36 protein-coding genes are annotated in these 48,742 nt (G+C 39.1%); 14 read left to right on the top strand and 22 right to left on the bottom strand.

Annotated features, from left to right (window positions below; genetic code table 11):
* The 8 genes from QME58_04690 to QME58_04655 form a co-directional block, all read right to left on the bottom strand.
* The coding region (locus tag QME58_04690) for a hypothetical protein (protein MDI6803129.1) at positions 1–854 on the bottom strand (854 nt) is incomplete at its 3' end.
* 555 nt (positions 855–1,409) lie between these two features.
* Positions 1,410–2,171 carry a DUF4412 domain-containing protein gene (locus QME58_04685; GenBank protein MDI6803128.1) on the bottom strand — a complete coding sequence of 254 codons (762 nt, stop codon included), beginning with the start codon at positions 2,169–2,171 and terminating at the stop codon, positions 1,410–1,412.
* 42 nt (positions 2,172–2,213) lie between these two features.
* On the bottom strand, positions 2,214–3,677 hold the full coding sequence (dnaB, locus tag QME58_04680) for a replicative DNA helicase (protein ID MDI6803127.1): 1,464 nt from the start codon (positions 3,675–3,677) through the stop codon (positions 2,214–2,216).
* Between the two features lies 1 nt (position 3,678).
* Positions 3,679–4,383 (bottom strand): uracil-DNA glycosylase, encoded by a 705-nt coding sequence (locus QME58_04675; protein ID MDI6803126.1) that lies wholly within the window; start codon positions 4,381–4,383, stop codon positions 3,679–3,681.
* A complete protein-coding gene (gene coaBC / locus QME58_04670) occupies positions 4,384–5,607 on the bottom strand; it encodes a bifunctional phosphopantothenoylcysteine decarboxylase/phosphopantothenate--cysteine ligase CoaBC (GenBank protein ID MDI6803125.1) in 1,224 nt (407 codons plus the stop codon).
* 12 nt (positions 5,608–5,619) lie between these two features.
* Positions 5,620–5,940, bottom strand: a complete 321-nt coding sequence (locus QME58_04665) for a DNA-directed RNA polymerase subunit omega (GenBank protein ID MDI6803124.1) — start codon at positions 5,938–5,940, stop codon at positions 5,620–5,622.
* Between the two features lie 21 nt (positions 5,941–5,961).
* A complete protein-coding gene (gmk, locus tag QME58_04660) occupies positions 5,962–6,522 on the bottom strand; it encodes a guanylate kinase (protein ID MDI6803123.1) in 561 nt (186 codons plus the stop codon).
* On the bottom strand, positions 6,523–7,404 hold the full coding sequence (locus tag QME58_04655) for a YicC/YloC family endoribonuclease (protein ID MDI6803122.1): 882 nt from the start codon (positions 7,402–7,404) through the stop codon (positions 6,523–6,525). It lies immediately after the preceding gene.
* Between the two features lie 220 nt (positions 7,405–7,624).
* Between QME58_04655 and QME58_04650 the strand changes: the two genes are divergently transcribed.
* The 14 genes from QME58_04650 to QME58_04585 all read left to right on the top strand — a co-directional run bounded on the left by QME58_04650 (position 7,625) and on the right by QME58_04585 (position 28,061).
* Positions 7,625–9,310, top strand: a complete 1,686-nt coding sequence (locus QME58_04650) for an NFACT RNA binding domain-containing protein (GenBank protein MDI6803121.1) — start codon at positions 7,625–7,627, stop codon at positions 9,308–9,310.
* A gap of 42 nt (positions 9,311–9,352) precedes the next feature.
* Positions 9,353–10,630, top strand: a complete 1,278-nt coding sequence (locus QME58_04645) for a hypothetical protein (protein ID MDI6803120.1) — start codon at positions 9,353–9,355, stop codon at positions 10,628–10,630.
* Between the two features lie 271 nt (positions 10,631–10,901).
* Positions 10,902–13,226 (top strand): T9SS type A sorting domain-containing protein, encoded by a 2,325-nt coding sequence (locus QME58_04640; GenBank protein ID MDI6803119.1) that lies wholly within the window; start codon positions 10,902–10,904, stop codon positions 13,224–13,226.
* 62 nt (positions 13,227–13,288) lie between these two features.
* Positions 13,289–14,674 (top strand): T9SS type A sorting domain-containing protein, encoded by a 1,386-nt coding sequence (locus tag QME58_04635; protein MDI6803118.1) that lies wholly within the window; start codon positions 13,289–13,291, stop codon positions 14,672–14,674.
* A gap of 109 nt (positions 14,675–14,783) precedes the next feature.
* The gene (locus QME58_04630) at positions 14,784–15,812 is read left to right on the top strand and encodes a radical SAM protein (protein ID MDI6803117.1); all 1,029 of its coding nucleotides are present in this window, start codon (positions 14,784–14,786) and stop codon (positions 15,810–15,812) included.
* A 504-nt stretch (positions 15,813–16,316) separates the two neighbouring features.
* Complete coding sequence (gene ruvB / locus QME58_04625; protein ID MDI6803116.1) at positions 16,317–17,360, top strand: Holliday junction branch migration DNA helicase RuvB; 1,044 nt, start codon at positions 16,317–16,319, stop codon at positions 17,358–17,360.
* Positions 17,361–17,466: 106 nt separating this feature from the next.
* Positions 17,467–17,907 carry a DNA-binding protein gene (locus QME58_04620; protein MDI6803115.1) on the top strand — a complete coding sequence of 147 codons (441 nt, stop codon included), beginning with the start codon at positions 17,467–17,469 and terminating at the stop codon, positions 17,905–17,907.
* Positions 17,908–18,032: 125 nt separating this feature from the next.
* The gene (locus QME58_04615) at positions 18,033–18,656 is read left to right on the top strand and encodes a hypothetical protein (protein ID MDI6803114.1); all 624 of its coding nucleotides are present in this window, start codon (positions 18,033–18,035) and stop codon (positions 18,654–18,656) included.
* 9 nt (positions 18,657–18,665) lie between these two features.
* Complete coding sequence (locus QME58_04610) at positions 18,666–20,285, top strand: acetaldehyde dehydrogenase (acetylating) (protein ID MDI6803113.1); 1,620 nt, start codon at positions 18,666–18,668, stop codon at positions 20,283–20,285.
* A 7-nt stretch (positions 20,286–20,292) separates the two neighbouring features.
* Positions 20,293–20,910: a DNA-3-methyladenine glycosylase gene (locus QME58_04605; protein MDI6803112.1), complete on the top strand. Its 618-nt coding sequence runs from the start codon at positions 20,293–20,295 to the stop codon at positions 20,908–20,910.
* 14 nt (positions 20,911–20,924) lie between these two features.
* A complete protein-coding gene (locus QME58_04600) occupies positions 20,925–21,692 on the top strand; it encodes a hypothetical protein (GenBank protein ID MDI6803111.1) in 768 nt (255 codons plus the stop codon).
* A 178-nt stretch (positions 21,693–21,870) separates the two neighbouring features.
* Positions 21,871–22,866, top strand: coding sequence for a hypothetical protein (locus tag QME58_04595; GenBank protein MDI6803110.1), 996 nt, complete (start codon positions 21,871–21,873; stop codon positions 22,864–22,866).
* A gap of 32 nt (positions 22,867–22,898) precedes the next feature.
* Positions 22,899–24,341, top strand: coding sequence for an outer membrane protein transport protein (locus tag QME58_04590; GenBank protein MDI6803109.1), 1,443 nt, complete (start codon positions 22,899–22,901; stop codon positions 24,339–24,341).
* 87 nt (positions 24,342–24,428) lie between these two features.
* A complete protein-coding gene (locus QME58_04585; protein ID MDI6803108.1) occupies positions 24,429–28,061 on the top strand; it encodes a UvrD-helicase domain-containing protein in 3,633 nt (1,210 codons plus the stop codon).
* A 187-nt stretch (positions 28,062–28,248) separates the two neighbouring features.
* Here the strand turns inward: QME58_04585 and QME58_04580 are convergent, their stop codons facing one another.
* The 14 genes from QME58_04580 to QME58_04515 form a co-directional block, all read right to left on the bottom strand.
* On the bottom strand, positions 28,249–30,192 hold the full coding sequence (locus QME58_04580; GenBank protein MDI6803107.1) for a S9 family peptidase: 1,944 nt from the start codon (positions 30,190–30,192) through the stop codon (positions 28,249–28,251).
* 333 nt (positions 30,193–30,525) lie between these two features.
* The gene (locus QME58_04575; protein MDI6803106.1) at positions 30,526–32,346 is read right to left on the bottom strand and encodes an alpha-amylase family glycosyl hydrolase; all 1,821 of its coding nucleotides are present in this window, start codon (positions 32,344–32,346) and stop codon (positions 30,526–30,528) included.
* A gap of 9 nt (positions 32,347–32,355) precedes the next feature.
* Positions 32,356–34,002, bottom strand: coding sequence for an arginine--tRNA ligase (gene argS, locus QME58_04570; GenBank protein ID MDI6803105.1), 1,647 nt, complete (start codon positions 34,000–34,002; stop codon positions 32,356–32,358).
* On the bottom strand, positions 33,980–34,393 hold the full coding sequence (rsfS, locus tag QME58_04565; GenBank protein ID MDI6803104.1) for a ribosome silencing factor: 414 nt from the start codon (positions 34,391–34,393) through the stop codon (positions 33,980–33,982). The genes argS and rsfS overlap by 23 nt, the downstream gene beginning before the upstream one ends.
* 12 nt (positions 34,394–34,405) lie before the next feature.
* Positions 34,406–34,876, bottom strand: coding sequence for a LytR C-terminal domain-containing protein (locus tag QME58_04560; protein MDI6803103.1), 471 nt, complete (start codon positions 34,874–34,876; stop codon positions 34,406–34,408).
* A 13-nt stretch (positions 34,877–34,889) separates the two neighbouring features.
* Positions 34,890–35,381: a hypothetical protein gene (locus QME58_04555; GenBank protein ID MDI6803102.1), complete on the bottom strand. Its 492-nt coding sequence runs from the start codon at positions 35,379–35,381 to the stop codon at positions 34,890–34,892.
* 52 nt (positions 35,382–35,433) lie between these two features.
* Positions 35,434–36,204 carry a sugar phosphate nucleotidyltransferase gene (locus QME58_04550; protein ID MDI6803101.1) on the bottom strand — a complete coding sequence of 257 codons (771 nt, stop codon included), beginning with the start codon at positions 36,202–36,204 and terminating at the stop codon, positions 35,434–35,436.
* Between the two features lie 64 nt (positions 36,205–36,268).
* Positions 36,269–37,177 carry a pantoate--beta-alanine ligase gene (gene panC, locus QME58_04545; GenBank protein MDI6803100.1) on the bottom strand — a complete coding sequence of 303 codons (909 nt, stop codon included), beginning with the start codon at positions 37,175–37,177 and terminating at the stop codon, positions 36,269–36,271.
* Positions 37,177–38,016 carry an acetyl-CoA carboxylase, carboxyltransferase subunit beta gene (gene accD, locus QME58_04540; protein ID MDI6803099.1) on the bottom strand — a complete coding sequence of 280 codons (840 nt, stop codon included), beginning with the start codon at positions 38,014–38,016 and terminating at the stop codon, positions 37,177–37,179. The genes panC and accD overlap by 1 nt, the downstream gene beginning before the upstream one ends.
* Before the next feature lie 11 nt (positions 38,017–38,027).
* Entirely contained in the window at positions 38,028–38,720 is a 693-nt protein-coding gene (gene tsaB, locus QME58_04535; GenBank protein ID MDI6803098.1) for a tRNA (adenosine(37)-N6)-threonylcarbamoyltransferase complex dimerization subunit type 1 TsaB, read from the bottom strand.
* Between the two features lie 6 nt (positions 38,721–38,726).
* Positions 38,727–39,155: a tRNA (adenosine(37)-N6)-threonylcarbamoyltransferase complex ATPase subunit type 1 TsaE gene (tsaE, locus tag QME58_04530; protein ID MDI6803097.1), complete on the bottom strand. Its 429-nt coding sequence runs from the start codon at positions 39,153–39,155 to the stop codon at positions 38,727–38,729.
* 9 nt (positions 39,156–39,164) lie between these two features.
* The gene (locus QME58_04525; GenBank protein ID MDI6803096.1) at positions 39,165–40,727 is read right to left on the bottom strand and encodes a response regulator; all 1,563 of its coding nucleotides are present in this window, start codon (positions 40,725–40,727) and stop codon (positions 39,165–39,167) included.
* Between the two features lie 12 nt (positions 40,728–40,739).
* Positions 40,740–47,705, bottom strand: a complete 6,966-nt coding sequence (sprA, locus tag QME58_04520; GenBank protein ID MDI6803095.1) for a cell surface protein SprA — start codon at positions 47,703–47,705, stop codon at positions 40,740–40,742.
* 151 nt (positions 47,706–47,856) lie between these two features.
* The coding region (locus QME58_04515; GenBank protein MDI6803094.1) for a S46 family peptidase at positions 47,857–48,742 on the bottom strand (886 nt) is incomplete at its 5' end.

The raw sequence follows: 48,742 nt of genomic DNA, 5'->3' as shown, positions 1-48,742 counted from the left end.
CGCATGGATGAATGCCCGAATGGTGCACTCATCGCATTTAGAACAGAAAACGAGTCTACTACCTTCCATAAAGGACTTGCCCAGCGTAATAAGTAATGAACCGTAGGAATGCCCGATACGGTAATAGGTGTGTATGCCAGAGCGTATGTGTTATTATCACCTTCAGCAAAATAATTAAACCAAAGGGTTGTGTCAGTATTTAGTTTTGTCCACGTATTGTGTTCATTTTTGTAAAGCGTGCCAATCATACCTCCCGCCCAGACCGAGCCTAGTACTCCAGGCCGTACTGTTTGCAAATTTCTTCCACGTTCAACTAGTATCTCCCTCCACAGATTTCCATCAAAATGTATTATCAAGCTCGAGTCTAAAAAATTCGGCGGCGGTGCGGGATTTTCATAAATACTCTCACCAACTGCATATATATCATTCGGCCCAATACCATGAATCGCAGAAAGACTTACAGCACCGCTAACATTTCCACCATCTGCAACATGAAATCTAGTTGTCTTCCAACTTGTGCCATCATACCTAAACATTGTTCCGGGTCCCGGTTGATCATTATGTCCCACCACATAAACATTTGTCGGTGAGCTTGCCCAAATATCTCGCATCAAGGTTTGGAAACTTCCCGGATATGCAAGTGTGTCTATAGTCCATTTGTAATCGCGTTTGCCTGGTTTTGGCGTGTCATCAATATCCGGAGGGGTTGGCTTTTTGCAATGAAAATTGAAGAATGCAAAATGAAGAATGAAAAATAAAATTATTAATTTGGAGGAATGGAGAAATGCCTGCCCGCCTACGTCGTTGGGGCGGGGAGTAGTGGAGTAATGGATAATTGGATTTATTGATTTCATTTTTTAACCTCGAAAGATTGATTAGATTTAATCATTGAATCAATGAACAAATGTATTGTAAAACATTGAGAATATAAATCCAAAATCCGGATTTATAATTCCGAAATTTCGGAGGGGCATTTTGGGGCTGCCTGAAATTTTAACGCCGTTTCTTTTTACAAACATAATACACATCACCTTCCTAATAAGTTATTATATGTGTAACTTTTAGAACGTTTTACGTTCTTTATTAGCTTGGAACAATTTAAGCAATCATAATAAATAAGTCAAGTGTTTTTAAAAATTTTAGCAAAAAAATCGATACTTCCACAAAATCAGCTATTACGCCTAATTTTTATTGAAATTTTCACCAATAATCAGTGCAGAATGACGGTTAAAAACAAAAAGGTCGGAACGGGAAAAACTTTTATCCCCAAAGAGAAATTCAATATCGCCAAGGGGAAATCGTCTATACCCAAGAGGAAATGAGACTGTGTCTAAACTCTATCTCAAGAACTATTCCATTCGCACCGCCGCGATAAAGAAAAATCGGGTAGGATGATGGGAGTAATCGGATTAGTTAGATGATTGTCTGCGAGTAACTGTCTGAATGAAATTATAATATTCCGGAACATAAAATAAATTATCAGGTAATAATTTTTTTTCAACTTTAGTTACGAGTAAGTGCGTACCTTTAATTTCAGAGGCAACAATAAAACCTTTTTCGTAAAGCATTTTAAATTTTTCAAAAACAATTAACGACATAGTTTTTTCCATAATTGCCAACCAATCTTTTCCGTACTGATCCATCGAGCCTAAATCATTAGTTACCCAGTATTCGCCTTCCAAGCTGTCGCGGTTTGTTACAATAAATTTTTCGCAATTCAATCCTGAAATATTTTTTTTCTCTCCTGTTTCAATAACAGCATATATTTCCGGCTGCCATTTAACTCCCATGTCCATTTCCATCAATCGCCTTAAATTGGGAGGCAATGTATCCATCTGAGCGCGCATACGGCGGACGTTTTCTTTTCTCAATTCCTGACTTTTTGTAATTTCTTCAAATGTTGTTCTTGAATATGAGCTATCTATCGGGTTACCCCGCAGTGCAATTTGTGAATCGAGTTGTATTATTGTAAAAGAGTCAGCGTAGTCGGTTGAAACTTCAGTCCTTAATCTATTCGGTATCAAAAATAATTTCTGATTGATTTTGCTCGTGTCGCCTTCGGAAGATACTTTGTAGGTTAATTGTTCCCAATATAATCCGGGAACCATTTTGGTTGATTGGCAGCCGGCTAATAAGAATAATAGGAATAAGAATAAGATAAAATTTTTCATAACGGTAATAATTGTTTAATGATGTTAGAGTTTTGTTAACTATTAAAAAGGCAAATCTGATCCGGATGCAGAAGAAACTACTAATTCTTCGAGAGTATCTGATGCCCGGTTTTCGAAACCGGCGTATTCTTTTTGAAATGTTAGTCGTATTATGTCTGTGGGACCGTTCCGTTGTTTACCGATAATAAGTTCGGCGAGTCTTTCGGTTGAAATTTTATTTCCGTGTGCGTCATCGACCTCGTTAATCTTATAAGTTTCGGGACGGTGAACGAATATAACAACGTCGGCATCTTGTTCGATAGCACCCGACTCACGGAGGTCGGCAAGTACAGGACGTTTGTCGCCGCTGCGTGTTTCAAGTCCGCGGTTCAATTGAGATAATGCGATAACAGGAATATTTATTTCTTTTGCTAAAGCTTTCAACGACCGTGAAATCATCGAGATTTCCCGTTCGCGGCTGTCCATACTTTTAGGCGGATGAACGAGTTGTAAATAGTCGATAATAATCATTCCGATATTATGCTCGGCTTTTAAGCGTCGTGCTTTTGCGCGGATTTCTAAAATCGAAAGCGATGGTGAATCGTCTATAAATATTTTCGCTTCTGCGAGGCGTCCAACAACCATTCCTAAACGTTGCCACTTCTCGTCTGGTAATCTGCCCGTACGAAGTGCATGAGCGTTTATCCTTGCTTCCGAAGAAATCAAGCGGGTAACTAATTGCTGCTCAGCCATTTCAATACTAAAAATTACTATCGCTGTAGGTTTCACGGTGTGGAGCGCAGCGTTTCTTGCCAATGAAAGTGCAAAAGCTGTTTTACCCTGACTTGGGCGTCCGGCAATAATTATTAAATCGGAATTTTGAAATCCGCCGGTTGCGTTATCTAAATCTGTAAATCCGGTAGGAACACCGGTGATGCCTCCGTGCTTACCGTGGATTTTTTCTAAAATTTCGAGGGTTTCGTTTAGCGCCCGTTTTATAGGTGTCGCACTTTTCTTCAACCTATATTCAGAAATCTGAAATATTTTTGTTTCAGCAGAATCGAGTAAATCGATAGCATCTTCCGAATCGCTGTAAGCTCTATTGGCTATTTCGGCTGAAGTTGTAATGAGATTGCGCATCAAAGCTTTTTCAAGAATAATGTGGGCATGGAATTCTACATTAGCAGCACTGTTTACTTGCATCGTTAATTCTGTTAAATATATGGAACCGCCGATTTCTTCTAATGTGCCGCGTCGCCTTAATTCTTCACTTAAAGTTACAGCATCAACAGGCTCGTTGCGTTCGAAAAGGGCAATAATACCCTGAAAAATTTTTTGATGCGCAGGTTTGTAAAACATCTCCGGCTGCAAAATCTCAATAATTTTTGGGACAGCTTCTTTTTCAATTAAAGCCGACCCTAAAACCTGAGCCTCGATTTCTACCGCCTGAGGCGGCACGCGTCCTTCATGTTGGTCTCTAATATTTATTGAGTCTGTATATTTTTTACTTCTTTTCTTTTCAGACATATTACATTTGTTCGTTACAAAGTTTTTGGAATAATTGCATATCTTCCCAAGTCGGTCGCTTCCAATTTGGATTACGCAGCAACGCTGCAGGGTGGTACGTTACAATTAATTTAGCCCCCTGGTAATTATAAACTTTTTGCCGCATCGCTGTTAAACTGTCGCTTGTTTGTAGCAACCATTGAGCCGCAATTCGACCCAAGCAAATAATAAATTTCGGTTTTATTAATTCGATTTGTTTAGAAAGATATGGGGTGCAGAGTTCCATTTCTTTTAACATCGGGTCGCGGTTATCGGGTGGGCGACATTTCAGAATGTTGCATATATATACATCTTCACGTTTGAGTTGAACTGCTTCTAAAATTTTATTTAGTAACTGTCCTGCGCGTCCGACGAAAGGTTCACCCTGAGCATCTTCATCAGCGCCCGGAGCTTCTCCTACAAACATTACTTTTGCATTAGGATTGCCAACTCCAAATACAAAATTTTTACGTGAATTGCCTAAAGAACATTTCTTGCAAGAAGATATCTGCGCGTTAAATTCATCTAAACTATTTACGCGTTGATATTCTGCAAAAGGCGCAGAAGTTTTTTCAATTTTTGATGCTGTTGTTTTATAAATAATATCGCCACATAACTGTTCCTGTTGCATTAAGTAGCTTTCTGCACTATTCAGGATATCTTTAAAATCTTTTCGAATATCACTCATTTAACTTCTGATTAATTTAGAAATACGATTAAGTATTTGATTCGCAACATCGTCTTTCTGCATTTTATTAAAGATTTCTTTCGTTCCATTTTTATGGAGGAAAGATACGACGTTTGTGTTGCCGCCGATTTTTGCCCCTTTTTTTAATGGGTTGTTCATTACAATAAAATCGAGATTTTTAAGTTTTAGTTTTTTTACTGCATTTTCAATTTCGTTATCAGTTTCCAATGCAAAACCGACAAGCACTTGATGTTTTATTTTCTTCTTTCCTAACGTTTCTAAAATATCTTTTGTCTTTGTAAGTTTCAGCGTGAGATTATTGCTGACAGTATCTTCTTTTTTAATTTTGCGGTTCGCTGTAATCTCCGGTTTGAAATCGGCAACGGCTGCCGCCATTATTACAACATCGGATTTAGAGGAATGTTTGATACATTGGTTATACATTTCTTCAGCAGTTTCAATCTCAATCTTCTCTACAAAATTAGGTGTTTCCAGATTCGAGGGTCCTGTTATCAGGGTAACTTTGGCACCGCGTTCAGCAGCACATCGGGCAATCGCAAAGCCCATTTTACCGGAGGATCTGTTTCCGATGTATCTAATCGGATCGATTGGTTCATAAGTCGGTCCGGCAGTAACGAGTATTTTTTTACCGGAAAAATCTTGATGTGTCTTGTCAAAAATATTTTGTATAGAAGTTGCTAATTTTTTTATTTCAGGTAAACGACCTTTTCCTGTTAAACCGCTGGCGAGTTCGCCGACTTCAGGATTAATTATCCGATAACCGCGTTGCCGGAGTTTTGATAAATTTTCTTGCGTCGCCGGGTTTTCCCACATATAGGTATCCATTGCAGGGGAAATGGCAACCGGACAGCGAATCGAAAGCGCCATAATAGTAACCGGATTATCAGCAATTCCATAAGCGATTTTTGCTATGGTATTTGCGGTTGCAGGAGCTATCAACAAAATATCAGCCCAAGTTCCGAGGTGTATGTGCCAGGTTTCGGATTTAACAACAGAAAGCGACGAATCAGGAAAAGTATCGGTAACAATTTCATTTTCTGAAAGAGCCGCAAGCGTGTTCGGGTTAATAAATTCGGTAGCGGCCTTTGTCATCACGATTTTTACAGCAGCACCCTGTTTTTTAAATTCGCGGACTAGCAGTGGAATTTTGTAAGCGGCAATTCCGCCTGTAATTCCGATCAATATTTTTTTACCGCGTAACATATTAATTCAAATTTAGCTGTTGCTTTCGCTTTTATATTTGTAGTCCAATTTTGAATCGAGTAATTCTTTGATAGCTACTTGTGTTGGTTTCGGTCGCTTTTCGAATTCGCGTGCTATGACAACCTGTTCCGGATTAGTTACCGTTTCCATAGTTTCAGGTTCATCCGAATCTTCGCTCATTAATTTCGATTGAACAATCTCTAGCCGCTGGTTGAATTCAATCTTTATTTCTTCATTAATCTGCTGAGCGCGTTTCGATAACACCACGATTGCCTCGTAGATGTTATCAACTTTTGATTCCAGAGCTTCAAGACTTATAGATTTTATTGGCATTTGGTTTCCTTTGTGTTTTTATTAAAGTTTATTGCTTATTATTTTTTCAACTTCATCGACAGCTTGTTGGAGCTGGTCGTTTATTACAATATAATCAAACAATGTTTTTTGTTTCATTTCCATTTCGACTCGGTCGATTCGTTTTTTTAGAGTTGCAGGGCTTTCTGTTTTCCTGTTTTTCAGCCTCTCTTTTAAAATATCCATATCCGGGACATCAATAAAAATCAGCATCGAATCTTCAGAATATTTCTTTTTTATAGATAAAGCACCTAATACATCTATATCAAATACAACCGATTTACCGCAGGCAAAAGATTTATCAACTTCGGATACAAGCGTGCCGTAATGATAGTCATAAATTTTTTGCCACTCGATGAGCGTATCATTTTCGATATGCTTTTGAAATTCTTCGTTAGTTATAAAGTAGTAATCTTTGCCGTCTGTTTCATTATTTCGTTTCGCACGGGTGGTTGCCGACACCGAGAAATGAAATTCAGGATGATTTTTCAAAATTTCTTTCACAATTGTTGTTTTGCCGCATCCACTGGGTGCGGAGACGACAATCAGTTTCGGGTTACTCATTTATTCTATATTTTGAATTTGTTCTCTTATTTTTTCGAGCTCTTCTTTTATTTCAATAATGTGCCGCGAGATTATTGCATCGTTTGCTTTGGAACCTATCGTATTTACTTCGCGATGAATTTCCTGCACCAGGAAATTTAATTTTCTTCCTGATGGTTCTTTACCATTCATCGATTCGAGAAAATATTTTTGATGACTTCGGAGTCGCACACACTCTTCTGTTATATCCAATTTTTCAGATAATAATATTATTTCGAGTTCCAAGCGTTTATCATCGATACGGTCTTTTGCTTCAACTAATTTATCAACTCGTTCGCGCAGCCTTGCTCGCTCGAACGGGATGCGTTGTTTCGAGAGCTTCTCAATTATATCTATCTTTTTATCAATCAATTTTATTCGACGGGATAAATCTTTTTGTAATTCGCTGCCTTCATCAATGCGCATCTTCAGAAGATTGCCTAAAGCTTTTCTAACCGCTTTTTCGCACAACACCCATTCAACTTCACCTATGTTTTCTTTATCTTCGGGTCGTATGATTTCGGAAAACTTTAACAGATGATCGATTGTAATGTCTTCTTTAATATTAACCGACTTTTTTAGTTCATTAAGTATTTTATAACTCGTCCGGGCAGCATCTTTATTAATCATCATAGGTGCCTGTTGATCGGCAGGTGTTTCGATATTTACAGACAAATTAATTTTACCGCGGTCAATCTTAGATTGTATTATTTCTTTTAGATCGTTTTCGCGATGCGATAAATTTTTTGGAAGCCGTATAGTTAGTTCTAAGAACCGGTTATTCACGCTGCGAAGTTCTGCCGTTGCAGTAATACCTTTTTGTGCAGCGTCGCCTCTGCCGTAGCCCGTCATGCTCGAAATCATCTATAAATCCTGTTATTTTTTTTGATAGTGCTTCTGAATAAATACAAACTCACATAGGAATTTATAAAATTGGCGTTTATTAATCAGAAATGAGAAAATTTAGAAATTGCCACACCTAAATTACAAAAATTTTAATCATCTTCCAAGCCTTTCGCTCCTGTTTGAGATAATCTTCGGTTTTTGTATATTTGAGCGGTTAAAAAAAGGAAATGCAAAAATTATGTTGAATCATTTTATTACACTTCAAAGTCTTGCGGATGAATTTAATGGGGCACTCAAAAATGCCACAGTTCTTGAATTATTTTCACAACAAAAAAATGAATTACAAATTTCGTTACTTGCAAACACCAATCTTAAAACTTTATCTGTCTCTATTACTCCGCAGATGAATTTTATTTTTATGCGAGAACAAATCGCAAGGGCAAAACGGAATTCAATCTCTTTATTTACTGAATTAAATAACCAAACAATCAATAGTATCACCGGACATCTTTTTGACAGAATAATAAATATTAATTTTTCGAATGAGATGAAAATGCTGTTTCATCTTTTTGGAACAACATCGGCGAACATATTTTTAATCAACGAGAACAAAGAAATAATCAATACCTTTAAACACAGTAAAGATTTTGTTGGAAAATCGTACGAAAATTTGTTGAAATCAAAAGAAGATGACTTTGCCAACTTGATAGCCGATTTTGAAACATTTAAGAATAAAATGCTGGAGGATGGAAACAAGACAACTTTCAGTGCAGTAAAGGGCGCTTATAAGTTTCTTGGTTCAACCCTTACACGTGAAGCTTTGCATCGTGCAAAACTTGAAGAGAAAGTTCATGCTGGTGAATTAACTCACGATGATTTAAAAACCATATACCAACAATTAATTAATTTATTTACAGAAGTAAGTAAGCCTTTCCCGACAATTTATTCCAGCAACAATATTCCACGTGTATTTTCGATGATAAAGTTAGAGCATTTAACCGGCTCGACAGCCGAGAATTATTCAAGTGTAAATGAGGCGGTAAGAGTTTTCATTGCGAAATCGTTTAAGGCGAGTAATATTGATTTTGACAAAAAAGAATTCTTAATAAAAATTAGAAATGAACTTGATAAGTTAGTACGCACAGAAAAAGCAATAAAAAATGAAGTATTGGAGGCAAGTCGTGCTGATGAATATGACCATATCGCAAAAGTCATAATGACAAATTTACAACATCTAACAAAAGGGACTAAGGATATTGATGTGGAGGATGTATTTCACAATGATAAACTAATGCGTATAACCTTGGATCCCAAATTAACTCCGGCAAAAAATGCTGAGCGGTATTTCGATAAATCCAGAAAAGCTCGAATTGCATGCGAGGCGGTAAAAACTCGGCTGGTAGATGTTACAAAAAATATTGCACTCCTCGAGAAACTGCTTTTGCATTTAGATAACTGTCAAACAAAAGAACAGTTTGCTGAATTTAAGGAAGAGTATGATGCCGACTTAAAACGAATGCACTTAATATCTGAAAAAGAAAAGGCGGCACTACCTCCGTTCCGAATTTTTAAAGTGGCAGGCAATTTTGAAGTATTGGTAGGCAAGAGCGCTGCTAATAACGACTTGCTGACAATGAAATATGCCAAACCGAACGACCTTTGGTTCCATGCCCGAGGTGCGGGTGGGTCGCACGTTGTGTTAAAAGTAGGTAACACGAAAATAAAACCGGAGAAAGAAGCAGTAAAACAAGCGGCAAGTATTGCAGCTTATTATAGCAAGATGCGAAATGCCGGCAATGTACCGGTTGCATATTGCGAGCGAAAATATGTTCGCAAACCTAAAAAAAGTAACGAAGGCACTGTAGTACTCGAACGCGAAAAAGTAATTTTTGTTGAACCTGAATTACCTGAAGAAAAAACATAATTTCTATATATAAACATCCATAACTATTGAAAGGAGTTAAAGATGAAACGGTATTTATCCATTGTCCTATTTTTGCTATTATTCACAACCCAATTATTTTCACAGGAACTTGAAGACACTACAAATACTTTGAGGCAGTTTGCACCAAATGTTTTTATTGATTGCTTTTTCTGCGACGAAAATTATATCCGCACTGAAATTACATTTGTAAATTACGTTCGCGATCCAAATCAGGCCGATGTTCATGCCTTGGTTACCACACAACGTACAGGTGGCGGGGGCGAGGAATATACACTAACTTTTATCGGTCAGAACAAGGCGGCTGGTTTGAACGACACTCTCTCGTTTACTACAAAACAATCGGATACTGAAGACCTGAAACGTCAAAAATTAACAAGATTGTTAAAAATTGGATTAACAAGATATGTTGCCCGAACACCCTTAAGTGAGTTCTTAAATATCAATTATAAAGTCCCTACAAAAATTGAAGAAGTTATTGATGAATGGGATTACTGGGTATTTAGTGCGAGGATTAATTCTAATTTAAACGGCGAAAAGGTATCAAGGTCAGTTTACCTATCGGGCGGATTTAGTGCCACGAGAATTACACACGATTGGAAGTTTAATTTTTCGTTAAGTACGAATTACAATGAAAATAAATTCGATTGGGGATATCTGAAAATATTAAGTATATCGCGCGGTTACGATTTTGATGCGATGGCTGTAAAAAGTATTAGTGAGCATTGGTCGATTGGAGGTTTTACAGACGTTTCAACTTCTACGTTCGGCAATACTAAACTAAGAGTTTCAGTTTCACCTGCAGTCGAATACAATATTTTCCCATACAGTGAATCGACTCGCAGACAATTCCGATTGATGTATAAACTAAGTCATGAAAATGTTCGTTATGAGGAAGAGACAATATTCGACAAGACAGCCGAAAAGCTTTTCAAACAATCACTCTCTTTTACTATAGATTTGCGCCAGCCGTGGGGTTCTATTTCAACAACAGTTTCGGGTTCTCAATTCCTACACGATTTTCAGAAACGAAGCTTAAGAATTTATACTAATTTAAAATTACGTTTATTTGAAGGGCTTTCGTTAAACCTTTTTTCAAGCTATTCGAGAATTAGCGACCAATTATCACTTCGAAAAGGGGCAGCCACAACTGAAGAGATACTTCTTCGCCGCACAGAACTTGCAACTAATTACAGGTATAGTGGTTATATTGGTTTAAGTTACACATTCGGTTCAATTTATAATAATATAGTAAATCCTCGCTTCGGTGGTTCGGGTGGTAGTTTTTATTTTTTTAATTAAATATTTAAAAAGTGTTTTTCAAATACTGAATTCGTCAAATCCGCCGATATTAAAATGTTGCTATTGCGTTCGAGTATTTTGGAATAAAACAAAACCGTAATTCATATTGGGGATAGGCTTTAAGCAGAAAATCCCTATAATTCGGCAGATTTTAAAGAATTTCAAAATCCCAAATTTTATTTAACAATTTTTCTTGACAATCATCCGATTAATCACTAATTTTAAATAAATAATTACGGTTTCATATAATTGTATTTAAGGAGTATTTAGTATGAAAATTTTTAAAGCCTCTTTACTTTTCCTCTCTCTTATCTTAACAACATTATTTATTATCCCTTCTCAAGCCCAACCTCTTCGTCAGTGGGTGGCTCATTATAATGGACCAGCAAACTCGACAGATGTTGTTACATCAATCGTAGTTGATGACTCGGGCAGCATTATAATAACCGGATGGAGTAATGGTGTCGGAACTGGAGCTGATATTACAACAATAAAATATAACTCAGATGGTATTACGCAGTGGATACAGCGATACAACGGCTCAGGTGCCGGTGAAGATAAACCTGTAAAAGTTGTTGTTGACAGCGCCGAGAATGTTTATGTATCAGGTTGGAGCGATGGAACTGGTTTGGACATTGTTACTATTAAGTACAATAAAGCGGGGCTACAGCAATGGGCAGTAAAGTATATCGGAAGCGGAGAGGATAAACCAGCTTCAGTTCAGGTGGATGATTCGATGAATGTTTACGTTACCGGTTCTACTGTTGGGTCAGGTACGGGCATCGATATCATTACTTTAAAATATAACAGCGCGGGTAGTTTGGTTTGGTCGAAGACTTATAACGGTCCGGGTAATGGTAACGATTATCCTGTTTATTTAAAATTGGAGGAATACAATTATTGTTATGTCGGTGGTGTCGCCAGAGGTGCCGACAATGACTATTTGGTAATAAAATATAATTCAAGGACAGGCGATACAGTATGGACACGATTGTTTAAGCGAACAGCCGCTGCTGATGATTTTATGCGAGCAATGGTTTGGAGAGATGCTGATGAATTGTATTTAACCGGCACAACTAACGTAGGCACAGGCAACGATATTCTAACAATGAGAGTAAACGGTATTACTGGAGATACGGTTTGGACAAAAGTTTATAACGGAACAGCTTCGGGTGATGATACACCTTTCGGTATTGCTCTGCACAGTAATTCGCGTGTTTACATAACCGGTCGTTCGGTTACTTTCGGTTCTTACTATGATATCATTACTCTTCGATATGACCAGAGCGATGGGGATTTAATTTTTGAATCGCATTTTAATGGTCCTGCAAATGATGAGGATGTCGGTTATTCTATTTTGGGAGGCGGTTCTCCGCACATTGTTGGCTCAAGTTTTGGACTAAATTCAGGAAGAGACATAATATTTCTTGAACTGCAAGCCGATGGCGATATTAACTGGCAATTAAGGTACAACGGCTTGATGAGCAATGATGATGTGGGACTTGTTTTAGCTGAATACAGAGGTGCCTATTATGTTTCGGGTACAACAACAAGTAAAAAAGGACCTCCCGATTTCATAACTATAAAGTATGTAAAAGAAGATTCGATGAAATATCGGACAATTACACAAAACGATCTTTTATTAAAAGGAGTAAGTTTAAAACCTTACAACTCAACGGGCAACTTTGGTAACCTACGCGACTCGGCATTTGCGAGAGCATTCCCAAAAATTAAGAAAGGATACGCGGGCGCGCCGGGCGGCTTGGTACTTGGCATAGCTCGACCCGATAGTCCTAATATCTGCGGATGGATGCGTTTTAAAGCCGGGAAGGATTTGATGAAATTCGCGCCTCACATCGATAATCCTCGCGGATTCGATGTTGCGAAGGGCGTACCCTTCTTTAAAGAATTAAAAAGCCCAAAACTAATAGACCACAACAATAAGTTAGCTGGCGAGTTAGCAACACTCAAGGTTAATATCGGAGCGAGTGATGCTGAAATCACTCCTATCGGTTTTGGAGATTTGATATTTAGAAACAACGACACAAGTTATCGTTATAATGGATATACAATCCGACAAATAGCATTAATTGTTGATAACCTTGTATCATATTACAGGAACTACAGCGGCATCGATTGGGCTCGGCTCGATACAATGTTAACAAAGATTAACGGAGCTTTTTCGGGACCTTTTGCTCAAGTAAGTCAATCGCCATTTATGGCTTCGGGTACTGCACTGTTAGATACTATTCCTTTCTTACAAAAAAATCCTTTAGCAATTCAGATGCGCTTAGAGTTTAAACCTGAGATGCTGGAAGAAATGCCTTACAAGTTTGAATTGCATCAAAATTATCCCAACCCATTCAATCCAACGACAAACATTTCCTTCTCGATACCAGAGGCAGGTGTAGTTACGTTGAGAGTGTACGATTTATTAGGACGTGAGGTTGCAGAGCTATTGAACGGTGAAGAATTAGATGAAGGCGAACATACAATCGAGTTCATCGCAAATGGCTTTGCTTCAGGAGTGTATTTCTATCGTCTCGCTGTCGATAATAAATTTCAAGAAATCAAAAAGATGTTGCTGATGAAATAATTTTCAGTCCAAATAGCACACAAATAACAAATAAATTTAAAAAACTCGAAAGGAGTTTTACAATGAAAATATTATTTAATTTAATATTAGGGTTGCTTATAGTTTCGTTTTCTATTTCGCAGCCGAAGTATCGCACATTCAGCCAAAACGATTTGTCATTAAAAAAAGCTAAAGCAGGAAAAGTTGTGAGCAGTAATACAACATTCGTTTTTCACAATGATGAATTGACTCAAGCGGCAAACGGAATACAAATACGGTTTAATTCTTCGATTATTAGTATTCTTGATTCCGGTGGATTTTCATCATTCACTTTTTTAGATAAAAATAAAACAGTAAGGGCAACTGGAAAGACTGTTTCTCTCGGAGATTCTGCAGTTCTTAGTTTTAACGTAGCTAAGAAAGCACAGGGAACTCAAGCAAATTTCTGGTTCTGGTTAGTAGATGGAGTTCAGGCGGGTGTTAAACGAACTGAGTTGGCTGGCAGCTACACCCCAAATTTCATCCAACCAAACGGCGGAAATGTTTTGGAATATATCTATAAAAAAATCATTAATCGACCCGCTGGTTTGGTGATTGGAAAAGTAACTGACACACTTGCCGTTGGATGGATCCGCTATATGAAAGCTGACAGGATGTACTTCCCGCATACAGGAACTGCGGGTGGATTCGATGAAATTGCTACTGGGTCGAGTCAGGTAAAACCATTCATCAGAGAATTGAAAAATCCAAAAGTAAAAAAGCACGATAATCGGCTGCTTGGCGAAGTTCATGCTTTAAAGCTCGCTATCATAGCGAATGATTCCGGGGCAACAGAACCAACTGACACAACTGCCCTCGGTGATTTACTGTACAACGATCTGAGTAATCCAACCGACCCGTGTAACGGTTTAAAAATTCGTGAGATTACTTACTTAGCTGACTCGATACTCACATATTATCACCATTTCTCAGCGTCTCCAGTCATTTACGCTCAACTCGATTCAGCAGTTAGTCGAATTAACCGTGCCTTCGATGGACCATACATTGCCTTGAGTCTGACTCCGTTTTTACTGAAAGGAACGCACTCGGTTGATGAAGTACCTTTTATCCATCCCAACCCTTTAGCTTTTAGTAAGGGAGCGCGTCATTCGCGTTTCTCAATTGAGGATGAAATGCCAGAAAAGATTTCACTCTATCAAAATTATCCTAACCCATTCAATCCATCTACACATATTTCTTTCTCACTTCCAGAAGCAGGTTTAGTTACTCTGAAAGTTTACGATATGTTAGGCCGAGAAGTAGCAACACTTCTCGACCGGGAAAATTTAGACGCTGGAGACCAGTGGGTTGAATTTATTGCTGATAATTTATCTTCAGGAGTGTACTTCTACAAACTCTTCGTGAGCTCTACCGAGCTACTCACAGCTGGAAGCTACACAATCGTTAAAAAGATGCTACTCATACGTTGAGAGTATTTTCTAATAGTAAAAAAAACCGGCTCAGAGCTGACTAATAAGTTTTCTCGAGCCGGCACTTTTTACATCGATTATTGTTGTAAATCATAGGAGGTGTGATAAAATGAACAAACAATCGAGAAGAGAATTTATAAAATCGTGTGCCATTCTTGCAATAACCAATACAGCATATGCTAAACTTGGGATTAACTGCCGCGCTGTGGATGATGTCTATAAGTTTGAACCCGCCTACATAAAATTGCACAAAAGTGGAGAGTTAAAAAAAAGAGGCGAAGAGCTTTGGCTGACGATGAAAAATTGTAAACTTTGTCCGAGGGAATGCGGCGCTAACCGTATAACGGGGGGTGAAGGATTCTGTGGCTCAACTGCAAAATTAGAGATTTCATCATACCATCCACATTTCGGGGAGGAAAAATCGCTCGTTGGCGATGGCGGTTCGGGAACAATTTTTCTTACTAACTGCGGGTTGCGATGTGTGTTCTGCATAAACTGGGAAATCAGTCAGGGCGGAATGGGTTCAGAGAAGACTCTAGAGCAATTTGCTGATATGATGATAGCGCTTCAAAGAAAGGGATGCCATAATATTAATTTTGTAACTCCCACTCATTACTCACCGCATATTCTGCTTGCATTAGATTTAGCTGCTGGCAAGGGTTTGAAACTTCCTGTTATTTATAACACTTGCGGCTGGGAAAAAATAGAGATACTTAAATATTTAGATGGTGTCGTAGATATTTATCTCCCCGACTTTAAATACTCAGACGGAAAGATGGCTGAGAAATATTCTTCGGGCGCTGCAACATATCCTGAACTGACGAAAGAATCGATACTCGAAATGCATCACCAAGTGGGTGTAGCTAAGCCGGCGGAAGATGGTTTAATGTACAGAGGTTTGATGATACGTCATTTAGTGATGCCGAATCGGGTTGGCGGGACGAAAGAGATACTTGTGTGGATTTCGGAAAATTTGCCGAAGGATACGTACATCAACTTGATGTCGCAATACAGACCTATGTATAAGGCATTCGACTATCCTGAAATTGCGCGAAGGTTAGCCCGTGAGGAATATTTAGAAACAGTTCGTTGGGCGAAGGATTTGGGTCTAACTAATCTCGACTTGCAAGGATATTGATGAGAGGTTAATGGTCACTTTTTACCTCCTGTTTTCCGCAATGCATCACCCAAATTATCGAGTTCAGTGGCCTCCTGACTTCGACAGGGGTGTGATAAACGGGCCGAAAAACTTCTAAAACAGTTTATAATACACAATTATTTTTTGAAGTGGTATATTTATACTCGACGTGGAAACTGCCGAGGAGGCGAAACAATTAATCGGCAACGACCCTGCAATAAAAGCCGGTCGATTAAGTTATGAAATTCACCCATGGTACGGAGCGCGCGGCTCCACACTTCCTTAAGCATTTATTTAAATATGATAGCAAGTATTCACAATCAATTTGAGAGTAGATGATATAATAAAACACGATGCGATTGTCAAAGGAATCGAAATCTACGACGAGGGAAAGTTTGCACGGGTGGAAGATTTAGATGGCAACCACATCAAGCTCAGGGAATACACGAATCTTGAGAATTTCTTGAATTTCACACTTATTCTGTTTAAATTGATATCAAATTTATGCGTAAATCCGATATTACATCACCCGAACAATTTGAAGGGGAAATTGAACTTGACCAAACCTTGCGCCCGCTTAAGTTTACCGAGTTTTATGGTCAAGAAAAGATTGTTAGTAACTTGAAAGTTTTCATCGCCGCTGCAAAAAATCGGAACGAAACACTCGACCATGTTTTACTAACAGGTCCGCCCGGACTTGGGAAAACCACGCTCGCATACATCATCGCCGCTGAGATGGGGAGCAACATAAAAATTACATCAGGACCTGCGATAGATAAACCGTATAACCTGGCGGGAATTCTAACAAGTCTTAATCAGGGTGATGTGTTGTTCATCGATGAAATCCACCGGCTCAATCCTGTTGTTGAAGAATACCTCTACCCCGCGATGGAAGATTTTGTTATAGACATTGTTCTCGACTCGGGACCGAATGCGCGTAATGTTCAGCTGAAGCTGCCAAAATTTACACTCGTCGGCGCTACAACCCGTTCAGGATTACTTACTGCTCCGCTGCGTTCACGCTTTGGTGTAACGAATCGGTTGGATTACTACGACTCGAACATACTTGTAAAAATTATTAAGCGCTCATCAGACATTTTAAACGTCGAAATAACCGATGACGGATTGCAAACAATTTCTACCCGTTCACGCGGCACACCCCGAATTTCAAACCGGCTTTTGAAACGTTGCAGAGATTTTGCACAGGCAGATAAGAATCTAAAATCCCACAAAGGAATTATTAATAAAGAAGTCGCAGAATATTCATTACAAGCGCTCGAGGTTGACAGCCGCGGTCTGGATGAGATGGACAAGCGAATAATTACTACGATAATTGAAAAGTTTGCTGGCGGTCCCGTGGGACTCGCAACGCTTGCATCAGCCGTGAGCGAGGACCCTGGGACGATTGAAGAAGTGTATGAGCCGTATTTATTGCAAGAAGGATTTATACAAAGAACACCGCGCGGCAGAGAAGCAACTAAGTTGGCGTATGAACATTTCGGGTTGAAACAAAAGCATACTTCACAGTTTGGGTTAGGACTTAAATAGTGTCATGCTAAGGCACTTAATGGTAAGATATTATCCTCGATGATTTTCATGTTTATGAGATTCAAAAAGTCTTGTTAAAATCCTCTTAATTCTATATATTTGGGCTGTGTTTAGACTACAATACAAATACAAACGCTCATTTATCGGTGCAATTCCGTCAGGTTCAGATTTATATGATGCACTCACAAAAATTGTAACCGAAGAAGATATTCGCATCGGAAAAGTTACAGCTATCGGTGCGGTTACAAATGCTATCATCGGATATTTTGACCAGATTAAAAAAGAGTACAATACAATTGAGTTGAACGGTGGCTATGAAATTTTAAACTGCACCGGTAATGTGAGTATCCGAGAAGGAAAACCTTTCGTCCATACACATATTACACTCAGCGATAAAGAAGGAAAAGTTTTTGGCGGACATCTGATGCCTGGCACAAAAGTATTTGCCTGCGAAGTTTTCATCGATGAATATACAGGCGAAGATTTAGTACGCGAAAAAGAAGAGACAACTAATTTGTTCTTGTGGAAAAATAAAAATCTCATTTAATGAAATTATTATCGATATTAATATTATCTTTTCCCCTGATACCTATATCCGCATCCGTTTGCCAAGAAAGTAATATTGAAAATGTGGTAACCGTATCTGACCCAGTTCAGAATCGGCTTTTCTGGATGTCGACAGGTAACACCGTCCCAAAGGGAAAATTTTGGGGAAGTATGTACACCTTTTATCTGATTCAAGGCGGTTATGCAATCACAGATTATTTTCATTTAAACCTCACAACCAACTTACCGATATGGGGTTCCTCGTTTTTAGGAACCGGTGCAAAATTCCAAATTTACCAAAGCGACGATTTGGTTAGGGGCGTTGCAATCGGTGCCGATTGGTTTATCGCAAATAAATTATTTTCATCAGATACGAATCCGGGTGAAAATTTTTATGGAAATCTTTCATTTAGTTTAGGCACTTATTATACAAAACTTCACTTTAACATTACACAATTTTTTCAGAAAGAAACTGAATACAGCAACTCACACAGTTGGGCACAGGTTGGATTTGAAACAATTATTTCGAGCAAAGAAAAAGGGGGCGTTAAATTCATAGCTGAAGGAATGATACCACAAACTTATGATGACAGATTCGAGTTATCATTATTCTTAATTGGTGTAAGAGCTTATAGAAGTAATTTTGTTTCAGAATTAGCATTTGTTTTCACACGATTTAGTTTTTTTAGAGATAGAGACAAGTTCGAGATTATTAAATTTCCATACATAGGATTAACATATTCATTATAAAGGAATTATATGTCATCATACAAAGATTTAGCATCAATACAGGAAGTGCGCGATTTATTAGAACAAGCGAATGAAGCTGTTCAGGAATTCCGCGCCTTCAATCAGGAACGTGTCGATAAGATTGTGAAAGCAATGGCAGATGCAGGTTACGAAGCGGCAGAACTCTTGGGTAAAATGGCTTACGAGGAGACCGGTTTCGGAAAACCTGAAGACAAAAAGAAGAAAAATGAATTCGCTACAAGGCGAGTTTGGGAATCAATCAAAGATTTGAAAACAGCAGGTGTGATTCGCGAAGACCGCGAGAAGAAGATTATCGAAATCGGCGAACCGATGGGAGTAGTTGCCGCTTTAATTCCATCTACGAATCCAACATCAACGATGATGTTCAAAGCGATCATTTCCTTAAAAGGAAGAAACGCAATAGTTGCAAGCCCACACCCGAAAGCAATTTACTCAACGTTGGAAGCAGCCAAGCTAATACGTGAAGCTGCTGAATCTGTCGGTGCACCCAAAGGAGTAATACACTGTATGACACAGCCGACACTCGAAGGTACAAATGAATTGATGCGAAATAAATTAACCGGTGTAATTCTCGCAACCGGCAGCGGAGCAATGGTAAAAGCAGCTTACAGTTCAGGCAAACCTGCTTATGGAGTTGGACCCGGAAACGTGCCAGCTTTCATCGAGAGAACTGCAAACATACAAAAAGCTGTTGCCGATGTTTTATCGGGAAAACAATTTGATAATGGTGTGCTATGCTCGACTGAATCTTCGCTCATTTGCGATTCACCCATAAAAGATAAGGTCGTTGCAGAGTGCAAACGGCTTGGTGGTTACTTTGTGGAAGGAGAAGCTAAAGAAAAACTTTCGCGCCTGATGTTTGATAACGAAGGACACTTGAACGCAGCTATGGTGGGCAGATCGGCTCTGTTTATTGCTGAAAAAGCAGGTATCCAAGTTCCATCCGACACAAAAGTTTTAATTGCCGAATTAAACGCAGTCGGAAAGAACATTCCACTCTCTCGCGAGAAACTATCGCCTGTTCTTTCGTTCTACACAGAACTTAATTGGCGTGACGCTTGCCATCGCTGCATCGAACTTCTTGAATTTGGCGGGTTAGGACATACTCTGGTTATTCACTCGTCCGATGAAGATATTATAATGAAATTTGCACTCGAGAAACCAGCTTCAAGAATTTTGGTAAATACGCAGGCGGCATTTGGCGCAGTTGGCGGGACAAACGAGCTTCTGCCATCCCTCACACTCGGTCCCGGAACAATCGGAGGCTCGATTATTTCTGAAAATGTTTCCGCTAAACATCTGATTAACATAAAGCGACTCGTGTTTGAAACAAGACCTGTAAATCCTTCACAAGCGGGCGAGCCGATATTTGTTAAACCGCAAGCTGCCAAGACAACTGCAGAAATTAAGACGGCGGAATCCTGGATAGAAAAAATCGAGCAGCATTTACGTGAAGGAGCGGGGAATATTCCAGTTTGGAAAAAAGGTTCAGCCCAGCCGGTAAAAGAAACAGAAAAAATTACTTCACCAAAAAGCGGGAATGTTTTAGGAAGTGGAATATCGGAAGACGAGGTTGACAAAATAATCCGTGAGTTTCAGAGGAGATAGAACACGGATGACACGGATAGGCCTGGTTAACACTGACTATAAAAAGTTAGACCGTGAATTCTATCTACGAGACACAATAAAAATTGCAAAAGATTTACTCGGTGAATACTTAATCCGAAAATACATGGGGAAGTTACTTGTCGGTAAAATTGTTGAGACAGAAGCTTATTTGCATAATGATATTGCAAGTCATTCATTTCGTGGAAAAACCAAACGTAACGAAGTAATGTTCTGGCAAGGTGGGCATTTATATGTTTACTTCACTTACGGTATGCACTACTGCTGCAATGTTGTAACAGAGGAAGAAGACCAAGGATGCGCTGTACTGATACGCGCTGTAGAACCGGTCGAGAATATCGAATTTATGAAAACCCACAGAAAAATTGGCACCTCAAAAAATATTCACAATCTCACGAACGGTCCTGCAAAAGTTTGCCAAGCATTTGCACTCGGAAGAAATGAAAACGGAACTGACCTGTGCGGAGATGAGATATGGATTGGAAAATCCGAAATCCGAAATCCGAAATCCGAAATCATTTCATCTTCCAGAGTTGGCATCACCAACGGTTCAGAACATATGTGGAGGTTTTACATCAAAGACAACAAATGGGTTTCAAGAAAATAATTTATAGGTTAGTTATGAAAAAAATCATATTAATTTCTTTTTTCTTTCTCATCTCTTTTCATAATTTGTATGCACAAGGATCAGCCGGTTCGAGCGGCGATTTTGAACCTCGCTTTGTTGTAGATATGCCAACGGCTGGAATAATTGGCCATCTGCAATATGCAGCAGATGTAGATTTTTATCAAAATGGGGGTGCATTATTTGGAGTCTCGTTCGGTTTACTAAATACTTTCAACGTCGGATTGTCATACGGTGGAACTCATCTCATCGGTTCTTCGAAACCAGAGTGGAATAAATTTCCAGGCATGAGCATCAAAGCTCGTCCCTTCGATGAATCTCAGATTCTTCCGGCAATAGCGTTAGGGTTCGATTCTCAGGGGAAAGAAATTTACATCGACTCATTGGATCGTTACGCTATAAAATCACCCGGCATTTTTTTGGTCATCAGTAAAAATTTTTCGGTAGCCGGATTTTTGAGTGTTCATAGCGGTATTAATTATTCACTCGAACGTGCCGACAGCGATAAAGATTTGAATTTATTTTTCGGAGCCGAAAAAACTTTAGGAAATTTTCTATCCATCATCGCCGAATATAATCTGGCGATAAACGACAGCGACCCAAAAGCGTTAGGTGAAGGATATGGATACCTGAATTTAGCTGTCAGGATATCGATTGGCAGCGGTTTCACCTTAGGAGTTAATTTAAAAGATATCTTCAAAAATCAACATAATATTAGCATTGCTAATCGAACCATTTCAGTTGAATACATCGGTCGCCTATAATGTATTCAATTAAACACAAAATTAGTCCAATTGTATAAAAATCGAAACATTTCTATAACATCGGTTGACAATCTACTCTTTTTTAATTAGATTAATGATAGATTTAATTGGTTTTGACGAATTTTTGTGGCATTTGTGTTGTGTAATTGAATAATGAAAATAATCAATGGAGTTTATTATGAAGATAAAATTTTTAATTGCGGCTTTTAGTATCATCGTTTCGCTTTCCGGTTGCTATACACGATTTGATACTGTGAAGCAAGAACGAAACGTAGTAAATGAAAATTACTCTTACGCTGAGAACGAAAGATACGATTCTGAATATTACAGCGATACTATGTATACTCAAGCGGGCGGCCAGATAATCAATAACTATTATTTTGACGGCGGAAATTGGTATCCTCGACATCGCTGGTCATATTCCTACTACTACCCGTCATATTATTGGCCCTCGGTATCATTTGGTTACGTATATAACGATCCATGGTTCTACGATAGATATTGGCATTATGACCCGTGGAGTTCATGGTGCTGGACTCCTTATGTATATTATCCACATCCTTATTATTTCCCGTCATATTACTATCCCTCGTATTATTATGGGGGAACACCTTGGTATTATGTGAGTGATAAGGGAGACGTGGTGAGAACTAAAAGAGATTTTGGTGGAAATCGAGGTAGCATTGATAGAGGATCACAAACTTTAGAAAATCGCCCGGATAGATTTGACGGCGGTAGAAGTGGTTATGATTTACCAACAGGTGTTGGAGTTACAGGTACCGGTGGTCGCTCACAAACAGGAAGTAATGAACAGGTTCGCGGAAAATCGAGAAGTGGAGAAGATACAAGATCGGTGAGTCCACGTTCGCCGGATAGGTCCGGAACCGGACGAGGTGAAAGCAGTGGAAGTCGTCCCGATTCGCGGCGTGAGCGTTATGACCAACCGGGTAGAGATCGACAGAACACACCACCATCACGTGATGAAGGTAAAGGAAATGACCGCGGCAGCAGTCGTGAGGAAACACGTACATATACTCCACCACCGCCACCTCCGTCAACTCCACCATCATCGCCGCCACCATCGTCGCCTCCGCCCAGAGGAAACGATTCCCGTGGTGGAAGTAACGACAGTAACCAAGGTTCACGCGGCGGCAATACACGAGGCGGTCGATAATTTGTTCTCACAAAATTTTTAAGGAAATAATAATGAAGAAAAATATATTTTCAACTGTAATCATTGTCCTCTTAACTTTTTCGGTATCAAGTTTCGCACAGTTTCCTGAAGATGCGTTGCGATATTCAACTTTAGGAACCGGTGTTGGTGCCAGGTCGCTCGGTTTGGGTATGGCTTACACCGGCATATCAAACGATTACACAGCTTTGTTCTGGAATCCTGCAGGATTAGGTCAATTAGATATGTCCGAATTTTCTTTCGGCTTATCTCACCTTTCATCTAAAGATAATAGCAGTTTGTATGGAAACGAAAAATCTTTTTCTACGAGCAGCACGAAGCTGAATAATTTCGGCGTAGCATATCCTTTCCCTACAACTCGCGGAAGTATGGTATTCGCTGCGGGTTATCATCGTATAAATGATTTTGCCGGAGCTCTTTCATTCAGCGGTTTTAATCCTGTAAGTTCAATTATCCAAAATTACGCCCGTCACGGTATTTCTACAACAAAAAGTCCAAAAGGTAATTTAGCTTGGGAATTGTATTTAGCAAATATAGATTCTTTGAGTCCTAATTCTTTTGTTTTTGATAGCCGCATTCAGGACAGCGTTACACAAAGCGGTAAAATTTTAGAAAGCGGTGGGATGAACAATTGGAGTGTAGGCGGTGCGATGGAAGCTGCAAAAAATTTATATGTAGGTATGAGTTTAAATATTAATACCGGCTCATATTCCTGGCAACGAAGTTACTCCGAACAAGATTTGGATAATATTTATAGAACACTTCCTTTCGATTTTAGGTCTTTATTTATCGACCAAACAATAAGTGCAACTGTTAATGGCTTCTCAGCCAAATTCGGTATGTTGTATCGTATGTCGGATGTGGTAAGAATAGGATTGAGTTTTAAAACCCCTTCGTGGCTGACAATTGAAGAAACATTTACCTCGCAAGGCGAAAGTTTTTTTGATAATGGAGATAACTTCAAATATCCATACGATAAACCTTCGAAATTCAAAACTAAATACGATGTAGTTTCACCTTTTATGTTCAGCAGTGGTGTATCTTATATCATTCAAGATTTGATGTTGACTGCAGATCTTGAATACACAGATTGGACACAAATGGAATTCCGTAATGCACCCGAAGATTTAATCAGTTACAATACAGATATCAAAGAAATGTTCCAACCTACAGTGAATTTGCGGGGCGGTGCAGAATACGAATTACCTGCAATGGGTATGCGATTGCGTGGAGGTTTTGCTTTTCTTCCCTCGCCATACAAAGACGATCCGTCATCATTTGCACGTAAGTATATAACAGCGGGTGTCGGCTTTATTGTTCAAGATATTGTTGCTTTCGACTTGGGTTATGCTTATGGCTTTTGGGATTCGTTCCGTGTGAATTACGATAAAACTTCGCGCGTTGATGAAAAGATTAAAACTCACAATGTTGTAGCAACGGTTACATATCGTTTTTAGAAACTAAAATAAATTTCTTTCAAATAAGCCGATCCTAACGATCGGCTTTTTTATTTCTATCTAACCTGTTATATTAAGTCGATTATTATGCCAAAAACTATTTTTACAGAGAGCCAAAAAAAAGCTCACGACATATTAAGACATCTATCGGTTACAGCAAATGCTGGTTCAGGTAAGACTACTGTTCTCGTAAGTCGTTTTATTGATATTCTATTAAACACCGATACGAAGATTGATGAGATTGTTGCAATAACTTTTACCGAAAAAGCGGCAAGCGAATTGAAAAAAAAAATCTCCGATACACTTAACGGATTATTACAATCTGAAAAATCGTTAGATAGACTTAAAAAAATCGAGGACATCAGCAATCACTTACCCTCGGCAAATGTTTCCACCATCCACTCCTTCTGTTCAAAAATGTTGAGGCAGTTTCCTGTAGAGGCGAATGTTGATTACGGTTTTTCTGTTCTCGATGGCGTAGATCAGGAAATTTTGATACAGGAATCAATCCAGGAAACAATAGCTGTATGGCTGAATAATTCTTCGGATAAAAGATATGAAGAGTTGGCATTAGTTTTACGGACTCTCGGGAAGAATAAACTTCAAAGCTTTGTAAAGCTATTTCTTGGAAAACGTGAACAAGTCGAACGGCTTTTAACAGAGGATGGAATCTTATCGGCGGGAAAATCGGACGATGATATTTTGAAAATTTGGGATGAAATAACAGAGTCTCAAATACTCTCGACAGTCATTGATTCCGGTTGTATAGAGGCTGCAGAAAAAATTTTAAAAGCGGGTAATAGTAAAAAAGCGACTGAAATTTTGCAGATGTTGAACGTTTGGCACACAGCTAAAACCGAAGATCATAAAATAAAAATGTTCGGAGAAATAATCGAAGGTATGCTCACGCAGAAAGGAGAACTTCGGGCGGATATTTTCGGCAGGGGAGTAGATAATTCATCCGTGAACGACTTAGTATCAATTCTTAAAGATGTTTGGGAAAGCTCGAAGGAACTTATCGAGGTATATTGTTCCTATATAAAAAATAAACACCAAATAATTCTACTGAATATTACACGTGTGGCTCTTTCGCTTTACAAAGATACGCTGAAAATTTATGAACTCAAGAAAAACGAAAAGAGTTACCTCGATTACGAGGACTTACAGTTAAAAACTTATGAAATGCTCAAGTCGAGTGAAGTGCAGCAGAAGCTCGCTTCAAAGTTCAAATATATTATGGTTGATGAGTATCAGGATACGAATTTACTACAGTATGAAATATTCCGAAAGCTCCTCTTCGATTTACAAAGCGGAAACTTGTTTATCGTCGGCGACCCAAAGCAGTCGATTTATGGATTCCGGAATGCTGAGGTTGAAGTTTTTGAAAAAACAAAACAAGATATCACACATTATCAAACGACGGATAATGAAATAAGGTGGAATGGGAATGCGGTTGTATCAACTGCTGATGAACGAAAAGGAAAAATAGTGTTAGCTGAAAGTTTCCGGCTTCTTACCGACATAGTCTGTTTTGTAAACGTTGTTTTTGCAAAAATATTGGTCAAGGGAAGCCATCAATTTGAAGTTGAATACAATGAGTTGTTAAAATGTAGAAACAATTCAGCATCCGGAAAAGTTGAACTGCTGCTCTTAAAACCTTCAAATGAAAAGGAAAAAATTATAGAAATCGAGTGTGAGGCAATTGCACGGCGGATAATCAATTTGGTCCAAACTAAATACCAAATCTACGATGCGGCTGAAACTCCAAACGATTTCCGTTTCAAAGATGCTGCTATTCTGTTGCGAAGCCGCACTCATTTGAAGAAATTAGAACTTATCCTCAACAAATATAAAATTCCTTATGTAATTACAGGGGGTATAGGTTTTTATCAAACGCAGGAGATTTACGATTTTTACAATTACTTCCAATTCTTGCTGAATCGCCACAACGATGTAGCGCTTGTTGGATTGCTCAGGTCGCCTTTTTTCACGCTATCCGATGCTGAATTATTCGAGATTGCGAACCACACTAATGGTTCAGATTTTTGGTCAAAACTTAAATCGTTCATACAAACAGAAAATGTATCCGACAATGCAAAGCGTGCAGTAAATATTTTGGATGATAATATCAGTTACGCATCTCGCTTACCGATACCGTTACTCGTTCAAAGAATTTTCAGGCAAACTGGTTGGCTTGGAACAATAGCTGGCTTACAACGTGGTGAACAAAGTCGTTTAAATGTGGATAAACTTCTCCGTTTGGCACGTAACTTCGAAGGAAAGGGATTTGCTAACCTATACGATTTTGTGGAGCGGCTTAAAACTTTGATTGCAGGCGAACAGCGTGAAGGGCAGGCAAGCATCGAAAGCGATGGGAATGCTGTACAAATAATGACGATCCATTCAGCGAAAGGACTTGAATTTCCGGTAGTTTTTGTTCCGTTTCTTGATAAAAAATTTAAGTACGATAATGCTCCATACATCGACAGTAAAGTCGGTATCGGTTTTCAGGCAATGGAAGAAAATTCGAATGATCAAAAAATTGACCCGCTGATTTATAGATTTCTGAAGCAGCAATCGCACTTAAAAACTGAAGCTGAAGAAAAAAGAATATTTTATGTTGCCTGCACACGCGCTAAGGATGTGTTAGTGCTTTCAGGTAGTTTACCTGAAAATTCTAAATCAGCTTTGAATTGGGTATTAAAGAGTTTAAATATAAACTCAAATGAAATTATGAAAGGCGAACACCTAGTTGATAACCTAAAAGTAAAAACAATTAATTTAGAAAATAATAACTTTTTACACTCCGAAATCGATTATCTGCTGAACCTTCAAATTTATACAGCGCCTGAACATATAGAAATAGTGTCGGAAGATGCAAGAGTTGTTGAATCGGAGAAATCAATCGGGGATATTTTAATTAAATCGCGACAGGGACAGATTCGGAGTAACTTTTTCTCGGCTACACAAATCCAGACGTTCAAGGATTGTCCGACGAAATATTTTTTGAAATACCAACTCGGAATGCCTGAGTTTGAAATGCGATCCATTAAGTTTCATGAAGAAGATGACCCGAACGACAGGATATACAGAGGGATTGTTGGTTCGATAACACATTCTGTTCTTGAAAAGTATCAAAGTTTTAACGAGAAAGATATTAGTAGTTTTATACTGCAAAATTTGAAAAGCGAATTTGTGATCGAGGACGAAAAAATAAATCAAGTTACGAACGATATATTATTACAAGTGAAAAATTATTTCGAATCGGATTTTGGCAAAACTGTTATTCGATTGCCGGAATATAAAACAGAGTTTACTCTCAACACAGTTTTTGGCGATGATTATCTGACCGGCACGTTGGATAGACTATATAAGAGTCAAGAAGGAAAATGGTGCATTCTCGACTACAAAACCGATAATGTAACTCTAAAAAATATTAAAAATAAAGCCGACCGTTATTATTGGCAGATGGCATTTTACTCTGTTTTGGTTGCCCGCTTTTTGGAAGTGGATGAAATTGAAGCGACATTAGTATTTACAAAATATCCTGACCACCCGCAGATTTATAAATTCAGTAAAGATAAGATAAAAAATATTGAGACGGAAATATTACATGTGATTGAGAAGATAAAATCGAATCAGTTCACACGCAACGAAGATATGTGTGAATACTGTAATTATCAAAAAAATGGGAAGTGTATCAGCGGCAGAAATTTGTAATATTGATGAGTGCAAAAAAAGGGGGGATTAGTGGAATAATGGATAAGCTGAAGATATCAAAATTCATCCGCTAATAGCGGACCTATTATTCGACATATAATGTTCACGGAACTTAGACCGTGATAGCAAAGACTAAAATCCAACAAACCAATATTCCAATAATCCAATATTCCTTTTCCATCCGCCATCACTTTAATAGAAACTCTTTTATAAACATAATTGTCGAGTAGAGCTGGAAGTCGCGGTTCTTCTTCTTGCTGAATCCATGTCCCTCATCTTTTGCAAGCAGATACCAAGCGGGAGTGTTGTTCTTTTTCAAAGTAGCAACCATTTGTTCAGCTTCGCTTGCAGGAACGCGCGGGTCGTTTTTACCCTGTATAATAAACAACGGCTTTTTAATTTTATGGGCGTTATTTAAAGGTGCTATTTTTTCCATAAACTCGCGCATCTTTGGGTCGCGTTCGTCGCCGTATTCAACACGCCGCAAATCCTTCCTATAACTTTCTGTATTTTCGAGGAAAGTAACAAAGTGAGAGATGCCGACTATATCAACAGCACAACGGAATTTTTCCGGATAATAAGTTGCAATCGCGAGTGTCATGTGCCCGCCGTAACTTCCGCCTGTAATCATAATTCTGTCGGCGTCTAAAGTTGATTGCGATTTAATCCAATCAAAAAGTGCATCGATATCTTTATATGAATCTTCGCGTAAATATCCGTTGTCTAATTTCAAAAATGTTTTACCATAACCCGCTGAGCCGCGGATGTTTGGAAAAACTAATGCGATACCGAGTTCGTTGAGATAATAATTATATCGACCAAGGAAAGTGGGACGGAACTGCGACTCAGGTCCACCGTGTATATCAATAATTACGGGTCTCTTGCCTCTAAATTTTTCGGGAGGATTGTAAAGAAAACCTGAAATCATTTTCCCGTCGAAAGACTTCCAGTGAATCAATTTTGGCTCGGCAAATTTTTCAACATTAACTCCGCCTGTCTCGCTGAAAGTCCAGCGTTCCAATTTTCCGGCTTTTGTATTTATCGAGTAAGCATCGGTGGAAGAACGTGCAGAGCTTAAACTGAATCCGATGTTCACGCCGTCATTATGCCATTTGATTCCTGAAATAACACCAGCCGGAATTTTGGGCAGCTTCAATTCTTTCCCGGTTTTAACATCCATCAGGTGTAGTCCTCCGCTTCCATCTTCATTAGTTACGAAAGCAATTTGTTTCCCGTCGGGAGATTGTTCAAATTCATCCACATCCCACTTAATATGCTCTGTTAAAAATTTATATTTCTTGGAAGTCAAATCGTAATAAGCTAATCTGAAAAATTCGGAGTTCAAATCGGTTGTTAGAAAAATTCCTTTGCCATCCTTACCGAACTTAGCGCTGCTGTAAGCAACTTGTTCACCTTCCTTTTTTTGTGTAATTAATTCTTTTTCACCTGTTATCGAATCGAACAAATAGAGATAGCTTTCGTTAATAGAAACACCTTCGCGGACTAAAATTTTTTTTGCATCGGGCGACCAGTCGAGAACTTCCCAACCACCTCCCGAGACTTCGGCTAAAAGTTTATCGCTGCTTGGATTAGCTAGTTCGATAGTGTAAATATCTACATCTTTTCCGTTTCTGCGTGTCGAAGTGTAGGTCATCTTCTTTCCATCCTCTGACCAAACTCCGAAAGTATTTTTCGATTTGCCATCAGTCAGCAGGGTGATGCTGCCTGTCTGAATATCGAACCGATAATTTTGGAACCACTCGCCGCCTCCGATATCTTTGTTAAAAACAAAATACTCGGATGATTTGGGATTGAAAGAAGCGGCTCCAACTTGTTCGGGGAAGAAGGTCATTTGAGTGCGGGCTCCGCCGGGAAATTTCACCCAGTGGATTTGCAGCGTCTCGGCAAAACGAGTTGTGATGAGCATCTCTAATTTTGTAGGATGCCAGCTTAAAAATCCGGCTGAGCGAAATTCTGTGTATCTACCAACTTCCTCTACAACCGAGAGGGGAATTGGTGGAATTCCATCGACGACTAAATTATCGGCAGGCGCCAGCAATCCTGTTTGTTGTGCCACGGCAGATATCGTGAATGCAAGTATGAATAGTAAAATTGTGAAGCTTCGTTCCATTATAAGACCTTTAAAAATTATTAATCTGATTATTTGAATTTTAAGAAAATTTGTCTTCAAAACAAAACTGAAAATTCTACAAATTTCTAAAAATAATTACTCAAGAGGTATGTGAATAAAGTTATACGAGATATTAAATCGTCAGAATGGGCGAAATGATATATGAAAAGGCACTTTTATTGAATGAATCTTTTTGAATGTAACGGCATCATATTAGTAGTATTAGAAACAGACTGTTTCATAATAACTCCTTAAAAAATACACTTACACGACCAACTCCCGAGGTCGAGTAAGAAAACGCAAGGCCCGATCTAAACATGTCGGGGTTCGTTGTTATTTCTTCACAAAAACCTTGTAATCAAACGGGTTTAAAAATATCCGATGCCCTGTTTTACTGATCTCTATTTGGTCATCCGTAAATAACTCTTGCATTTTAAATTTTTCTTTTGATTTGAATGCTGTTTCCGAGATAGTTAATTCTACATCCGCCTTTGCATTAGAAAAATTAAGTATAACAAGAACCATCTCGTTTTCATAGATTCTGAAAAAAGCATACACCGATTTTTTGTTCGTATTCGAGACACGAACTATACTCCCTAAAGTTAATGCTCGGTTTGTATGCCGCAGGTTGAATAGTTTTTTATATAACTCACCAATCTCGTTCGAACGATTCCAGTCAACATCAACTTTATCGAATAAATCCAACCGTTTGTCGTTTGCTACTTCTTCGCCTGTGTAAATCATCGGAATACCGGGAATCGTATTAATCAAGACAATCGATAATTTTAAACCTTCCAAACCGAACTTCTCGATCGTCGGTGCGTCCCAGGCATTTTTATCGTGATTTGTATTGAATCGCAATCTCAACGAGCCGGTAGGGAATTGGTAAAATTCGTTCTGAAAAATCTGATCCAATAATTCAACAGGTCTTTTACCTTTTAATAACGGTTCTAACGCATCATACACATTCCATGAGTATGTTATATCGAATGCCTTCATGTGATGTTCAGGTATTGACCCTTCAGAGAGCATCATCACCGGTTTAATCTTGTTTAATTCATCGCGGGCTGTTTCCCAAAAATCTGTTGGAACAAGTTCCGATACATCGCAGCGAAAACCGTCAATGCCTACGTCGTCCACCCACCACTTCATCATTTTAATCATATACTTACGCAGCTCAGGTTTTGAATAATCAAGGTCTGCTACATCGCTCCAGTCGCTATTCGGCGCAATAATATTTCCTCTGTTATCTTTATTAAACCACTCAGGGTGTTCTTTTATGAGTTTACTGTCCCACGAAGTATGATTAGCTACCAAATCAATAATCAACTTCATATTGTTATCATGAACGGTTCTCAGAAGTTTTTTAAAATCGTCAAGCTTACCAAATTCCGGATTGACAGAATAATAATCTTGAATAGAGTAAGGGCTGCCCAACCTGCCTTTGCGTTTGGTAATTCCGACAGGATGTATCGGCATCATCCATAAAACTGTAGCTCCCAAATCTTTTAATTCAGGTATTCGTTTTTCTAATCCCGCAAAATTTCCTTCCTTTGAGAACGAACGCAGATACACGGAATAAATTACAGCATCTCTAACCCAGTCGGCGCTCTGCACCGCCTGTTTTCCAAAATATTCACTCTTTAGTAACTCGTCGAGATACTTTGTATCAATAAGTGTGATGGGTTTATAAATTCCGCCGCCACCACCGTAATCTAAAACTTGTACAACAATAAAATTCTCACCTTCGAGTAACGCATTTTTCAAATCAAGCGCAAAGGGATCACTATAACCTGTGTGGCTGCCAATTTCGATACCATTAATCCAAACCACCGCATCATCATCTACACCGGCTAAGTGTAAACTTACAGGTTCGGATATTTTTTCGAGAAAGAATTTTTTTGCATACCAGCCCCATCCGTCGTAATTTGCAAGCGATGGATATTCTTCCCAGAAGGCAGGCGTTTGAACTTTTTCCCAATCCGAGCGGTCGAATTCAGGTACAAACCACTTTTGCTGAATTCCGATTTTCTGTGAGTCGGCTGAAAAAAGCCATTCACCGTTTAATGATATTTTAACTTGTGCCAATTGAGGACTGCTGCAAGAATTAATTGTAACTAATAAAATTAGAATTAAATGAAGATAAAAATTCATAAAGGGATGTTACATTTTTTCGGGAGCTGTTATTCCTAAAATATCGAAACAGTTTTTCAGAACAATTTTTGTTGCAAGGCAAAGTGCAATTCGTGCTGCGGTCATCTGCTTGTCGTCGGTAACAACGCGATGTTGATGATAAAATTTGTGGAAGAAGCCGGCTGTTTCGTGCAGATATTCGGCAAGTCGGTGAGGATCGTAGTTTGCAGCGCAGGATTCAACAAAATCCGGAAATTGCTCAAGCTGCCTAATCAAATTTATTTCTTCGGGTTGAGTTAATAAATCAAATTCAGGTTTTTCCGAAACGTCAACTCCTTCGCTTTCGGCATAGCGGATTATGCTTGCGATTCGTGCATGTGCATACTGAAGATAATAGACCGGGTTCTCATCCGATTGAGTTTTTGCTAATTTCAAATCGAAGTTTAAGTGGCTGTCCATACTTCGCATAATGAAGAAGTATCTCACAACGTCGGCGCCTACCTCGTCAATCAATTCGTCGAGTGTGATGAAGTTAGCTTTGCGGGTGGACATTTTCACGATTTCACCATTCTGAACAATCGTAACGAATTGATGTATCAAAACTTTTACTTTTCTCTCGTCGTAGCCGAGAGCTTTTAAACCTGCGACTACATCGGGATAAGTGGCAACGTGGTCGGCGCCTAATAAATCTATAATCAGTTCAAAGCCGCGTTGAAATTTATTCCGATGGTATGCAATATCGGGGAGCCGGTAAGTAGGTTCGCCCGTGCTTTTAATTATTACCTTATCGGTGTCGCCTCCTAATTGCGATGCTTTAAACCAGACAGCCCCGTCTTTATCGTAAGCTAAATCTTTTTGGCGAAACTCATTTACAATGCTATCGATACTGCCGTTGTCATATAGTGATTTCTCGTTGAAGAAAACCTCGAATTCAATTTTCAAACGTCTCAAGGTTTTTTTAATATCATCAAAAATTTCATCTTCGGCACGTTGTTTAAAAATATTTTCGTCTTGATTTTCTTTTAACGAAACGCCAAATTCATCTACGAGATGTTGAGCAATATCTTTTATATACTCACCCTGATAATAATCTACCGGGAAGTCAACATCTTCGCCTGTCAGCTCAAGATATCTTAAACGGACGGAATCGCCGAGGAGACGCATCTGTCTGCCTGCATTGTTAAAGTAATATTCACGCGTTACATCGTAGCCGTTCCATTCTAACAGATTAGCGATCGTATCACCGAGGACGGCGCCTCTGCCATGTCCTACAGTGAGCGGACCGGTAGGGTTGGCGCTTACAAATTCGATTTGAGTTTTCTTCCGGTCGCCAACATTTAGTTTCCCAAAATTTGACTTTTCTTTGACGATGGTTCCAAGCCGTTCATAAAAATAATTGTTTGTAAGCATGAAGTTAATAAATCCCGGACCGGCAATTTCTACTTTAGCAAAATAATATGGGTCAAGCTCAAATTTTTCGATTAATTCTTGTGCAAATTGTCGGGGATTTTTTCGGACTTGTTTCGCTGAAATCATTGCGATATTCGTTGTTAAATCACCGTGTTCGGCAAGTCGTGGTTTTTCGATAACGAGGCGACTTGAAACGGCGTCGCCGTTAAAATCCGGAATAAAAAATTTTACCGCATCTAATATTTTATTTTTTAGATTTTCTTTCAATTTTTTTCTTTGTAGTTTTAGTAGTTTTAGGTTTCGGTGCTGGTGGTTTATCTACGACTGTTTCTATTTTTGCATCGCCCCAAAGTTTTTCTAAATTATAAAAGTGCCGGGCTTCGTTTAAAAAAACATGCACCACAACATCAATAAAATCGATAATTATCCATTGTCGTTGAGTTAGCCCTTCAGTTCTCCAGGCAGGCATGCCGATTTCGTCTGTACCATCAATAACGGCATCAGCTATCGCTTTAACTTGGGTGTCGGAATCGGCTGAACATAAAACGAAGTAATCAGTTATATCGGTTATTTTTTTTAAGTCCATGATAATTACGCCGTGAGCTTTTTTTGTGAGAGTAAGGTTTGCAATTATTTTAGCTAAAATTTTTGGTGTCAACTGTTCTCCTTGTTACATCATTGGTTTTAATTTGTGATAATCTTTTCCGATTACTACAGTAACTGCAATGAAGTAATCGGTATTGACTTGTTGAATAATTTTTGTTTCTGATACTCCGAGAGCATTAGCAACCTGAGCTGCATTTTGAAGATTGCCAATACGATCGATAACAAAAGTTTCTTCGATGTCCGAACTTCTATAATTTCGTGTATCGACAACATCAATCCCTTTTGTTCTCAGATAATTTGTAAACTTGGCAGCGATCCCTTTACCACCACTTCCGTTTAAAATCTCGACTTGTATTATTTGTCGCGAAGTGTCAATTAATGTTGGTTGGTTGTTTACGGTCGTTGGGATTTGTTGAAAAAGAAAAGCATAGAAAAGATATGCGACTATTATAAAAAGCAGAAAAATAGTTAAGTTTAGAGTCCAGGTCAGAAATAACTTTGACCGATTCTTTTTATCGTTCGGTTTTAATTTCAAATAAATCCTATAATTAGTCTTCGAAGTTGAATGGCGGAGTGTACCAGTGATGCGGCATATAGTAGCCGTAGTAACTTATCGGAAGCTGACGATACTGAAGCTGAATGCGGAAGTTTTCCGATGGTCTGTAATTCAGCTCGGCTCTGCTTATCAAAACCCGGTTGAAATTATCCTGCTTGCTATACTGCCCGAAAGGGGAGCCAATCAAACTCACGTCCAAACGTGTATCAAGCGAATTTGAGATTTGATAAAACATACTGTTTGTGTATGATGCTAATGATAAACCGGAGCCGCTGCCTGAAATATATTGCATTGAAAAATTATGATTCATTTGAAAGTTTTCAGCATTGAACCAACTAAGCATCCCCGAAATACTTGGTGCAGGTCTGTATAAAGAGTTTACTACACTCGTTTGTTCGGGACGTTGATTTTTGTATTGACCGTTGGCATCGAATGCAAATACAGCGCTCAATAGTATGGCGATTATGTAAAATGATTTTTTCATATCAGTTTCCTTAAAAATTCTAACATAAGTATAAAGAATTTACTTAATAATTTCAACTTCGTTGAATAGTTTTTCTCGAGTCAAATAATTTTCGTGCTTCTTCGAGTTGATTTAAGTCGTTTATTCCCATAATTTCAATGGAATCGGGAGTTTTTAAAGCCGAAACTTTCCAGCCGTTTTTCCAAAAATTTTCAAAAACATCGGTCAGATAATATTCGCCTTGCGCATTTGTCGGCTTGAGATGTTTCAAAGCATCAAATAGCTTCACTTTATCAAACAAATAAATTCCGGAATTAATTTCTTGCACTGCCAATTCATTGGCTGTTGCATCTTTTTGTTCTACAATTTTGATAACCGAACCATCCTTGCTTCTAATAATTCTTCCGTAGCCGGTTGGATTTGAAATTTCAGCGCTAACGATTGTTGCAGATGCAAAGCTTTCGTTGTGATGCTTCAAAAGTCCATCAAGAGTTTGTTTCGTTAGCAATGGTACATCTCCCGATAAAATTAGAACGTCGCCCTCGAAGTTAGCGAGATAACTTTCGGTTTGCATTATTGCATGACCTGTGCCTAACTGTTGTAGTTGGTCAACGAACTCGATATTATTTTCTGTAGCCATAAAATAATCGACAACAGAATTTCGCTGCCAGCCGACAATAACTAAAATTCGGGACGGTTGAAGTTTATTACTGAGATCGACTACATGTGCAATCATAGGTTGACCGGCAACTTCGTACATTACTTTTGCAATATCAGGATTTTTCATACGAGTGCCTTTGCCGGCAGCCATTATTATTACTGCTAATTTTTTTTTATTACTCATTTCTCAATTACTAACTGAAGTTACGCAGAATTGACTTTTTGTCATGTTGAGCGAAGCGAAACATCTAAAAATAGCCTGAATTTGAGGTTTCAGATTCTTCACTTCGTTCAGAATGACTCTTTTGCGTAACTTCAGTTACTAAATTATCAATTAATCGAACTTTACCTATGCGGGCAGCTAACGAAACTAAAACCGGTGTTTCGGCGATGGCGCCTAATTCTTCAAGAGTATCGGCATCGTTGAAAGAAATGTAATCAATTATGAAATTCGGTTTCGATAAAATTAAATCTATCATTTTGGCTTTAATTATTTCAACTGAATTTACACCGTTAATAATTTCTTCTTCAGCAAGTTTCAGAGATTTATAGAGAACTGATGCATCCTTTCTTTCGCCATTTGTCAGATAAATATTTCTTGAACTCATCGCCAGTCCATCTGCCTCACGAATAGTTTGTCCGACGATTAACTGAATATCAAAATTCAAATCCTTCACCATTATTTTTATTACTGCTGCCTGCTGTGCGTCTTTCTGTCCGAATACAGCGACGTGAGGTTTAGTGATGTTGAATAGTTTCGCAACAACAGTGGTTACACCTTTGAAGTGTGTTGGTCTGGATGTGCCTTCAAGTTTATTCGTAATATTATCGACCGAAACAAAAGTAAGGAAATTATGATTGTACATTGCGGCAACATCGGGTGCAAATACTACATCGCATCCTGCCGATGTGCACATTGAAATATCCCTGTTCAAATCACGCGGATATTTTTCAAAATCTTCTCCGGGAGAAAATTGGGCAGGATTGACAAAAATTGTTGTAATCACTACATCGCAATGTTGTTTAGCGAGACGAATTAAGGAAAGATGTCCTTCGTGCAAATATCCCATCGTAGGAACGACCGCTATTTTATTTCCGTTTATCCGGGTTTTATCCGAATAATGCTGCATTTCTGAAACTGAAGTAATTATATGCATTAATACATCATCCGTAAAAGTTTTGTGATGTTATCCTTCAAATCTTTCCGATGGATAACGAGGTCAACGAAACCGTGTTCAAGTTGGAACTCGGAGCGTTGAAAACCTGCTGGCAAGTCTCTACCGATAGTTTGCCTGATTACACGCGGACCGGCAAAACCGATTAGAGCACCGGGTTCAGCAATATTAATATCGCCCATCATCGAGAATGAAGCGGTTACGCCGCCGGTGGTTGGGTCGGTAATTACCGATATGAAAGGTATTCCGGCATCCGAAAGTTGAGCGAGGCGTGCATTCGTTTTTGCAAGCTGCATTAACGAGAACGCCCCTTCCATCATCCGTGCACCGCCGCTTGCCGAAACAATGATTAACGGGATTTTTGATTTGCGTGCTTTCTCGGTAATGCGTGCGATTTTTTCGCCCACGACAGAACCCATACTCCCTCCGATAAAGCTAAAGTCCATAACCGCAATACCAACTTCGATTCCGTTAATTTTGCCGATTCCGGTACGAACAGCATCGTTTAAACCGGATTTGGCGATCATATCTTTAATTCTTGATTTATACGGTTTTGTATCCACGAAACCAAGTAAGTCTTTCGACCGCATTTTTGCATCGCTCTCCTTGAATGTTTTTTCATCGAGGAGGATTGAAAAATATTCTTTACTTCCAATACGAAAATGTAGATTGCATTTAGGGCAGGTAAAAAACTGTTGCTCAAGCAGAGTGCGGTGAATTATTTCGCTGCAACTTTCGCATTTCAGCCACAAACCGTCGGGGACATCTTTTTTCTTCGTTGCAGCATCAATACTGTCTTTCGATCTTCTAAACCAAGCCATAAAATTTTCCTTTATAATATTTTAACCAATGTTTGAAAATCTTTGATATAAACAGGTTCAAGTTCAGCAATGTTTTCGGTTACACCCGATTTTAACAATTTTTCGCCTACAAAAGCAACCGACGAGGCTCTGCAAAAGTTAATACCATCCGGATAAAATTTCAAATTTTCAGAACCATAGTTGTGCGTCTCAATTAACTGTCTAAATTTTTGAACTCCATCGCCAACGAAAGCTACTTTTGTGAGAGGCAATTTAGATAGTAGCTCGTTAAAACGAAGGGCTTGCGGTTTTAGGATTACATCAATTTCGTTATCCCGGATATTATACAGTCCGGTATAAAATTCATCGCGACGAGCATCAATCAAGGCGGCTACAATTTCATTCTCATCTGAAACTCGATTGGATATTATGTTAAATACAAGAGCTTCGAGCGTTGAAACTGCAACCATTGGTTTCCCAGTTGAGTATGCCAAACCTTTTGCCGTACTCACACCGATTCTTAAGCCGGTGAACGAACCTGGTCCTATCGAAATTGCAATCGCATCGAAGCTACCGGCAGTATTCAGTACTTCGTCTATCACACTTATAATTTTTTCAGAGTGTATGTTCGGTTCAGTAAAAGATTTTTCCGAAATTATATTTCCATTTTCAACAACAGCGGCAGCACACACAAGCGTTGCCGTTTCAATGCCAAGCACTTTCATCAGCTATCAGGTATTTAATTGAACAATTTTTATATCACGTATATTTTCAGCATCGCCGAGTGAAAAGTGTACTTCGAACCTGCTGCCAAGCAAGCCGGTTACACGATCAGCCCATTCGATGACGCAAATTCCGTCAGTATTAATATAATCATCAAAACCGATATCTACAATTTCATCGGTGGACTTTACCCTATAAAAATCGAAATGGTAAATTTTTAGTGAACCTGTGTTATATTCGTTCATAATTGTAAATGAAGGGCTTGAGACGTGTTCAGTAATTCCAAAACCTTTGCAAATACCTTGAACGAACCGTGTTTTACCGCTGCCCAAATCGCCGAAAAGGGCTACGACATCGCCCGCTTTCAATTTGGTTTTTGCAAATTCCGATCCCAGTTTAATTGTTTCTTGTTCGCTTTGAGTGATGTAGCAGTTCATCAAAATAAATTAGAGCTTTGGTTCGAGGACAATAACCGGTAGAATCATTTCTTCTAATGAAATTCCACCATGCTGAAAACTATCACGATACTGGGCAAGATATTTATGATAATCGGTGGGATAAACAAAATAATAATCTTCTTTTGCGATGATATAATTAACCGTAACACCTCGGTTGGGAAGCCGGTAGTCGTTTGGATTTTTTATGAAGATAGCATGTTTATCATCGACTTTAAGATTCCTGCCAAATTTGTAACGTAAATTTGTGGCAGCTTGACGGTCGGCTATTACTTTGGCGCCGCGCATACAGCGGATACTTCCGTGGTCGGTTGTAACAATTACTTTAATATTCTTTTGTGTAGCAAGTGTACGGAACATACTCAACAAGGAAGAATGAGCAAACCACGATTGCGTGAGCGAACGATATGCTGATTCATCGGGGGCAATTTCTTTTAACAATTGCGAATCGGACCTGCCGTGTGCAAGCATATCCACAAAATTAAACACGATAGATGTTAGTTTATTGTGTGTAAAGGATAGGATATTTTGTTCAATGTTCTTTCCAAACTCAGGGTCGATTATTTTTATGTATTTGGGTTCTGGTTTGAGATTGATTTTACGTCGTCCCAATAAATTTAAGAGGAACTGCAGCTCGTTTTTATTGCGGCTGTGGTCGTCATCTTCCCATTGTTCCCAGATTTCCGGGAAACGGCGTTCGATATCGTTGGGCCATGCACCGCTGAAAATTGCATTTCGTGAATAAGGTGTAGCAGTAGGGAGGATGGAATAATAAAACTGTTTTTTAATATTATAAAGGTCGCGCAGGATAACTTCCATACCTAACCATTGGTCTAGCCGCAGACAGTCTATCACAAAAAAGAAAACCGATTTTCCCTCCTGCAATTCGGGGATTAAAAACCGTTCGACAACGTCAACCGAAAGTGGTGGTCTATCCGAACTTTCAAGCCAATGCCTGTAATTTTTTTCGATGAATTTCGAGAATTCAACGTTGCAGGAGCGGAATTGGTCGTGAAATGTATCTTTTAAACCTAATTCCGGATGTTGATCGAGATCGGATGACCATCCTACGAGTTTGTTATAAATTTCTATCCAATCATTTGCGTCGGGGTTCGATAACAATGAAACTGATATTTCGTTAAACTCTTTAATGTAATCGCGCGAAACATGTTCGCCGGTAATCTTCTTGCCTTCTAAAAACTTTTTACAAGCTAAAAGAATCTGACTTGGATTAACCGGCTTGGTCAGGTAGTCGTTAATTTTGCTGCCGATGGCATCTTCCATCAAACCTTCGTCTTCGCTTTTAGTTACCATAATAACCGGCAGTTCAGGCCTGATGTTTTTGATTTCGGAAAGAGTTCGCAAGCCGCCCATCCCGGACATCATCTCGTCTAAAAAAACCAAGTCGAAAGTTTTCGTAGTAACTAAATCGACAGCATCTTCGCCGTTGGTAGCAGTTTCAACCGCATAACCTTTTTCTTTTAAGAAAAGAATGTGCGGACGCAGAAGCTCGATTTCGTCATCTACCCAAAGTATTTTACCTTTATTTAACATCATTCTCTTTCTTTATTGTATTGCAATTCTTATATCCAATCCACCCTCATTTGTTGTGTTCCCCGGAATCAAAGAACCCCCCTCATCGGGTGCTAATTTAGTATATCGGTAAAATACTGAGGCCGTTATGCGCGAACTTAATACGTATCTTAATCTCGGTTCAAACATTGTTCTCGTAGTCCCTTCTAAAGGAGTTCCGTCGGGGTTAGTTTCTAATTGGTTTACCTCGTATGTGGTGCGCGAATTATGCGACATCGAATAACTCATACTCAAATCTATATCGTTGCTCAGTGAGAGTCCGAAAAATGGAAACTCGAAACCACGGCGGTTGTAATTCATTGAGAATGATAATTCTTGAGTTAAAGTGCTGGCTATATTCCGGGCAGCTATATTCAAATCGTATGAAGAAGTAGTGTTATACCGCAGAGTAGTTGTAACATTTCCTTTTAGCAATTGTTTCATCGTTGCATTCAAGCCGATGAGGGGTGCAAAACCATATCCAATTCGTTCGCCTTCGGTTCGGATACCTCCTGCGGGATTTCCACGCCATTGTTTTGCAAAGTTCGATGTGTACACGTGATCGAAAGAAAGGCGGTCGATATAATCGCCGATTCCTAAAGTTTTTTCTAAACCATCCCAACGGAATGAATAGTTTGCACGGGGCACAAGTGGACCCAATACTTTCCGTAATAATGGCAGGGCTTCCATCCCTTCTTCGAATGATTCTGCAAGTTTAACATCGTCCGATGCTTTATCAGTGATATCAATTCTGCGGGAGTTATATTTTTTACCGACTTCTTCTAAATTACTTTTTAACATCTTAAAGAGAAGAACGGGTGGCAAAGTAAAGAAGGAGCGATCAACATTTCCGGAAATTGCCATTGAGCTGATTGAAGGCACACCTTCGGCATCAGTACCAAGTGTGATTGATTTATTGAAAGCCCACGACAAATTCCAGGTTAAATCCAAAGAGGCGCCTTCCCACAACGGTCTGCTTGTTCGTAGCGAAATTCTGTTCGTGTGTGTAAACTGATCAGGTAACTGAGCGTTGGGTGCGCGCAATCCTTTTATCACATTGAATTTAACAAACGGGAAACCTGTAGTTCGCTCAAATTCAAGTTTTCCGCTTGGGTCGGCAACGATGCCTAATTGATATAAACGTGAAGGACCATATTCGGGATTAGGGTCTTGGAATGGAGGGATTCCCCAGAAGTTCATAAAACCCGTGCTGCCACGAACACCGGAGTTAGTCGAACGGTTTGTTTGAGTGAATGATATATTTATTGTTTCGTAATCCAATAGAGGGTACTTAATGAAAATTTTTGAAAGAGTTTTGAGCTGTGAGAATATTTTGTTGGGTCCTTTTGGTTGCACAACTGGCTCTTCAACAGCAGTTGTATCCATTACTGCAGTAGAATCATCAGTTCGTTCACGTTCTCGAATTCTCGGAGGAGGTAATTTTGCCTGAGGTGTTTCTGGTTCATCTTTGAAAGCAAACCAAGGATCGGTTAAAGCTTTTAATTTAAAATTAGAAGAAAAAGTAATATTGTTATCCCAGCCGGCACTTTTTCCGATATCGCCCGGTTGGAAGTTAGTTTGCCATCCGTAATTTACACTATAACCCAAAGTAAAATCTAAATATTTATTGATATCTAATAAGTTGGGTAGTTTGGGTTTGGTGTTGATGCTAAATCTTTGTCCATAGCGGGAATCTCTTCCGAAATCGATGAGCTTATTTGTTCTGAAAATATCTTTTAGAATATCAGAAAAGCGGCGTTGAGTACCTGCCGAATCGGTTTCTAAATGTAAAAGTAAACTTTCGATATTAAGCGCGTAATCGCCCGATAAACTCGAAAGCCCGCCTTCTGTCAGTTTCCATCCAAACGCTAGCGAACGACTCGCGTTGAAGTTACGGAAAACAGGACGTTGAACAGATTGAACTCTTGCAATTTCATACGATTGACCCCGTTGAACACCGAACCCGGTATTAAAACTTACAATCGGAATATAAAATACTTTATAATCTTTAAAATCTTCTAACAACCAAACGCCCGCAAATAATTTTGTGAATGGAGAGAAATAGAAATTAGGCGGTATAGCCACTGCATAATTTCCACCACCGTTCCAAGCCCAGCTTATACGTTCAGCGATTGTTGGATTACGTTCCATCGATTTTGTGTAATTAAACTTCCATCCTATCTTGTTGAAAGTTTCGTTGATATACCAAGCCGAAGATGGAATAACAATTCGTAAATTTGGAACTGCATAAGAATCTGATATCCGCAAAGTTTGGGCTTCGTTCAAGATCGAATTTTTTGCCGAGTCCGCTTGCTCGGAACTATGTCCTTCATTCAGCAAAGATTGTCGGACACGTTCAGCAGCTTGATCGACACGTATATCGGTATTTGGAAAATACTGTGGGTTCACAATATTTTCGGTATGTGAATAGCTGAACGGCAGCGAAGTTCCTTGCCAGCTTGAAGGCAAAAACCGTTCGAGCGCAAAATTTGCACTCGCTGCCCAGTTTACCGAGTTAGTTCTTGAACCAAACCGCAGATCCAATCCGTGGAAGTATGGATCCATTTTCGAGTAATTGAACGTAGCATTTCCGAAGTCGGCTATTTTAAGTTGAGTATCGAAGCGGTAAGCCCAGCCCGGTGTATCATCTACATCGGAAACACGCAATTCGTTAAACCAAATATCGCCGGATACAATCGCTTTTCCTTTATCAACTGGATTTTCAACTCCAACCCAAATGTATCTGATATTTGTTAAAGCGGGATTACCACGCACAACATAGTAAGAGCCGGGAGGACCACCGGGAACGGGTACTGGTGTAGAACGTCCACGTATCGAATCTCTTCCTTCTTTGATAGATGTTAAATCAGAAAATTTAATTACAATTTCGTTATTCTGCGGATCCCAACCTTGATGGAGCGGGGCGCGGTACTCGTAGTAATTTAACGAGTCGAAACCAAAACGAAGATAAACATCGGCATCATATTCGTCAAGTCCTCTGAAATCAAAAGTTCTTTCACCGTGAACGAACATTTTCATTGTCCGGTAATTAAAAACATCCAAGGGTTTGTAGGCATAATATTTAAATGCTTCACGTGATTGACCATCAACCAACCCTCTGATCTGTATGTTGAGCGATTGTTCGTTCCCGAAAATTTCCTGATCGGGTTGTGTTCTATCACGCTCACGGATTACGCCGGGAGGTCTTTCATACTCGGGATTATCTTCGATGTTTACAACAGATACTTTGAGGACAGAATCAGTTCTATTCACCTCCTGCCATTGATTCCCGGTTAAGCTAATATCTGCAATTCTGATACGGACCGGTTGATCGAATCCTGAAACCCACATCCTGACGAATTGAACGTTTTGTAAAATGTCGGTGGAACTCTCAGCACCTGATGCGATTTTACGTGTGAAATTAGTGAGTGGTATTCTTATTTGATGCCAACCGAGAGAACCACCGCCGACAATAAATTCGTTTTGTCTTTCGAATCCGAGCGAGTCGATATAAACCGTATCGAGTGGAACTTCATACTCCAAATAACTATCTATGAGGTCAACCGAGCCGTTAGTATTCAAATCTTCGGTGTCGGGAAATCTACCTTCAGGGCTTGAGGCGCTGCGTTCTGTTCCGTTTATGTGGCTGAAGTCTATGCCGCCTGTTGAAAAAGCCCAATTATCACCACTCGGATCGGAAGAGAGTTCGGGATACTTATTTACTAATGCAGCGTAAGCAATTCTTTCTTCAGCATCTGTGAGCATATCTAAACCAACGTCTTCACCTTCGTTGAGAACGCCATTGGGATTAACAGTTTTTACTAGATCTTCGCTGTTCAGCTTCTTATTGGGGATTACATCTTCGCTAACTTTTCCGATGTTTAAGTATAACCTCCCTCGTTGTAAATTCGCAGCGGCGCTGCCGGGCATATTTTCAGCTTTAATCCACAGTTCGATATAATTAATATTCTGTTCAATAATATTCGATCCGGTGCCGCCTAAAAATTTCATTAAGCCCGCCCAATTTTTATTTGGTTCAGAAAGCAATGTCGATTCGATATCTAATGAATAGTTAAATGGTCCGCGTTCTTTTGGGAAGTAATCTAAATTAAGTACTGTAACTTGCTCTTGACCGCGCCGCACGCTTTTATTGGGCCAAATATCGTTAATGAATACGTTGCTTGGCAGCCGGTTGTACCAACTGAGCTTTCCTTTTGAATAAGTTTTTATTGAGTCTGGAATATTTCCTAATGGAGTGTAACCGGGAGGACTTGATAGTCTCCAGGTTGAATACCCAACTCCGAGTGGAATAGTTCTACGCGCTCCTTCAAAGTCGTCAATGAACGCAATACCCGAACCTTTATCGCTTGCAATCGAACTCTTCTTCGTGTTAGGATCGGGCAGCATATACGCGGCTTCGCCTGCAATTTTAATACTCGACATCTCCTTAGTTTTAATGAACGGTAAGGCATCGATTGCGGTAGTTAAAAAGCCCAAGTCTAAAGATGTCATAGCATCGACGCCGAATATTGAATTGTTAGTAGGTTCTTCGTTCAAACGGACTTTGTCGCTGAGAGTTTCCTGATTCAAATTCATCCATGTGAAACCTAACTTAGTATTAGGGAGCGGGTCCATTTCGCCGCGCAAACCTATTAAAGTTTTTGAAGCAAGTTGGAAGAGGTCGTTCTGTTCGTATTTAATTTGGAGATTTGCACCCGGTACTAACGCGCGTGCACTCCTGATAATAACTTCGCCAATCATATAGTCAACAGTATAATCAACATTCGGTGATAGGGGAGAACCATCGAGCAGAACTTGGACACTTCCTTCTACTATATTGAAACCAAGACTATACTTGCTCTGACCGCCAGTAGAGGACTTTCCTTTGAGGACGTAACGATTACCCCTACTTTGCTGGGCTACATAAGTGAGTGTATCGTAGATTTCGGGGAAGATTAAAGAATCGATAACCGCATCGGATTCGTTTTTGGAGATTAAAAATTCACGTATTGATTTTCGGAATGGTTCAAGCGACGGGAAAATTATTTCTGCACGCGCCTGATCTACAGTACGGTTATTAAAATCGATCAAGCCATCGGGCTGCTGAGAATTATTATCACCTAATCTGTCGAGTTTCAATATTTGGAGTAATGGGGTACCGTATAGCTCGTCGATATCGGCTTGTCCGCCTGATTCCCGATATATTTTCAGCTCGAATCCTTCTTTTTTCAAATTCGATCCACCTAATGAATAAATATTTTTCAGCATTAAGTCCCAAGCAGGTTTGTCGCTTGGATTCAAATATTTTGGTCGGATTAGTTTGAGAATCATAGCTCGGCTTGAAGTATCTGAACCAGCAAATTCTCCAAAAATCATATCGTCATCAAGGGAGCCGGTTGCACCTTGAGTTCTGAATGCAACAGCCAAAGCTTGATCGTTTTGTAAACTTGTAGATATAGAAATATAACCTGCCTGCGGATTGTATTTATATTCATTAGGTTGAAGCTTAATCCAGGTTCCGCGCTCAATCCTTCCCGATCTGGCGCTAAACTCTCTGAGTGAGTCAGGATATGTTTGATTCGGATAAATTGGCGGCAAGTCGATTAAAGCAACTCCTTCTTTTTGACCAGCTTGAAAAATACCCCCTTGTCTGGTTTTCCAAACCTCAATTTCCACAATTTGATATTGCAGCATCGTAAATGGCAATTGGTTATCGAGAGAAGCAAAGAGTGTCTCGAAAATATTCCGGTAAACAGTATCGAAAAAATAATGATTTGTGGAATATTGAAAAGCCCGAATCTCAAAAGTTTTTTCCTGAGCGCCCCCTGAAGCAGTCAACTCTTTTGTCTGCCCTTTTTTCTGCGATACTACTGTTTGCAACGATAGGGGACCTAACTGGAATCTCCCTTTGATTCCGAATAGCGCCTGGCTGCTACCAATATAAGAGCCGCCGGTTTGTAACGAGACGTTGCCGGCTTCAATGCTTTGTATTATCTCGTCTTCATAACCGGTATATTTTAACTTCAATTGATTTTCATACTCAAATGTACGTTGGGTATTCCAATCGGCAAGTATATTTAGTTTATCACCGATCGTGCCGTTCACATTTATCTGAACTTCTTGATTGAAGTTCGGCTCGTTACGAACCTGATCGCGTTCAGATAGTGAAGTTTGGTCCGATTTCTGGCTTCGGAATCCAGCTTTGATATCAACGGCACCGCTGATTCGTAAATTGATTTTGGGCGGTCCGAATATACTAAGAAATCCTACTGCAGGCATTGGAATTTCGATATTTGTAATAGAACCAAAAAATTCACTTAAACCTACTTCTTTCTGTTCCGAAACATATACTTTAGCTAATGCTTCCCACGATTTATACCGGTCAAATTCTAATCGTTGTTGTATATAATCTTCCAACGTGAGTCGAATCGGAATTTTTACATCTTTATCGTATATCTTTTCGGTTACATCTACGAAACGTCCGGTGCTATCCAAAGCAACAGTAAGTTGATATGCGGTGCTGCGATTTTCTAAATATAGTGGATGTGGATTTTTTACAAACGGGTTGGCGCAAACTAATTCGTTTCGCTTATGTAAAAAGTGTTCAACTCGTGATGTGGAATCAATAAAAACATAAGTTGTTGAATCGACCCATTCGGCTGTTTGAGAAGAATCTTTGAAAATTTCTCCGTGGGTTCTGGTGTTGATGTTCGGGTCTTGCGGCGGAACTTCTCTGTGGTCTTCCTCGTCGATTTCTTCTTCGGGTTCATCTTCGATCGTGTCGGTTGTATCAGAGATTGTAGGGGAGAGGAATAAATTTCCGGATGTCGAATTTGCCGATTGGGAAAATGCCAGGAAAGATATCCCTAAACCGATTATTGCAAATAAAATTGCAATGATGTTTGATTTATTGGAGAAAAAATTCTTCCAATTTTGAAATATTAGATGTAAGTTTTTCACGTTGTTAGCCGATACTGCTTAATAATGTATCAGAAAATTATTCAGAACTAATTAGTTACACTTTTATAATTATTAACAAATATCTATAACAACGACTCCATATTGTTTTTATTTCAATCAAAAGTTATAAAAAAGGTTATTAAATAGCAAGTTATTTAATTTGCATTTCATTTAGAAGATTCTGTGCATCCGAAAATTTATCTAAAATAAACAAAATATACCTTGAATCTACGCTGATAGTGCGGTTCATTGCATCCTCGAAATGATAATCGCCGACTACCCCTTCCCAGTTTCCATCAAAAGCACAGCCGGTAAGTTCACCTCTACCGTTCAAAATTGGACTACCCGAATTACCGCCTGTGATATCAAGATTCGAAATGAAAGCCACAGGAACATCGCCCGATTTTTTATCGGCGTAAATTCCAAAATCTTTCTTTTCCCAAAGTTGGCGTAGTTTAGCGGGAACTTTAAACGGTTCGGAACCGGTTTCTTTTTCCATCACGCCTCCGAGCGTTGTAACATGATCCAAATTAACTGCATCGCGTGGTCGTAACGGTTTAACAGTTCCGTATGTGAAACGCAATGTTCTGTTAGCATCGGGATATGATATTCCGCCTTTCCACTGCATAACTGCTTCCATTAACTTCGTCCGCAATAAACCTACCTGAGTTTCATACTTAGCATAGCTGTCTTTAACCACAGCGTCATCTTTATCGAGTGCAATTGCAAACTCAACGAATTCATCATCGCGAATATCATCATCATCTTCTTTCAATAGCTTCTCAGCTTTTTCTTTCGTTCGTAAATCAGTGTCGCCATACAAATCTTCAACAAACTTTCGAATAACACTTTCTCTTTTATCGCCCGTTTTGCCTTTTACAATCTTTTGCACGACTTCAAGACTTTGGTCTGAAGGTAACTCGGCAGCTTTCATTAACAGAGCTGTAAATAATTCTTTATCAACTTCAGGCACATAATTTTTATGGCTCATCGTGGAAGTGAGTGGGTAAAAATGATAGATAGAAACAGCGTAACAT

The organism is Bacteroidota bacterium (assembly GCA_030017895.1).
Taxonomy (GTDB): Bacteria; Bacteroidota; Ignavibacteria; order UBA10030; family BY39; genus JASEGV01.
Note: the sequence above shows the minus strand (reverse complement) of the source record. Positions and strands in the feature narration are given on the sequence as shown.

Bases quoted from the DNA above. Each gene is read 5' to 3' on its own strand.
- QME58_04685 (MDI6803128.1), bottom strand. From the start codon at position 2,171: ATGAAAAATTTTATCTTATTCTTATTCCTATTATTCTTATTAGCCGGC.
- dnaB (MDI6803127.1), bottom strand. From the start codon at position 3,677: ATGTCTGAAAAGAAAAGAAGTAAAAAATATACAGACTCAATAAATATT.
- QME58_04675 (MDI6803126.1), bottom strand. From the start codon at position 4,383: ATGAGTGATATTCGAAAAGATTTTAAAGATATCCTGAATAGTGCAGAA.
- coaBC (MDI6803125.1), bottom strand. From the start codon at position 5,607: ATGTTACGCGGTAAAAAAATATTGATCGGAATTACAGGCGGAATTGCC.
- QME58_04665 (MDI6803124.1), bottom strand. From the start codon at position 5,940: ATGCCAATAAAATCTATAAGTCTTGAAGCTCTGGAATCAAAAGTTGAT.
- gmk (MDI6803123.1), bottom strand. From the start codon at position 6,522: ATGAGTAACCCGAAACTGATTGTCGTCTCCGCACCCAGTGGATGCGGC.
- QME58_04655 (MDI6803122.1), bottom strand. From the start codon at position 7,404: ATGATTTCGAGCATGACGGGCTACGGCAGAGGCGACGCTGCACAAAAA.
- QME58_04650 (MDI6803121.1), top strand. From the start codon at position 7,625: ATGTTGAATCATTTTATTACACTTCAAAGTCTTGCGGATGAATTTAAT.
- QME58_04645 (MDI6803120.1), top strand. From the start codon at position 9,353: ATGAAACGGTATTTATCCATTGTCCTATTTTTGCTATTATTCACAACC.
- QME58_04640 (MDI6803119.1), top strand. From the start codon at position 10,902: ATGAAAATTTTTAAAGCCTCTTTACTTTTCCTCTCTCTTATCTTAACA.
- QME58_04635 (MDI6803118.1), top strand. From the start codon at position 13,289: ATGAAAATATTATTTAATTTAATATTAGGGTTGCTTATAGTTTCGTTT.
- QME58_04630 (MDI6803117.1), top strand. From the start codon at position 14,784: ATGAACAAACAATCGAGAAGAGAATTTATAAAATCGTGTGCCATTCTT.
- ruvB (MDI6803116.1), top strand. From the start codon at position 16,317: ATGCGTAAATCCGATATTACATCACCCGAACAATTTGAAGGGGAAATT.
- QME58_04615 (MDI6803114.1), top strand. From the start codon at position 18,033: ATGTCGACAGGTAACACCGTCCCAAAGGGAAAATTTTGGGGAAGTATG.
- QME58_04610 (MDI6803113.1), top strand. From the start codon at position 18,666: ATGTCATCATACAAAGATTTAGCATCAATACAGGAAGTGCGCGATTTA.
- QME58_04605 (MDI6803112.1), top strand. From the start codon at position 20,293: ATGACACGGATAGGCCTGGTTAACACTGACTATAAAAAGTTAGACCGT.
- QME58_04600 (MDI6803111.1), top strand. From the start codon at position 20,925: ATGAAAAAAATCATATTAATTTCTTTTTTCTTTCTCATCTCTTTTCAT.
- QME58_04595 (MDI6803110.1), top strand. From the start codon at position 21,871: ATGAAGATAAAATTTTTAATTGCGGCTTTTAGTATCATCGTTTCGCTT.
- QME58_04590 (MDI6803109.1), top strand. From the start codon at position 22,899: ATGAAGAAAAATATATTTTCAACTGTAATCATTGTCCTCTTAACTTTT.
- QME58_04585 (MDI6803108.1), top strand. From the start codon at position 24,429: ATGCCAAAAACTATTTTTACAGAGAGCCAAAAAAAAGCTCACGACATA.
- QME58_04580 (MDI6803107.1), bottom strand. From the start codon at position 30,192: ATGGAACGAAGCTTCACAATTTTACTATTCATACTTGCATTCACGATA.
- QME58_04575 (MDI6803106.1), bottom strand. From the start codon at position 32,346: ATGAATTTTTATCTTCATTTAATTCTAATTTTATTAGTTACAATTAAT.
- QME58_04555 (MDI6803102.1), bottom strand. From the start codon at position 35,381: ATGAAAAAATCATTTTACATAATCGCCATACTATTGAGCGCTGTATTT.
- QME58_04550 (MDI6803101.1), bottom strand. From the start codon at position 36,204: ATGAGTAATAAAAAAAAATTAGCAGTAATAATAATGGCTGCCGGCAAA.
- panC (MDI6803100.1), bottom strand. From the start codon at position 37,177: ATGCATATAATTACTTCAGTTTCAGAAATGCAGCATTATTCGGATAAA.
- accD (MDI6803099.1), bottom strand. From the start codon at position 38,016: ATGGCTTGGTTTAGAAGATCGAAAGACAGTATTGATGCTGCAACGAAG.
- tsaB (MDI6803098.1), bottom strand. From the start codon at position 38,720: ATGAAAGTGCTTGGCATTGAAACGGCAACGCTTGTGTGTGCTGCCGCT.
- tsaE (MDI6803097.1), bottom strand. From the start codon at position 39,155: ATGAACTGCTACATCACTCAAAGCGAACAAGAAACAATTAAACTGGGA.
- QME58_04525 (MDI6803096.1), bottom strand. From the start codon at position 40,727: ATGTTAAATAAAGGTAAAATACTTTGGGTAGATGACGAAATCGAGCTT.